53 protein-coding genes (2 of these 53 running past the window's edge) are annotated in these 57,155 nt (G+C 69.9%); 16 read left to right on the forward strand and 37 right to left on the reverse strand.

The annotated features are described in order from the left end of the window. Both ABFX50_RS35685 and ABFX50_RS35690 read left to right on the forward strand, forming a co-directional pair. Positions 1-574 carry the 3' end of an aldehyde dehydrogenase family protein gene (locus ABFX50_RS35685; protein ID WP_346152751.1) on the forward strand. 890 nt of this gene lie to the left of the window's left edge, so the window shows 574 of its 1,464 coding nt (coding positions 891-1,464); the start codon falls outside the window, past its left edge; its stop codon occupies positions 572-574. A gap of 145 nt (positions 575-719) precedes the next feature. Continuing rightward, the gene (locus ABFX50_RS35690; protein WP_346152753.1) at positions 720-1,271 is read left to right on the forward strand and encodes a TetR/AcrR family transcriptional regulator; all 552 of its coding nucleotides are present in this window, start codon (positions 720-722) and stop codon (positions 1,269-1,271) included. A gap of 160 nt (positions 1,272-1,431) precedes the next feature. On the opposite strand, the gene ABFX50_RS35695 is transcribed toward ABFX50_RS35690, so the two are convergent. The 5 genes from ABFX50_RS35695 to ABFX50_RS35715 form a co-directional block, all read right to left on the reverse strand. Then, on the reverse strand, positions 1,432-1,749 hold the full coding sequence (locus tag ABFX50_RS35695; protein WP_183649070.1) for an STAS domain-containing protein: 318 nt from the start codon (positions 1,747-1,749) through the stop codon (positions 1,432-1,434). A 101-nt stretch (positions 1,750-1,850) separates the two neighbouring features. After that, entirely contained in the window at positions 1,851-2,444 is a 594-nt protein-coding gene (locus ABFX50_RS35700) for a response regulator transcription factor (RefSeq protein ID WP_183649074.1), read from the reverse strand. After that, positions 2,441-3,520, reverse strand: a complete 1,080-nt coding sequence (locus tag ABFX50_RS35705; protein ID WP_346152755.1) for a sensor histidine kinase — start codon at positions 3,518-3,520, stop codon at positions 2,441-2,443. Before ABFX50_RS35705 ends, ABFX50_RS35700 begins: the two co-directional genes overlap by 4 nt. Positions 3,521-3,533: 13 nt before the next feature. Continuing rightward, entirely contained in the window at positions 3,534-4,250 is a 717-nt protein-coding gene (locus ABFX50_RS35710) for an ABC transporter permease (protein WP_346152757.1), read from the reverse strand. Beyond that, on the reverse strand, positions 4,247-5,197 hold the full coding sequence (locus ABFX50_RS35715; protein ID WP_346152759.1) for an ABC transporter ATP-binding protein: 951 nt from the start codon (positions 5,195-5,197) through the stop codon (positions 4,247-4,249). The genes ABFX50_RS35710 and ABFX50_RS35715 overlap by 4 nt, the downstream gene beginning before the upstream one ends. Before the next feature lie 126 nt (positions 5,198-5,323). Between ABFX50_RS35715 and ABFX50_RS35720 the strand changes: the two genes are divergently transcribed. After that, complete coding sequence (locus ABFX50_RS35720) at positions 5,324-5,914, forward strand: cob(I)yrinic acid a,c-diamide adenosyltransferase (protein WP_346152760.1); 591 nt, start codon at positions 5,324-5,326, stop codon at positions 5,912-5,914. Between the two features lie 21 nt (positions 5,915-5,935). On the opposite strand, the gene ABFX50_RS35725 is transcribed toward ABFX50_RS35720, so the two are convergent. The 19 genes from ABFX50_RS35725 to rpmE form a co-directional block, all read right to left on the reverse strand. Further along, positions 5,936-6,313 carry a DUF2550 family protein gene (locus tag ABFX50_RS35725; RefSeq protein ID WP_346152762.1) on the reverse strand — a complete coding sequence of 126 codons (378 nt, stop codon included), beginning with the start codon at positions 6,311-6,313 and terminating at the stop codon, positions 5,936-5,938. A 25-nt stretch (positions 6,314-6,338) separates the two neighbouring features. Further along, a complete protein-coding gene (locus tag ABFX50_RS35730; protein WP_346152764.1) occupies positions 6,339-6,743 on the reverse strand; it encodes a F0F1 ATP synthase subunit epsilon in 405 nt (134 codons plus the stop codon). Between the two features lie 68 nt (positions 6,744-6,811). Continuing rightward, on the reverse strand, positions 6,812-8,245 hold the full coding sequence (gene atpD, locus ABFX50_RS35735; protein ID WP_346125741.1) for a F0F1 ATP synthase subunit beta: 1,434 nt from the start codon (positions 8,243-8,245) through the stop codon (positions 6,812-6,814). Position 8,246: 1 nt separating this feature from the next. Then, positions 8,247-9,149, reverse strand: a complete 903-nt coding sequence (locus ABFX50_RS35740) for a F0F1 ATP synthase subunit gamma (protein WP_346152766.1) — start codon at positions 9,147-9,149, stop codon at positions 8,247-8,249. Between the two features lie 3 nt (positions 9,150-9,152). Then, the gene (gene atpA, locus ABFX50_RS35745; protein ID WP_346152768.1) at positions 9,153-10,802 is read right to left on the reverse strand and encodes a F0F1 ATP synthase subunit alpha; all 1,650 of its coding nucleotides are present in this window, start codon (positions 10,800-10,802) and stop codon (positions 9,153-9,155) included. A gap of 23 nt (positions 10,803-10,825) precedes the next feature. Then, a complete protein-coding gene (locus tag ABFX50_RS35750; RefSeq protein WP_183649097.1) occupies positions 10,826-11,635 on the reverse strand; it encodes a F0F1 ATP synthase subunit delta in 810 nt (269 codons plus the stop codon). Then, positions 11,635-12,186 carry a F0F1 ATP synthase subunit B gene (locus ABFX50_RS35755; protein WP_346152770.1) on the reverse strand — a complete coding sequence of 184 codons (552 nt, stop codon included), beginning with the start codon at positions 12,184-12,186 and terminating at the stop codon, positions 11,635-11,637. The genes ABFX50_RS35750 and ABFX50_RS35755 overlap by 1 nt, the downstream gene beginning before the upstream one ends. A 35-nt stretch (positions 12,187-12,221) precedes the next feature. Then, positions 12,222-12,452, reverse strand: coding sequence for an ATP synthase F0 subunit C (atpE, locus tag ABFX50_RS35760; RefSeq protein WP_346152772.1), 231 nt, complete (start codon positions 12,450-12,452; stop codon positions 12,222-12,224). A gap of 70 nt (positions 12,453-12,522) precedes the next feature. Further along, positions 12,523-13,317: a F0F1 ATP synthase subunit A gene (gene atpB, locus ABFX50_RS35765; RefSeq protein WP_346152774.1), complete on the reverse strand. Its 795-nt coding sequence runs from the start codon at positions 13,315-13,317 to the stop codon at positions 12,523-12,525. 69 nt (positions 13,318-13,386) lie between these two features. Next, positions 13,387-13,602, reverse strand: coding sequence for an AtpZ/AtpI family protein (locus tag ABFX50_RS35770; protein ID WP_346152776.1), 216 nt, complete (start codon positions 13,600-13,602; stop codon positions 13,387-13,389). Between the two features lie 66 nt (positions 13,603-13,668). Further along, the gene (locus ABFX50_RS35775) at positions 13,669-14,094 is read right to left on the reverse strand and encodes a Cg1360 family ATP-synthase-associated protein (RefSeq protein ID WP_346125746.1); all 426 of its coding nucleotides are present in this window, start codon (positions 14,092-14,094) and stop codon (positions 13,669-13,671) included. 131 nt (positions 14,095-14,225) lie between these two features. Continuing rightward, positions 14,226-15,470: a glycosyltransferase family 4 protein gene (locus tag ABFX50_RS35780; protein ID WP_346152778.1), complete on the reverse strand. Its 1,245-nt coding sequence runs from the start codon at positions 15,468-15,470 to the stop codon at positions 14,226-14,228. A gap of 57 nt (positions 15,471-15,527) precedes the next feature. Next, entirely contained in the window at positions 15,528-16,775 is a 1,248-nt protein-coding gene (locus ABFX50_RS35785) for a serine hydroxymethyltransferase (protein WP_183649118.1), read from the reverse strand. Between the two features lie 46 nt (positions 16,776-16,821). Further along, entirely contained in the window at positions 16,822-17,199 is a 378-nt protein-coding gene (locus tag ABFX50_RS35790; RefSeq protein WP_183649121.1) for a hypothetical protein, read from the reverse strand. Positions 17,200-17,211: 12 nt separating this feature from the next. Continuing rightward, a complete protein-coding gene (locus tag ABFX50_RS35795) occupies positions 17,212-19,254 on the reverse strand; it encodes a hypothetical protein (protein ID WP_346152780.1) in 2,043 nt (680 codons plus the stop codon). Positions 19,255-19,314: 60 nt separating this feature from the next. Then, positions 19,315-19,959 carry an L-threonylcarbamoyladenylate synthase gene (locus ABFX50_RS35800; protein WP_346125749.1) on the reverse strand — a complete coding sequence of 215 codons (645 nt, stop codon included), beginning with the start codon at positions 19,957-19,959 and terminating at the stop codon, positions 19,315-19,317. A gap of 10 nt (positions 19,960-19,969) precedes the next feature. Further along, positions 19,970-20,824, reverse strand: a complete 855-nt coding sequence (prmC, locus tag ABFX50_RS35805) for a peptide chain release factor N(5)-glutamine methyltransferase (RefSeq protein WP_346152783.1) — start codon at positions 20,822-20,824, stop codon at positions 19,970-19,972. After that, entirely contained in the window at positions 20,821-21,873 is a 1,053-nt protein-coding gene (gene prfA / locus ABFX50_RS35810) for a peptide chain release factor 1 (protein ID WP_346152785.1), read from the reverse strand. The genes prmC and prfA overlap by 4 nt, the downstream gene beginning before the upstream one ends. 92 nt (positions 21,874-21,965) lie before the next feature. Further along, entirely contained in the window at positions 21,966-22,181 is a 216-nt protein-coding gene (rpmE, locus tag ABFX50_RS35815) for a 50S ribosomal protein L31 (RefSeq protein WP_183649136.1), read from the reverse strand. Positions 22,182-22,431: 250 nt separating this feature from the next. Between rpmE and ABFX50_RS35820 the strand changes: the two genes are divergently transcribed. Then, positions 22,432-23,526 carry a hypothetical protein gene (locus tag ABFX50_RS35820; protein ID WP_346152787.1) on the forward strand — a complete coding sequence of 365 codons (1,095 nt, stop codon included), beginning with the start codon at positions 22,432-22,434 and terminating at the stop codon, positions 23,524-23,526. Between the two features lie 296 nt (positions 23,527-23,822). Here ABFX50_RS35820 and rho read toward each other — a convergent pair whose 3' ends face one another. The 3 genes from rho to thrC form a co-directional block, all read right to left on the reverse strand. Further along, on the reverse strand, positions 23,823-25,883 hold the full coding sequence (gene rho, locus ABFX50_RS35825; RefSeq protein ID WP_346152789.1) for a transcription termination factor Rho: 2,061 nt from the start codon (positions 25,881-25,883) through the stop codon (positions 23,823-23,825). Between the two features lie 444 nt (positions 25,884-26,327). Further along, entirely contained in the window at positions 26,328-27,329 is a 1,002-nt protein-coding gene (locus ABFX50_RS35830; protein WP_346152791.1) for a homoserine kinase, read from the reverse strand. Positions 27,330-27,478: 149 nt separating this feature from the next. After that, on the reverse strand, positions 27,479-28,519 hold the full coding sequence (gene thrC, locus ABFX50_RS35835) for a threonine synthase (protein WP_183649148.1): 1,041 nt from the start codon (positions 28,517-28,519) through the stop codon (positions 27,479-27,481). 166 nt (positions 28,520-28,685) lie between these two features. Between thrC and ABFX50_RS35840 the strand changes: the two genes are divergently transcribed. Next, positions 28,686-30,131, forward strand: a complete 1,446-nt coding sequence (locus ABFX50_RS35840) for a glycosyltransferase family 2 protein (RefSeq protein WP_346152793.1) — start codon at positions 28,686-28,688, stop codon at positions 30,129-30,131. 33 nt (positions 30,132-30,164) lie between these two features. Here ABFX50_RS35840 and ABFX50_RS35845 read toward each other — a convergent pair whose 3' ends face one another. Together ABFX50_RS35845 and ABFX50_RS35850 are read right to left on the reverse strand one after the other, a co-directional pair. Then, on the reverse strand, positions 30,165-31,778 hold the full coding sequence (locus tag ABFX50_RS35845; RefSeq protein WP_346152795.1) for a glycosyltransferase family 2 protein: 1,614 nt from the start codon (positions 31,776-31,778) through the stop codon (positions 30,165-30,167). Next, positions 31,775-32,884 carry a family 2 glycosyl transferase gene (locus ABFX50_RS35850; RefSeq protein ID WP_346152797.1) on the reverse strand — a complete coding sequence of 370 codons (1,110 nt, stop codon included), beginning with the start codon at positions 32,882-32,884 and terminating at the stop codon, positions 31,775-31,777. The genes ABFX50_RS35845 and ABFX50_RS35850 overlap by 4 nt, the downstream gene beginning before the upstream one ends. 224 nt (positions 32,885-33,108) lie before the next feature. Between ABFX50_RS35850 and ABFX50_RS35855 the strand changes: the two genes are divergently transcribed. Genes ABFX50_RS35855 through ABFX50_RS35870 form a run of 4 tightly spaced genes read left to right on the forward strand, consistent with a single transcriptional unit; the run spans position 33,109 to position 38,469 of the window. Next, entirely contained in the window at positions 33,109-33,543 is a 435-nt protein-coding gene (locus ABFX50_RS35855; RefSeq protein WP_183649156.1) for a hypothetical protein, read from the forward strand. After that, positions 33,540-34,991: a glycosyltransferase family 2 protein gene (locus ABFX50_RS35860; protein ID WP_346152800.1), complete on the forward strand. Its 1,452-nt coding sequence runs from the start codon at positions 33,540-33,542 to the stop codon at positions 34,989-34,991. The genes ABFX50_RS35855 and ABFX50_RS35860 overlap by 4 nt, the downstream gene beginning before the upstream one ends. After that, positions 34,988-36,835, forward strand: coding sequence for a glycosyltransferase (locus ABFX50_RS35865; RefSeq protein WP_346152802.1), 1,848 nt, complete (start codon positions 34,988-34,990; stop codon positions 36,833-36,835). The genes ABFX50_RS35860 and ABFX50_RS35865 overlap by 4 nt, the downstream gene beginning before the upstream one ends. Then, positions 36,832-38,469: a glycosyltransferase family 2 protein gene (locus tag ABFX50_RS35870; RefSeq protein ID WP_346152804.1), complete on the forward strand. Its 1,638-nt coding sequence runs from the start codon at positions 36,832-36,834 to the stop codon at positions 38,467-38,469. Before ABFX50_RS35865 ends, ABFX50_RS35870 begins: the two co-directional genes overlap by 4 nt. Positions 38,470-38,492: 23 nt before the next feature. Here ABFX50_RS35870 and ABFX50_RS35875 read toward each other — a convergent pair whose 3' ends face one another. After that, on the reverse strand, positions 38,493-39,494 hold the full coding sequence (locus ABFX50_RS35875; RefSeq protein WP_346152806.1) for a hypothetical protein: 1,002 nt from the start codon (positions 39,492-39,494) through the stop codon (positions 38,493-38,495). A 142-nt stretch (positions 39,495-39,636) separates the two neighbouring features. Between ABFX50_RS35875 and ABFX50_RS35880 the strand changes: the two genes are divergently transcribed. Further along, on the forward strand, positions 39,637-40,149 hold the full coding sequence (locus ABFX50_RS35880) for a DoxX family protein (RefSeq protein ID WP_346152808.1): 513 nt from the start codon (positions 39,637-39,639) through the stop codon (positions 40,147-40,149). Between the two features lie 72 nt (positions 40,150-40,221). On the opposite strand, the gene ABFX50_RS35885 is transcribed toward ABFX50_RS35880, so the two are convergent. The 4 genes from ABFX50_RS35885 to ABFX50_RS35900 form a co-directional block, all read right to left on the reverse strand. Then, on the reverse strand, positions 40,222-41,502 hold the full coding sequence (locus ABFX50_RS35885; protein ID WP_346152810.1) for a homoserine dehydrogenase: 1,281 nt from the start codon (positions 41,500-41,502) through the stop codon (positions 40,222-40,224). Continuing rightward, a complete protein-coding gene (lysA, locus tag ABFX50_RS35890) occupies positions 41,499-42,881 on the reverse strand; it encodes a diaminopimelate decarboxylase (protein WP_346152812.1) in 1,383 nt (460 codons plus the stop codon). The genes ABFX50_RS35885 and lysA overlap by 4 nt, the downstream gene beginning before the upstream one ends. Positions 42,882-42,996: 115 nt before the next feature. Further along, a complete protein-coding gene (locus ABFX50_RS35895) occupies positions 42,997-43,620 on the reverse strand; it encodes an anticodon-binding protein (protein WP_346152813.1) in 624 nt (207 codons plus the stop codon). An 84-nt stretch (positions 43,621-43,704) separates the two neighbouring features. Further along, on the reverse strand, positions 43,705-45,549 hold the full coding sequence (locus tag ABFX50_RS35900; RefSeq protein WP_346152814.1) for a hypothetical protein: 1,845 nt from the start codon (positions 45,547-45,549) through the stop codon (positions 43,705-43,707). A gap of 70 nt (positions 45,550-45,619) precedes the next feature. Here ABFX50_RS35900 and ABFX50_RS35905 point away from each other — a divergent pair, with 70 nt between their 5' ends. Next, complete coding sequence (locus ABFX50_RS35905) at positions 45,620-47,263, forward strand: asparagine synthetase B family protein (protein WP_346152816.1); 1,644 nt, start codon at positions 45,620-45,622, stop codon at positions 47,261-47,263. A 336-nt stretch (positions 47,264-47,599) separates the two neighbouring features. After that, positions 47,600-49,273, forward strand: a complete 1,674-nt coding sequence (gene treS / locus ABFX50_RS35910) for a maltose alpha-D-glucosyltransferase (RefSeq protein WP_346152817.1) — start codon at positions 47,600-47,602, stop codon at positions 49,271-49,273. Here the strand turns inward: treS and ABFX50_RS35915 are convergent. The 3 genes from ABFX50_RS35915 to ABFX50_RS35925 are packed head-to-tail and all read right to left on the reverse strand — an operon-like array spanning position 49,249 to position 52,753. Then, positions 49,249-51,522, reverse strand: coding sequence for an ABC transporter permease (locus ABFX50_RS35915; protein WP_346152818.1), 2,274 nt, complete (start codon positions 51,520-51,522; stop codon positions 49,249-49,251). The genes treS and ABFX50_RS35915 overlap by 25 nt on opposite strands. Next, positions 51,519-52,250, reverse strand: a complete 732-nt coding sequence (locus ABFX50_RS35920; protein WP_346152819.1) for an ABC transporter ATP-binding protein — start codon at positions 52,248-52,250, stop codon at positions 51,519-51,521. The genes ABFX50_RS35915 and ABFX50_RS35920 overlap by 4 nt, the downstream gene beginning before the upstream one ends. Continuing rightward, a complete protein-coding gene (locus ABFX50_RS35925) occupies positions 52,247-52,753 on the reverse strand; it encodes a PadR family transcriptional regulator (RefSeq protein ID WP_183649189.1) in 507 nt (168 codons plus the stop codon). Before ABFX50_RS35925 ends, ABFX50_RS35920 begins: the two co-directional genes overlap by 4 nt. Positions 52,754-52,873: 120 nt before the next feature. Here ABFX50_RS35925 and ABFX50_RS35930 point away from each other — a divergent pair, with 120 nt between their 5' ends. The 4 genes in view from ABFX50_RS35930 to ABFX50_RS35945 are tightly spaced (at most 16 nt apart) and all read left to right on the forward strand, a layout consistent with a single transcriptional unit that may run on beyond the window. Next, positions 52,874-54,091: an ABC transporter substrate-binding protein gene (locus ABFX50_RS35930; protein ID WP_346152822.1), complete on the forward strand. Its 1,218-nt coding sequence runs from the start codon at positions 52,874-52,876 to the stop codon at positions 54,089-54,091. A gap of 16 nt (positions 54,092-54,107) precedes the next feature. Beyond that, complete coding sequence (locus tag ABFX50_RS35935) at positions 54,108-55,421, forward strand: ABC transporter substrate-binding protein (protein ID WP_346152823.1); 1,314 nt, start codon at positions 54,108-54,110, stop codon at positions 55,419-55,421. A gap of 11 nt (positions 55,422-55,432) precedes the next feature. Next, positions 55,433-56,998, forward strand: a complete 1,566-nt coding sequence (locus ABFX50_RS35940) for an ABC transporter permease (protein WP_428834717.1) — start codon at positions 55,433-55,435, stop codon at positions 56,996-56,998. Beyond that, positions 56,998-57,155 carry the beginning of a carbohydrate ABC transporter permease gene (locus ABFX50_RS35945; protein WP_183649196.1) on the forward strand. The gene runs 718 nt beyond the window's last position, so 158 of the gene's 876 nt are visible here — the first part of the coding sequence; its start codon is at positions 56,998-57,000; the stop codon falls past the right edge of the window. The genes ABFX50_RS35940 and ABFX50_RS35945 overlap by 1 nt, the downstream gene beginning before the upstream one ends.

The following is a 57,155-nucleotide window of genomic DNA, read 5'->3' on the forward strand; positions in this document are numbered from 1 at the left end:
GCACTACGGCCCCATCACCATGCCCGCCCAGCTCGACATCATCAGGCGGCACATCGAGGACGCGGTCAAGACGGGCAAGGCGGTCAAGGGAGGGCCCGAGTCGGTGCGCGCGCCCTACGTCGATCCCGTCATCGTCGAGGACGTCCCCGAGGACTCCGCGGCGGTACGGGAGGAGACCTTCGGCCCGACCATCACCGTGCGCAGGACCAGGGACGCCAAGGAGGCCCTGGAGCTGGCCAACGCCTCCGCCTACGGGCTGGGCGGCACCGTCTTCTCCCGCGACACGCGCGGCGCCATGCGGCTGGCCAGGCTCATGCGCAGCGGGGCGACCGCGATCAACTCGGTCATCTCGTTCGCTGGAGTGCCCTCGCTGCCCTTCGGCGGCGTCGGCGACTCGGGGTTCGGCAGGATCCACGGCGCCGACGGCCTGAGGGAGTTCGCCAGGCCCAAGGCCATCGCCCGCCAGCGCTTCGCCCTGCCGGGAATGAACCTGACATCCTTCTCCCGCGCGCCCGGAGAACTTGAGCGACTGATCAGGATGGTGACCATCTTGCATGGGCGACGTAAGCACTAATGTAAACACTCTTTCCCGAATGCGATCATCCATCCATAATTGTGGGCTCTGGGGGCTCACGATCATGCGGAACGGGTGGAATGTGAACCGGTCTTACCGGGGAATGTCGGCCGAGCAAAGGCTGGCTGACAGACGGGAGCGGCTGATGGCCGCCGCATACACGCTCTATGCGAAACCAGGATTCGCCGCCACGACCATCGAAAGGCTGTGCACGGAGGCCCGGATCTCCAATCGCGCCTTCTACGAATGTTTCGGCGGCAGGGAGGAGCTACTCCAGGCACTGCACGAACGGTGCGTCGACGAAACCATCGCCGCGGTCTCCAAGGCCCTGCAGGAGGCGCCCCAGGAACTCGACGAGCGCATCAGAGCCGGGATTTCCAGCTATATCGGTTTCGCGACCGCCGACTGGCGGCGAGCGCGCATCATGCACGTCGAAGTGCGCAGGTCAGGTGATGTTCTGACCGCCTCCAGGCAGCGGGCGATAGAGTCCTTCGCCCGCATGGTCGAGGACGTCACGGACAGCTTTCCCGACCCCGCTCCGGTCAATCGGCACCTGCTCGCACTCGGTGTGATAGGAGCGCTCCAGGAGCTGCTCATCGAATGGGTGCTGGCCGAGGAACCGCCTTCCATCGAGGAACTCGTCGCCGCGGCGGTCCATATCTTCCACAGATCCTTTGCCAACCACGTGATCACTTAGCGTGATCGCGTGATCGACTACATCGGGGGATATTCACACCGCCGGGACGCCGGCCGGACCGGGCATCAGGCACGGGCGAGGGCAGGGGCGGCTGATCGCACCCTGCCCTCGAATATGGTGTGGCCTCCGGCGCGCTCCCGACCACCGCCGGATGTCACTTTCAGGCCACCGCGGCCGCCGGCACCTCCACGCGCAACACTCGATTCAGCCGAGTCACCGCCAGCACCCGCATGATCCGTGGTGGCACTCCCCGAAGAACGAGACGGCGATCCGCGCTCAACGCGCGACGATGCGTGCCCACGAGCACACCGAGACCAGTGGAGTCGATCATCTCCAAGGTGGAGAGGTCGACGATCAGGTCGCCCTTGCCCGAATCGACCGCGTCGTGCAGATGCGGCCGTATCTCGGCAACGGTCCCCACGTCGAGCCGATGCCCGACATACACCACCTGTGCCCCCGGCTTCCCTCGGACCCGCATGCCACCTCCTCAGGTCACGCCGCCATTAAATCACGCAACGTAGTCATTCACTCTCGCAAGGTGAGAATCAACACACACCAGCCATGACTACGGTTACCCACTCAGAGCCAACCCATGTCCCTCGCCATCCGAATTGCGGTGATTCGGTTGCTTGCGCCCAACTTCGTGATGGCGCTGGACAGGTAATTTCGCACCGTTCCCTCGGTGAGATGCATGGCCACGGAGATCTCCCCGACCGACAGCCCCGTGGCGGCCAGCTCCAGCGCTCCCCGCTCACGCTCGGTCAGCGGGCTCTCCCCCGCCATCATCGCCGAGGCGGCCATCTCGGGGTCCAGGTAGCGTCCGCCGTCGCGGACCTTCCTGATCGCCGCGGCCAACTCGCTGGCGGAGGCGTCCTTGGGGATGAAGCCGCGCACCCCCGCCGCCAGCGCCCTGCGCAGGTAGCCGGGCCTGCCGAAACTCGTGAGGATCACGATCGCCTGGCCGGGGAGGGCCTCGGCGACGCTCAGGCCGTCCATGCCCGGCATCTCGATGTCGAGCACGACCACGTCGGGGCTGTGCGCCTCGACCGCGCCCACCACCTGGTCTCCCCTGCCGACCTGGACGACCACCTCGATGTCGGGCTCCAGGCCGAGCAGGGTGGCCAGCGCCTGCCGGATGAGGTGCTCGTCGTCGGCCAGCAATACCTTGATCATGCGGGAATCCTCGCCCTCACCGTGAACTGACCGTCACTCTGTCCCGCCGTCAGCGCGCCGCCGTGCGCGGCGACCCGCTCGCTCATTCCCGCCAGGCCGTTGCCCGCCGTACCGCTGGGCGGCTTGGGGTGATCGTTGCTCACGGTCAGCTCGACCCACCCGCCCGTGGAGGCGACCTTGATGCGGCAGCGGGTGGCGGCGCTGTGCCGCAGCACGTTGGTGCTGCTCTCGCGTACCAGCCAGGCCAGCAGCGTGCTCACCTCGTCGCCCAGCGCCGTCTCCGGCAGTTCGAGGGCGCAGCTGATGCCCGCCGCCTCCATGACCGCCCTGACACTGCGCAGCTCCGCGTTGAGATCGACCGTGCGGTAGCCGCGGACGACCGAGCGGATCTCCTTGAGCGACTCGCGCGCCAGCCTCCTGACCTCCAGCATCTCCTCGGCCGCGGGGCCCGAGGCCAGGCGGGCGGCCAGCTCGCTCTTGACCGCGATGGCCGAGAGGCTGTGGCCCACCACGTCGTGCAGGTCGCGGGAGAAGCGCAGCCGCTCCTCGGTGACCGCCAGCTTGGCCTGGGCGTCCCTGCCCTCGAGCGAAGCCTTGACCACCGTCCAGAACCAGAACTGGAAGCGGTTGAGCCATACCACCATGCTGATCGTCACGGCGTAGAAGACCACGGCGTGGGGCTGGAAGGCCGCGCACGCCGCCGTCGCGATCAGGGTCATCAGCGCGGCGGTGAACCTGGAGACGTGCAGACCGGCGAGCGCCCCCCAGGCCAGCGCCGCCATCGCGCCCGCGAACTCGGGCTCGCGGGTCATGATGAAGATCACCAGCGCCAGCACGCCCGTGATGACGACCTCGGTGCGGGCGTGAGTCCCCGTCACGGTGATCCTGGCGGCCCGCCAGTAGACGACGGTGAAGGCGACGGCCGACACCCCCGCCACCACCAGCTGCCATGGCGGAGGAGGACCGGGTGCCGTCGCCGTCCAGAACAGGCCCACCCACGGCAGCAGAGCGCCTCCTGCGACACTCCACATGGTGGCTCGCCTGAGGCGCTGGTAATCGGTCCTGCGATCGCTCATGGTGGGAGCCAACCTAGCCGTGCCTGGGATCCCAGCGGAACAGCCACTTCGCCAGCAGCCCCGCGACCACCAACCAGGCGAGCAGCGCCCCGATCCAGGGCAGCGCCGCCGCCCAGGAGCCACCGCCGTAGCCCATCCGCATCATCTCCACGATCGGCGTCGTGGGCACCAGCCTGACGGCGAAGGGCATCTCCGACAGCGGGATGAGCAGCGGGGAGCCCACCAGCGCCACGATCAGCACCGGCAGCACCGCGACCTGGGCCAGCTCGGCGTTCGGCGTGATCCCCGAGAAGGCGGCGGCCAGCAGCCCGAACACCGCCACGCCCAGCACCGCGGCCACCAGCATCATCGGGACGTTCTCCGGCAGACCACCGCCCGTGCGGTCGATCCACACCACCAGCAGCGCCACCTGCAGGACGAAGACCGCCAGCGCCGCCAGGCCGGCCCCGCCGAAGATGGCCACCGCCGAACCCTGGCCTCCGCGCAGCCGCTTGAGCACCAGCTCCTCACGCCGCGCGGTGAAGGAGTTGACGAGGTTCATGAAGACCGCGAAGGCGAGCAGCACCCCCGGCATCCCCGTCAGGATGAACGATTCGCTGCCGCCCTGCGAGAGCATCCAGGCGAACAGCAACGGCAGCAGCAGCACGTTGAAGACGGCCGTGGTGTTGCGGCCGAGCAGCTTCAGATCCATCCTGGCCAGCCGTACGGCGTGCAGCACGTCGGTTCTCATCGCTTGTCCTCCACCACTCGCAGGAAGGCGTCCTCGAGGGTGCCCCTGCGCACCTCGAGCCGCTCCAGGGTCAGTTCCATCTCGTCGGCCCAGGCCAGCAGCGCCCTGAGAGCGGGATGGGCCTCGCCGCGCAGGGTGTAGACGACGTGCCCGCGCTCGGACACGGGGGCCGCGCCGTCCAGGAAGGGCGCCTCGGCCGGACGCGGCAGCCTGAAGGTGATCTGGTCGCCGGTCGTGGCCACGACCTCGTCCACCGTGCCGTAGGTGTGGATCACGCCCTCGTGCATGATGGCGAGCCTGTCGGCCAGGCGCTCGGCCTCCTCCAGGTAGTGCGTGGTGAGCAGCACCGTGGTGCCGCGCTCCTTCAGCCCCCTGATGACCTCCCAGGTGGCCTGCCTGGCCTCGGGGTCCATGCCGGTGGTCGGCTCGTCGAGGAAGAGGACCTCGGGTCGCGAGAGCACCGCGAGGGCGAGGTCCAGCCTGCGCTTCTGGCCGCCCGACAGCTGCCTGACCCTGGTCCTGGCCTTGTTCGCCAGCCCCACCAGCTCCAGGACGTCCTCCTTCACGGGCTGACGGCCCGCGTCGGCGCTCATCCCGCGCCAGACGTCGACGGTCTCGGCGACGGTCAGGTCACCGAAGAAGCCCGCCTCCTGCAGCATGATCCCGATGCGCGGGCGCAGCGCCCTGCGCTCCTTCACGGGGTCGAGCCCGAGGACCCTGACCATGCCGTCGCTCGCCCTGGTGAACCCCTCCAGGACCTCCATCGTGGTGGTCTTGCCCGCGCCGTTGGTGCCCAGCAGCGCGAACAGCTCCCCCTGGGGCACCTCGAAGGAGATCCCCCTCACCGCCTCGAAGCTTCCGTAGCGCTGCCGCAACCCCGCGACCTCGATCGCCGGTCCGCCCACCGCCCCGCGCTCCGCGGTGTCCGCCGCCTGTGTCGTCCTCATGCGTCCAAGCCTGCTGTGCGCGCCTTCCCGCCTGTAGTCGCCGATATCACCGACCTCGTGTGACGATCACTCCGGTCGCACATGACATCTGTCATGAGGCGGGGAACCGTCTGCGATGCTGGGGTCATGACCCGCGCAGACAAGGACAAGCCAGTCGTCCTCTCCAGGATCTACACCCGTACCGGAGACGACGGCACGACCGCGCTCAGCGACCTGAGCCGCACCTCGAAGACCGACCCCAGGCTCGCCGCCTACGCCGACGCCGAGGAGGCCAACGCCGCCATCGGCCTGGCCCTGGCGTACGGCACGCTCGCCCCCGAGATCGTCGAGGTGCTGGGCAGGGTCCAGAACGAGCTGTTCGACCTCGGCGCCGACCTGGCCACCCCCGCCGTCGACACGCCGGAGTTCCCTCCGCTGCGCGTGGAGCCCTCCTATGTCGCCTGGCTGGAGAAGCAGTGCGACCGCTTCAACGCCGAGCTGAACCCGCTGCGCAGCTTCATCCTGCCCGGCGGCGACCCCGCGACGGCCCAGCTGCACGTGGCCAGGGTGACGGTCCGCCGCGCCGAGCGCTCGGCCTGGGCGGCCATGCAGGCCCACAACGACATCAGCCCGCTGCCCGCCACGTACCTCAATCGCCTGTCGGACCTGCTGTTCATCCTGTGCAGGACGGCCCACGACGGCACCGAGATCCTGTGGAAGCCGGGAGGCACCCGATAACGAAAGCGCTCGGACGGCGCGTCAGGCGACGTCGAGATAGGCGCTCGGCGGCGCCGACTCCAGCCAGGCCAGGAAGCCGGTCAACGCGTCCTCCGACATCGCCAGGGAGATCGACCCGCAGTCGACCGCCCACAGCCCGCCGTCGATGGGACGGCGGGCGGAAACAGTCAGGCCGCGCCTCGCGATAGCGTGGCGCGGCCTGAACAGCACACCCATGAAGGGGATCCAGTGGAGCTCCCCGTCGGCGTAGCGGGCTACTCCGCTGCGCCAGCCGTGGGAGCCGACCTTGATACGACACGGCACGCTCCCGCGGGAACGTGCCAGCGCGAAACCGCGGATCACCAGAAGAGCCGCGACCAGGAGGGCAGCGAGCAGTGCGTCCGTAAGAATCGTCAGCATCGCCGCCCCCGCCGGTTGTGAAAGATCAGACGTCCTCGCCGGCGGCCTGCAGCCGGGCCTTGGCACGCTTGGCCTCGACCGCCGCGTCGGCGTCATCCTGGTTCGCCTCGACCGAGGCCTGAGCCCTGGCCAGAGCGTCGCGGGCAGCCGCGACGTCCACCTCGGAGCCCAGCTCGGCCGCTTCGGCCAGCACGGACACCTCGTTGTCGGCCACGGAGATGAACCCGCCGTGCACCGCGGCCACGAGATCCTCCTCGCCGCCGCCGCGCTTCACACGCAGGACTCCGCCCTCGACGAGTACGCCGAGCACCGGTGCGTGTTGAGGCATAATACCGATCTCGCCGTCCACGGTCTTGGCAATCACCATGTCGGCCTCGCCCGACCAGATCTCACGCTCCGGTGAGACGACCCCTACCCGTAGCTTCGCCACTTGTGTAGGTTCCTTTCCGATCAGATGCCGGCATCAGCACACCGTGCTGATGCCGGCACCGAAGGCGATTACTTGGAGAGTTCCTTGGCCTTGGCAACGGCCTGCTCGATGCCGCCGACCATGTAGAACGCCTGCTCGGGCAGGTGGTCGTAGTCACCGGCGCACAGACCCTTGAAGGAGGCGATGGTCTCGTCCAGCGGCACGTTCTCACCCGGCTGACCGGTGAACGCCTCAGCGGCGTACATCGGGTGGGAGAGGAAACGCTCGATGCGACGGGCGCGCTGAACGGTGACCTTGTCCTCTTCGGACAGCTCGTCGATACCGAGGATCGCGATGATGTCCTGGAGCTCGCGGTACTTCTGCAGGATCCGCTTGGTCTCCTGGGCCACCGCGTAGTGCTCGGCGCCCACGATCTGCGGGTCGAGGATGCGGGAGGTGGAGTCGAGCGGGTCCACCGCGGGGTAGATGCCCTTCTCCGAGATCGGCCGCGACAGAACGGTCTGCGCGTCGAGGTGCGCGAACGCGTTGTGCGGGGCCGGGTCGGTGATGTCGTCCGCGGGCACGTAGATCGCCTGCATCGAGGTGATCGAGTGACCACGCGTCGAGGTGATGCGCTCCTGGAGCACACCCATCTCGTCGGCCAGCGTGGGCTGGTAACCCACGGCGGACGGCATACGGCCGAGGAGGGTGGAGACCTCCGAACCGGCCTGCGTGAAGCGGAAGATGTTGTCGATGAACAGAAGCACGTCCTGCTTCTGCACGTCGCGGAAGTACTCCGCCATGGTCAGCGCGGAGAGCGCGACGCGAAGACGCGTGCCCGGCGGCTCGTCCATCTGACCGAAGACGAGAGCGGTGTCCTTGAGGACGTCCGCCTCCTCCATCTCCAGCCAGAGGTCGTTGCCCTCACGGGTACGCTCACCGACGCCCGCGAAGCAGGAGGTGCCACCGAAGTTACGAGCGACTCGGCGGATCATCTCCTGGATCAGAACGGTCTTGCCGACACCGGCGCCACCGAACAGACCGATCTTCCCACCCTGCACGTACGGCGTGAGCAGGTCGATGACCTTGATGCCGGTGACCAGCATCTCGGTACGCGACTCGAGCTGGTCGAAGGCGGGAGCGGGGCGGTGGATGCCCCACTTCTCGGTGACCTGGAGCGAGGAGGTCGGCACGTCCAGGGACTCACCGAGCGCGTTCCACACGTGGCCCTTGACGACGTCGCCGACCGGCACCGAGATGGGCTGGCCGCTGTCGGTGACCGCCGCACCGCGGACCAGGCCGTCGGTGGGTTGCATGGAGATGGCCCTGACGATGTTGTCGCCGAGGTGCTGGGCGACCTCAAGGGTCAGCGTCTTGGTCTCGCCGCCGAGGGTGACCTCGACGTTGAGGGCGTTGTAGATCTCGGGCATGGCCTCGACGGGGAACTCCACGTCGACGACGGGACCCGTGACGCGAGCCACGCGGCCCGTGCCGGTCGTGGTCTCAACAGTCTCTGCAGTCATTTCACTCTTTCCCCGCTGCGGAGTCAGCCAGCGCGTTGGCGCCACCGACGATCTCGCTGATTTCCTGGGTGATCTCGGCCTGGCGAGCCTGGTTCATCTGCATGGTGAACACGCGGATCAGCTCGTTGGCGTTGTCCGTCGCCGACTTCATGGCCCGGCGACGCGAAGCCTCTTCCGACGCCGCCGCCTGGAGCAGCGCGCTGAAGATGCGCGACTCCACGTAACGCGGCAGCAGCGAGTCGAGGACGTCGCCCGCGGTGGGCTCGAACTCGAAGTACGGCGGAATGGTCTCGGACGCCTGCGCCTCGGACTCCTCGACCTCCAGCGGCAGGACGCGCTTGACCGCGACGTTCTGCGTGAGCATGGAGACGAACTCCGTCGAGACAATGTGGATCTCGTCGATCCCGTTGTCGTCCTTGAACGCGTCGATCAGCGTGTTCGCGATCTCCTTGGCGTCGGCGTAGGCCGGCTTCCTGGAGAACCCGACCCACTGGCCGCCCATCTCCCTCTGACGGAAGGAGTGCCAGGCGACGCCCTTGCGGCCGGTCACGAAGGGCACCACAGTCAGGCCGCGCGCTTCGAGCAAGCCGCGCAGGGCCTCGGCCTCGCGCAGGATGTTCGCGTTGTAGCCACCGCAGAAGCCGCTGTCGCTGGTCACGATCAGCACACCGGCGCGAGCCGGCTTCTCCTTGACGACGGTCAGCGGATGGTCGACGGCGCCGGTGTTGCTGACGACGCCCGTGACGGCGCGAGTGATCTCGCGCTCGTACGGCACGGCCGCCTGCATCCGCTGTTGCGCCCTCGCGATCCGTGAGGAGGCGATGAGCTCCTGGGCGCGCGTGATCTTGGCGGTCGACTTGACCGACTTGATCCGCCGTCTCAGCAGCCTTAGCTGGGCACCCATCGGCTACTTCTTCTCTGCCGGGCGGACGACCTTGCGGATCTTCTCCTGGCCGACCTCGTCCGCGCCGAGCGCCGCGACGGGCTCGTCGTGGATGAGCAGCTCACCCTCGGACGTGGTGAAGCCCTTCTTGAACTCCGTGATGGCGTCCTTGAGAGCGGTCACCGTGTCGTCGGACAGATCCCTGGTCTCACGGATGGCGTCGAAGACGCCCTTGTGACCGCTCTGCAGGTAGTCGAGGAACTCCGCCTCGAACCTGCGCACGTCGCCGACCGGGACCTCGTCGAGCTCGCCAGTGGTGCCGGCCCAGACCGAGACGACCTGCTTCTCGACGGGGAACGGGGAGTACTGCGGCTGCTTGAGCAGCTCGACCAGGCGCATGCCGCGCTCGAGCTGGGCGCGGGAGGCCGCGTCGAGGTCGGAGGCGAAGGAGGCGAAGGCCTCCAGGTCGCGGTACTGCGACAGCGACAGACGCAGCGTGCCCGCCACCTTCCGCATCGCCTTGACCTGCGCCGAGCCACCGACTCGGGAGACCGACACACCGACGTTGATGGCCGGACGCACACCCGCGTTGAACAGGTCGGTCTCGAGGAAGCACTGGCCGTCGGTGATGGAGATGACGTTGGTGGGGATGAACGCCGAGACGTCGTTGCCCTTGGTCTCGATGATCGGCAGACCGGTCATCGAGCCGCCGCCCATGTCGTTCGACAGCTTCGCGCAACGCTCGAGCAGACGCGAGTGCAAGTAGAAGACGTCGCCGGGGAAGGCCTCACGGCCCGGCGGACGACGCAGCAGCAGCGAGACCGCGCGGTAGGCGTCGGCCTGCTTGGTCAGGTCGTCGAAGACGATCAGGACGTGCTTGCCCTGGTACATCCAGTGCTGCCCGATGGCAGAGCCGGTGTAGGGGGCGATGTACTTGAAGCCGGCGGCGTCGGAGGCGGGAGCGGCGACGATGGTGGTGTACTCCATCGCGCCCGCCTCCTCCAGGCGAGCCTTGACCTGCGCGATCGTCGAGCCCTTCTGGCCGACGGCGACGTACACGCAGCGAACCTGCTTCTCGGCGTCGCCGGTCAGCCAGTTCTCACGCTGGTTGAGGATGGTGTCGACGGCCAGGGCGGTCTTGCCCGTGCCGCGGTCACCGATGATCAGCTGGCGCTGGCCGCGGCCGACGGGCGTCATGGCGTCGATCGCCTTGAGGCCGGTCTGCAGCGGCTCCTTCACCGGCTGACGCTGGACGACACTGGGCGCCTGCAGCTCGAGGGCGCGACGGCCCTCCGCCTCGATGGTGCCCTTGCCGTCGAGCGGGTTGCCCAGGGGGTCGACCACGCGGCCGAGGAAGTTGTCGCCGATCGGCACCGACAGGACCTCGCCGGTCCTGCGGACCGTCTGGCCCTCCTCGATCTTGCTGAAGTCGCCCAGGATGACGACACCGATTTCACGGGTGTCGAGGTTCAGTGCCAGGCCGCGCGTGCCGTCCTCGAACTCGAGCAGCTCGTTCGCCATCGCCGAGGGAAGGCCGGAGACATGGGCGATGCCGTCGCCACAGTCGACGACGGTCCCGATCTCCTCGCGCGCGGCGCCTTCCGGTTCGTACGCCTGGACGAAGCGCTCAAGCGCGTCCCGGATCTCGTCCGGCCGGATCGTAAGCTCCGCCATCTCTTCTCTGTCTCCCTATTCGCCTAGCCGGCCAACCGGCGGCGGACTTCTTCGATTCGTCCCGCGATGGTGGTGTCGATGACCTCGTCGCCGATGCGAACCGAGAAACCACCGAGCACTCGCGGGTCCACCTCGACGTTCACGTGAACGTCACGGCCATAGGAGGTGCGCAGCCACGCACCCAGACGCTGCTTCTGCTCGTCGGTCAGCGCCACAGCGCTGCGGACCACGGCCACCAGTCGCTGACGCTGTGCCGCGACGAGACTGGAATACTGCTCCAGCCCTGTCTCCAGGCTACGTCCTCTTGGGTGCACTGCCAGCTGCGTGATGAGGCGCAGGCTGGAGGCGGCGACCTTTCCGTCGAGCAGACCCGTCAGCAGCCGCTCCTTGCCTTCGGCGGGCGCGGCCGGGTCGGCCAGCGCGCGACGCAGGTCAGGGTTGGCGGCGACGATGCGGCCGAAGCGGAAGAGCTCGTCCTCCACGTCGTCCAGACGCCCTTCGGACTCGGCCTGCGCGGCCGAGGCGACGACGCTGAGCCGCTCGAGCGAGTCGGCGAGGTCTCCTGAGCGCGACCACTTGGCCTCGACCGCCGCGACGACGGTCTCCAGCGCGGCCTCGCTGACCTTGCCTTCGAGCAGCATGCGGGCGACCTGGGCTTTCTGGGCCGCGGGCCGCGCCGGGTCCGACAGGCTCCGGCGCAGTCCGTGCTCACGGTCGAGCAGGTCGGCGACGGAGCTGAGGTCCTCAGCAAGGCGTCCGAAGTCCGCCGATGCCGCGACAGCGTTGAAGCGCTCCTCGACAGCGGCCAGCGAACTCCTGCTCAGACCACGCATCAGCGCACCGCCTGCGCAGAGGAGCTCTCCAGCTCGTCGAGGAACCTGTCGACGGTGCGGCGCTGACGCGCCTCGTCCTCGAGGGACTCGCCGACGATGCGGCTGGCGAGGTCGGTCGACAGGCGACCGATCTCGGTGCGCAGCTGGGCGAACGCCTGCTGGCGGTCGGCCTCGATCTGCGCGTGCGCCGCCTCGACGATGCGGCGCGCCTCGGCCTGGGCCTCCTCGCGGAGCTCGGCCTTGATCTGGGCGCCCTGCTCGCGAGCCTCCTCGCGAAGGCGGGACGCCTCGTGCCTGGCCTCGGCCAGCTGGTCGCGGTACTGCTTCAGCAGCACCTGCGCCTCGGCCTGGGCGTCCTCCGCCCTCTTGATGCCGCCCTCGATCGCGTCGGTCCGCTCGGCCAGAGTCTTCTGGATGCGCGGGGTGAGGATCTTACCGACGACGAGGAAGACGACGAAGAACGCGAAGATGCCCACGACCAGCTCGTACGCGTGGGGGAGCAGCGGGTTGGCGCCGCCCTCCGCCGCGAGGAGCGAAGCTGCCGTAATCATGGATGCAGCCTTTCGTCAGGGGTGGTCTTCGGTCTTTACAGCTGCGCGAAGATGAACGGGGCGACCAGACCGATCAGGGCCAGGGCCTCGGTGAGAACGAAGCCGAGGAGCATGTTCTGACGGATCAGGCCGTAGGCCTCGGGCTGACGCGCGATGGCCTGCACGCCCTGACCGAAGATGATGCCGACGCCGATGCCGGGGCCGATGGCGGCGAGACCGTAGCCGATGGCGGTGACGTTGCCGGAGACCTCAGCGAGAAGGCTCATTGCTGTTTCCTTTACTTGGTCGGCCGGTGATGCGGTGTATCACCGGTCTGGATATGCCGGAAGGTGGTTCTTAGTGCTCGGGGTGCAGGCTGTTGCCGATGTACATGGCGGCCAGCATCGAGAAGAGGAACGCCTGCAGGAACATGATGAACAGCTCGAAGCCGGTCATGATGATCGTCATCAGGACACCGAGCACGCCGATGGGAGCGCCGAGCGGGGTCAGCTGCTCGAACAGGAACCAGAAGCCGACCATGCTGAAGAAGGCGATGAGCATGTGGCCGGCGAACATGTTGGCGAAGAGTCGCACAGCGTGGGTGAAGGGCGCGATGATCATGTTCGACAGGAACTCGATCGGCGCCAGCAGGACGTAGATGAACTTGGGGAGCCCCGGCGGGAACATCATGTTCTTGAAGTAGCCGCCGACGCCCTGGGTCTTGAAGCCGAGGTAGAGCTTCAGCACGTAGACCGAGACGGCCAGCACGATCGGGAAGGCGATGTGCGAGGCGACGGGGAACTGGGCGACGGGGACGACACCCATGATGTTCCAGACCCAGATCACGAAGAACATGCTGAGCAGCAGGCCCATGAACCGGTCGGCGTCCTTGCCCAGGAAGGGCCGGGCGACCTGGTCGCGCACGAACATGTAGCCGAACTCGGCGACGTTCTGGACGCCCCTGGGCACGATCTTCGGACTGGAGAAGGCGGCCCACAGGAAGCCCAGCACGATGATCGAGCTGAGGATCGCCAGAAGCACGGGCTTGGTGAACCAGTCGACCCCGGCGATGATCGGGGGGAGTTGGAACAGTTCGTCCGGCGTCGGCGCCTTGAACTGATCAGGGTCGGCGAGGAGCGTCAGCGCGATCACGCGGCGTTCCCTTCAGCGTGGTAGGTGGTCACAACGAGTTCCTTAGGCGGGCGGGACCGCCGCGCGGAGTTAGCGGCCGTGCTTCCGGTAGACCAGGTAGACGGCGAGCACTGTCCCCAGGACGACGCCTATGGGGAAGAACGCGGACGTGTCGAGCCACCGGTCCAGCAACCAGCCAGCACCGCCGTAGACAACCATCCCGGAGAGCAGGTAGCTGGGAATCGACCACGCGGCGTTGGCGAAGTCGCGACCGTCGTTCTCGGGCCGGCGTTTCTCTTCGCTCATCGCGCGCCCGACGATAGCAGGCACAGGCAGGACTAGTCATATCGGGCCCCGTTACTTTACCGGGGTTCATGACTTCTTCTCCTGGCCCGGCACAGTCGCCTCGGGGTCGACGTACAGCATCTTGGTCTTGATGAAGGCTCGCACCTCACCGGCGGTCCAGACGATGGTGCCGACCACGACCGTCCACGCGAACGCCTTCGGGTTCCATGCGGTCGTGTCGCCGAAGGCTCGCAGCATCGCCATGATGACCACGACCTTGACGAGATAGCTGACCATCGCGGAGATGGCCATCATCTGGGGGGAGACGCGGGCGGCATAGGACACCGCTACCACGCTGACGCTGAAGAAAACCGCCACGAGGGCGAGTCCGACGACGGCGCCGAGCGCGCCCTTACCGCCAGCCACCAGGAAGGCCACGATGACAGCGACGGCTCCTACCACGAGGGTGGGCAGCGCGGCGCTCTTGAGGACGCGCACGTCGTTGGCCTGCATCGGTGCTCCAGACAGCTAGTTAACAAGCGAGCGATTGCTACCCCATGAGCCGTGCACCACGGGGGCCCTGCTCGTGAAAGATATCACAAGCTCACGTATGACCGCTTTTACCTGCCATTTCTAGTTCCCGATCAAGAACGCGCGGGAAACACCGGGACAACGGAGGCATCTTCTTTCGCGGGGTACACCTGCTGGAACTCCGCCCTGATGGGCGGCATGGGTCCCGTGGGAGGGCCGTCGTCATCGTCGTCGGGGGTGTCCTTGCGCTTGGCCGCGTGCGCGCCGCCGCGCCCCCTCCACCGGGGCAGCGAGAAGAGCACCAGGACGGCCAGCGCGATCACGATCACGATCGGGAAGTACACGACCGGCACGCCGCTCACCGACATGCCGACGAGGCCGAGCGCGAACCCCGACGTCCACGCGTACATGATGAGCACGGTGCGCCGGTGGGAGTGGCCGATGTCGAGCAGGCGGTGGTGCAGGTGACCACGGTCGGGCGCGAACGGCGACAGGCCCATCGAGGTGCGCCTGACGACCGCGCTGATGAGGTCGATGAGCGGAAGCACCATCACCGCGGCGGGCAGCAGGATCGGCATCAGCGCGCCGAACCTGTTCATGCCCTCGATCACCTCCGAGTCGACGGGCGTCACCGTGACCAGCGAGGAGGCCAGGACCAGGCCCAGCAGCATCGCGCCCGTGTCGCCCATGAAGATCTTGGCGGGGTGGAAGTTGTGCGGCAGGAAGCCCAGGCACATGCCGATGAGCACGGCGGTGATGGCCGCGGTGGTGTTGATCCTGTTGAGCTCGATGTTCTGGTCGAGGAAGATCGCGTAGACCCAGGTGGCGGCCGCGGCGATGCCCACGATGCCCGCGGCGAGGCCGTCGAGGCCGTCGACGAAGTTGACGGCGTTGATGGCGACGACCACGACCAGGATCGTGATGACCGCGGACAGGTCGGGCGGCAGGCTGATCGTCTCGCCGTTCACCCACGGCACCCATGGCAGGGCCAGCCCGAAGTAGACCAGCACTCCCGCCGCGCCGATCTGGCCGCCCAGCTTGATGAAGGGGTCCATGCCCCACCAGTCGTCGAGGAAGCCGGTCAGCGTGATGAGGCCGCCCGCGGCGATCAGCGCGATCACCGTCTGGTCCTGGCCCAGCACCTCGCCCGTCTTGTCGAGCTGGGTGGCGGCCAGCAGGCCCGCCACGAGCCCGCCGTACATCGCGAGCCCGCCCAGGCGCGGGGTCGGGACGGTGTGCACGTCGCGATCTCGCACCTCGGGCATGGCTCCGATGCGGATGGCGAACCGCCGGACCAGCGGGACCAGCAGGTACGTCACCGCCGCCGCTACCAGTGCCATGAAGAGGTATTCGCGCACGGACCTAGTTTCCCGGATGCATCGGCCAGCTGTGACCGGAAATCGACACAGATCACCTTATAATTCACTGAGATAAGGCTGATGTTTCGCCACCAGCTCGGAGACCCTTTCCCGCACTTCATCCGCAGTTTCTGGATATCTCACGGCGCGCGAGACCAGCGTGCCCACCTCTCTGAGCTCCTCCACCCCCATCCCCTGAGTCGTGACGCAGGGGGTCCCCACGCGCAGCCCCGAGGTGATCGCGGGCGGCTCGGGGTCGTAGGGGATGGCGTTGCGGTTGAGCGTGATGCCCGCCGCGGCGCAGCGCCGTTCGGCCTCGGCCCCCGTCACGCCGAGAGCGCGCAGGTCGATCAGCGCGAGGTGGGTGTCGGTGCCGCCGGACACGGGACGCATCCCCTCCAGCGCTTCGCACAGGGTTCTCGCGTTCTCGACGACCCTTCGCCCGTAGTCGGCGAACTCGGGACGCATCGCCTCACCGAACGCGACGGCCTTCGCCGCGATGGCGTGCATGAGCGGCCCGCCCTGCACGAAGGGGAAGACCGCCCTGTCGACCTTCGCGGCCAGCTCGGCCGTGCACAGGATGCCGCCGCCGCGCGGCCCGCGCAGCGCCTTGTGCGTGGTGAACGTGACCACGTCCGCGTACGGCACCGCCGAGGGGATCGTGCCCGCCGCCATGAGCCCGATGGTGTGCGCGACGTCGGCCATCAGCCACGCGCCCACCTCGTCGGCGATGCCCCTGAAGATGCCGAAGTCGATCAGGCGTGGGTAGGCCGTCGCGCCGCACACGATCAGCTTCGGCCTGCGCCTGCGCGCCAGGTCGCGCACCTCGTCGTAGTCGATCAGCTCGGTGTCGCGCCGTACGCCGTAGGACACCACGTCGAACCAGCGGCCGGAGAAGTTCACCTTCGAGCCGTGGGTGAGGTGACCGCCGTGCGGCAGCGCCATGGCCAGCATCGTGTCGCCGGGCTGGAGCAGCGCGGCGTAGGCGGCCAGGTTGGCGCTGGCCCCCGAGTGCGGCTGCACGTTGGCGTGGTCTGCTCCGAACAGCGTGGTCGCCCGCCGCACCGCGAGCCGTTCGGCCCTGTCCACGACCTCGCAGCCACCGTAGTAGCGCCTGCCGGGGTAGCCCTCGGCGTACTTGTTGGTCAGCGTCGAGCCCAGCGCGGCCAGGACGGCGGGCGAGGTGAAGTTCTCGCTCGCGATCAGCTGCAGGCCGCCGCGTACCCGATCGACCTCGTCGAGCAGCACCTGCGCGATCTCGGGATCCTCACGCTGGAGGGCCCCGAAATCCGGGCCGTAGTACATCCATCCACTGTAAGCACGAATGCTCCGATTTCCCACAAGGCAGGGATCAGGAGAAGGCGTGTGGCGCCCCAGCGGAGGCGGGCACCCAGCGCGGGGTGTCGGCGGCCTGGTCGCTGATGGCCGTCAGCACCGCCTGCCGGTACAGCCCCAGCCTGTTACGCCACTCGGCCAGGTCCTCCACGTAGCGCGACCCGACGGGGGCCTCCCACGTCTGGGGGCTGCGAGCCAGCTGATAGGCCTTGTCCAGGCTGGCCGTCAGCGTCTCCAGCATGGGCAGCACGGTCTGCCAGGCGGTGACCAGGCGCTGGTAGTCGGGGTTGAACTCCCACACTCTCGGCTGGCCGTCCAGGGGGCTTCCCGAGGTGGTCACGGGCGGCTGCTCGCCTGGCTGGCGCGGTTGCGGGGCCGGTGGGTCGACGTACATGCGCACTCCGTCTCAGCTGCCGGGCGGAACGGTGGGACGGCCCGGCGCGCCGGGCTCCACGCGCCCCGGCTCGCCGTCGGGCCCGAAGTCCTTCGGCACCCACTCGCCCTTGCCCCACTCCCCTGGCGGCACCTCGACGCTCGGCATCTCCATCGGCTCGATGTCGCTGGCGTTGTCCACCAACGTCCTCAACGCCGCATCCGACGGCGGCCTGGCCTCCACCGACACCACATCGCCACCGTCATCGGCCTCGCCCGAGGCGGCACCCGTCGCGTCACTCGCCTCCGAGCGCTCTCGAGACCCGTCGCCGCCGGTCGCGCCCCCGTCGCCGGCCCGCACCTCGGAGCGCTCACCCGGCCTTTCACCGCCGAATGCCGCGCCGCTCGTGGATACGTCGGTCGTGTCACCAGCCCGCATCGACCCCGGAGCCGACGCCGACCCTGCGGAGGACGCCGACCCGACGGAGGACGTCGGCCCGGCCTGCTGTCCTGCGGCGGAACCCTCGTAGACCGCCCCCCTGGCCGAGGTGGAATCACCACCACCCGACGCCTGGGACGCAGCAGCACCGGGATCCACCGAACCCGCGGCGCCATCAGGACCGAAATCCTTCGGCACCCACTCACCCCTGCCCCACTCCCCAGGCGGCACCTCGACGCTCGGCATCTCCATCGGCTCGATGTCGCTGGCATTGTCGACCAACGACCTCAACGCCGCATCCGACGGCGGCCTGGCATCCACCGACACCACATCGCTGTCATCGTCGGCCCACCCGCCGCTCGCGGTGGCACCGGTGGTCGCGCCGCTCGTTCCCTCCTGCGGCTGGACGGCCTGCGTCAGCGAAGACTCCACCGGAGGCTGGACGGCCGGCGCCAGCGGGGTGCCAACCGGGGGCTGGACGGCCGGCGTCAACGGAGCCGACGGACCGTTCGACGGCGGCTGCACGGCCGGTGTCAGGGACGTGTCCACCGGGGGTTGGACGGCCGGTGCCAGGGGGGCCGCCGAGCCCTCCACGGAGGGGAGGTCGGTGGGGCGGACCGCTTCGACGTCGTCCAGGAGGTCGGCGATCTCGCGGGCGGTGGGCGGGTCGAGGGGGATCTGCAGGACCTTGACCCCGTCCACCTCCACGACCTGCGGCTTGCCCGCGTCGCTCTGGTCGATGTCGTCGGGGTGGTCCTTCGCAGGGGTGTCGAGGATGTCCTGGCCAGGCGTGCCGGGTTCGGTGCCCCTGTCGTGGCGGCTGTCCCTGTCGCCGTCCTTGGGCTGGTCGGTGGCGCTCGGGTTGTCCTCGACGCGGGAGTCCGGCTGTGGCGCGGGCCTCGGTTCGGGCGTCTCCCCCGTCTTCGGGGCGGGCTCGTCGGGCGCGTCCCTCGGCGGCGACTCACTCTTCGGCGCGGGCTCAGGATCCTTCTTGGGCTCCGGCTCCGCAGGTGCGGGGTCTCGCTTGGACTCCGGCTCGGCAGGCGCGGGATCCTGTTTCGGCTCGGGCTGCGCAGGCGCCGGGTCCTTCCTGGACTCCGGTTCTGGAGGTGTGGGGTCCTTCCTGGACTCCGGATCCGCAGGCGCCGGGTCCTTCTTGGATTCTGGATCCGCAGGCGCCGGATCTCTCTTGGACTCCGGATCCGCAGGTGTGGGGTCTTTCCTGGGGGCGGGGTCGGAGGAGGATGGGGGGTCGTTCGGGGTGGCGGTCTCGCGGGGGTTGGCCGTCCTGGAGGCGCGATCGTCCTCGCGCGGCTCCTTGGAGTCCTTCGGCGCGGGATCCTTCGTCTCGCCCGAGGCCGGTGTGCCGTTCGGGGAGATGTCCTTGGCCTGCTCCCCCACCCGTGGCGCGGCCTCCTTCTTCTCCAGCAGCGCCAGCCGCCCCGTGACGTCGCGTGCCATCTCCTCGCACGCGTCGGCCACCTGGGAGGGCCGGTGCGTCACCGGCGTGGCCAGGCCCGCGCTCCGCGTGGCCTGCGCGACCCTGCTCTCCAGCGAACGCATCTGGACGGCGGCCCGCCGCACCTCGGCCAGCAGGTCACGCACCAGTGTCGGATCCATACCGTCGAACGAGCCCATGGGCCTCACGGTAGGTGGCGTGCGCGGCCGTCCGCTTCAGGGATAAACAGACGGCATCAATCAGTCGGTGGCGACGTAACCCACGACGCCGCGCAGCTTCTCCACCGAGATGGCGCCCTTCCTGAGCAGCCGGGGCACGGCCGCGGTCAGGTCGAGGATCGAGGACGGCGTGTCGTCGGCGCAGGGACCGCCGTCGAGGTAGACGGCGATCGAGTCGCCGAGCTGCTCCTCGGCGTTCTGCGCCGTGGTCGCGGCGGGCGCGCCCGAACGGTTGGCGCTGGAGACCGCCATCGGGCCCGTCTCCTTGAGCAGGTCGAGCGCCACGGGGTGCAGCGGCATGCGCAGGGCGACCGTGCCCTTGGTGTCGCCGAGGTCCCACGAGAGCGACCTGTTCGCCTTGCACACGATCGTCAGAGGGCCGGGCCAGAAGGCGTCGATGAGGTCCTGGCCGTACGCGCCGAGGTCCTCGACCAGGGCGTTGGCCGCGCGTACGGTGCCCACCAGCACCGGCGGCGGCATGTCGCGCCCACGGCCCTTGGCGTCCAGCAGCGCGGTCACCGCCGACGGGGTGAAGGCGTCGGCGCCGATGCCGTAGACGGTGTCCGTCGGCAGCACCACCAGCTCGCCCTTGCGTACGGCAGAGGCCGCGTCGGTCAGCCCGGCGGCCTTCTGCTCGGCGTCTGCGCAGTCATAACGTCGTCCCACGGCGGCAATCCTATTCCTGGCCGAACTTGGCGGTGACGAAGCGGTCCCTTCGGGTGAGGTCCTGGCGCAGACGTGCGTCGCGCCAGCCCTTGTCCTCGGGGAAGAGACGGTAGACCGACTGCCCCTGCTCGTCGGCGTGCTCGACGGCCACCCAGCCGCCCGGCCTGAGCAGTCGGCGGGCCGTGCGCTCGACGGCCCTGACCTCGTTGAGCCCGTCGGCGCCGCTGCCGTACAACGCCCGTGAGGGGTCGTAGTCGCGCACCTCGGGATCGCGCGGGATCGCGCCTGGCGGGATGTAGGGCGGGTTGGAGATGACGAGGTCGACCTTGCCGTTGAGCTCGGGAAGCGCGTCGGCGAGGTCCTCGGGGTGCAGGTGGACACGGCCCTGGCCGTGCTCGGCGATGTTGCGCTTGGCCCAGCCGTACGCGTCGGGGTCGACCTCCACCGCGTGCACCTGGGCGAGCGCGACCTCCTGCGCGATCGACAGCGCGATGGCGGCCGAACCGGTGCCGAGGTCGACGACCACGGGTTCGGCGACGTCCATCTCGCGCAGCCGCTCGATGGCCCAGCCGGCGACCACCTCGGTCTCGGGGCGTGGCACGAACACACCCGGGCCCACCGCGAGTTCCAGATAGCGGAAGTAGGCGTGTCCCGTGATGTGCTGCAGCGGCTCGCGGGCCTCACGCCTGGCGACGCCCTCCCAGAAGAGGGCGTCGAAGTCGGCGTCCTTGACCGTGTGCAGCTCGCTTCTGCGCACGCCGTGGACGAACGCCGCGATCTCCTCCGCGTCGGTGCGCGGGGACGGCACTCCGGCCTCGGCGAGCCGGGCGGTTGCGAGAGCGATCTCGTCCAGCAGGAATGTCATGAGTGTTGTGCGAGCTTCTCCGCCATTTCGGCGTCGATGAGGGCCTGGGTGACTGCGCTCAGTTCTCCGTCGAGCACCTGGTCGAGGTTATACGCCTTGAAGCCGACGCGGTGGTCGGAGATGCGGTTCTCCGGGAAGTTGTAAGTCCTGATGCGCTCAGAACGGTCCATCGTACGCACCTGGGACTTGCGCTCGGCCTGCGCCGCGGCCTCCGCCTGCTCCTGCGCCACGGCCAGCAGCCTGGCGCGCAGGATGCGCATCGCCGACTCCTTGTTCTGGAGCTGGCTCTTCTCGTTCTGGCAGGAGACGACCACGCCGGTCGGCAGGTGGGTGATGCGGACCGCCGAGTCGGTGGTGTTGACGCTCTGCCCGCCGGGGCCTGAGCTCCGGTAGACGTCGATGCGCAGCTCGTTGGGGTCGATGTTGACCTCGACCTCTTCGGCCTCGGGATAGACCAGCACACCGGTGGCGCTGGTGTGGATGCGGCCCTGCGACTCGGTGACGGGCACCCGCTGCACGCGGTGCACGCCCCCCTCGTACTTCAGCCTGGACCAGACGCCCTCTTCGCCCTTGGCCTTGATGGCGACGGTGACGTCCTTGTAGCCGCCGAGGTCGGAGTGCTGGGCGTCGATGATCTCGGTCTTCCAGCCGAGGCGCTCGGCGTAGCGCAGGTACATCCGCAGCAGGTCGCCCGCGAACAGCGCGGACTCCTCGCCGCCCTCACCCTGCTTGATCTCCATGATGATGTCCTTGTCATCATTGGGGTCTCGCGGGATGAGCAGATGCTTGAGCTTCTCCTCCAGCTTGGGGATGCGCTCCTCGAGCTGGACGGCCTCCTCGGCGAAGCCCTCGTCCTCGGTGGCGAGCTCCTTGGCGGCGGTGAGGTCGCTTCTGACGCCCTCGAGCTCGCGGTAGGTGCCGACGATGGGGGTCAGCTGGCGGTAGCGCCTGCCGAGCGTGCGGGCCTTGTTCTGGTCTGCGTGCACGGCGGGGTCCGCGAGCTGCTGCTCCAGCTCGGCGTACTCACTGAGTAGTTCGTCGAGATTCACCGTGCGTCCTTCTTCCGCTTTGTCGCCGCCTCTTCACCAAGAACGCCGACCCGGGCGCGCGCATGCGCGTCTCCGGGCCGGCGTCAGGGAAGCTACTTGCTGGCCTTCTTGCCGAAGCGCTGCTCGAAGCGCGCCACGCGACCGCCGGTGTCGAGGATCTTCTGCTTGCCCGTGTAGAACGGGTGGCAGGCGGAGCACACGTCGGCGTGGATGGAGCCGTTCTTCGCGGTGCTACGCGTGGTGAAGGTGTTGCCGCAGGTGCAGGTCACCTGGGTCACGTTGTACTCGGGGTGGATGTCGCGCTTCATTGCAAGTCCTTTCGGGGTGCGGTCGCCGGGTCGCTCGTACGGCTTGCGCGCTGACACACTGAGTGATTTCGCGCGCGGCGGGAACCGGTACCGCTTTCGGTTCAGCTACCAGTGTGCCAGATCCTTCAACCATCCCAGGCCACAGGTCATTCCACGCGATCCGATGGACGGCTCGAATCAGTCCCAGTAGTCTCAAACGTCCAATCCGTAACTTTTCTCACATATACACCGATGCAAGGGGCCCCATCACATGAAGAAAAGGATGCGGTTGCTGCTGGCGACCGCAACGGGGGTGGCTGTGCTCGTCGGGGGCGCCAGCCTCTCCTCGGCCAGCGCATCCGTGTCGCAGGCGGCGTACGTGGCCGCCGACGACATCACGAACGTCTCCATGAGCGGCAGCGCCTACGTGCCCGCGGACAAGGAGATCGAGGTCGGCTTCACCTTCGCGGTGGCCAACCCGCTCGGCACCGGTGACGGGCCGACCACGGACGCCGACAAGGTCGCGGTCACCTCCGCCGACATCACCCCGCCCGGCAAGAGCGCGAAGGCGGTGTCGCTCACCTACACCGCGCCCGCCAACCTCACCGATGCGACGCAGAAGCGCCCGGCGTCCGCTTCGGGCAGCGGCAAGTTCACCATCACCAAGGACGACCCGTCCGGTGACTGGACCTTGAAGATCGTGACCTCCCGCGGCACGAACAGCTTCACCGTCAAGGTGGCAGGCAAGCAGGGCATCACCGGCGCATCGGTCAACCCGAACCCGGTCAACCTGGTCAAGGGTCAGGAGGTCAAGGTCACCGTCCAGGCGGCGGTGAAGGACGCCTCCCTCGTCAGCGCCAAGATGACGAGCGACACCACCTCCGAGTACTACGACCTCGGCAGCCTCGAGCTCGGCACGGACGGCTACTACACCGGCACCGTCTACTTCACCGACGACAGCGCGCCGGGCGAGTGGACGCTGGAGATCTCCGCCAACCGCGGCGGCGAGACGCTCAAGGGCGTCGGCGCGTTCACGGTGAACGCGCCGAGCGGCGGCGCCTCGAAGAAGGCCAAGTCGAAGGTCACGCTGGGCGCGCCCGCCAAGAGCAAGGTCAGCAAGGCCTTCAAGCTGTACGGCAAGGTCTACCGCGGGTCCAAGGCGTACTCGGGCAAGATCGTGGAGGTGTACTTCAAGAAGAAGGGCACCACGAAGTACAAGTTCATGGGCTTCGCCAAGGCCAGCTCGACCGGCAAGTACTCCAAGGCGGTCAAGCAGCGCTACGACGGCTACTGGCGCGTCAAGGTCCCCGCCACCAGCAAGACCTACGGCTCCTGGTCCAGCCAGAAGTTCGTGGACGTGAAGTAACACCCTCTGGTTGAACCGAATGGCCCGCTCCTGGAAGGAGCGGGCCATTCGTCATTGGAGGGCTCGCGAGACATGGCCGCCGGGAATCCCCCACGGCCACGTCTCCCGGATCGAGGCCGGTGACCTGGAGTCGACCGAGCCGGTACCCACCTGAGCCGCCGGCGACGACCACCCGAGGGCGTGGGGCGCCAAGCCCTCACCGGGCGAGCCCAGGGGACCGTGCCGTCGTGGGGAGGGCCCCATACGACACGGTCCCGGCCCCAGGAATCGGGGCCGGGACCGTGCGGGTGGTGCTGTCAGTCGCGCTCGGAGCTGACCGTGGTCTTCTGGACCTGGAGGAGGAACTCCGCGTTGGACTTCGTCTCCTTCATCTTCTCCAGAAGCAGCTCCAGCGCCTGCTGCATGTCCAGCGCGTGGAGGACCCTGCGCAGCTTCCAGGTGATCTGGAGCTCGTCCTTGCCCATGAGGATCTCTTCCTTACGGGTGCCGGACGCGTCGACGTCCACCGCGGGGAAGATGCGCTTGTCGGCCAGGGAGCGGTTGAGCTTGAGCTCCGCGTTGCCGGTGCCCTTGAACTCCTCGAAGATGACCTCGTCCATCTTGGACCCGGTCTCGACCAGGGCCGTGGCGAGGATCGTCAGCGAGCCGCCGTTCTCGATGTTGCGCGCGGCGCCGAAGAAACGCTTCGGCGGGTAGAGCGCGGTCGAGTCGACACCACCGGACAGGATGCGTCCGGACGCCGGGGCCGCCAGGTTGTAGGCGCGGCCGAGACGGGTGATGGAGTCGAGCAGGACGACCACGTCGTGGCCCAGCTCCACCAGACGCTTGGCGCGCTCGATGGCGAGCTCGGCGACGGTGGTGTGGTCCTCGGCGGGGCGGTCGAAGGTCGAGTGGATGACCTCGCCCTTGACCGAGCGCTGCATGTCGGTGACCTCTTCGGGCCGCTCGTCCACGAGCACGACCATCAGGTGGCACTCGGGGTTGTTGCGGGTGATCGCGTTGGCGATCGACTGCAGCACCATCGTCTTACCGGCCTTGGGCGGGGAGACGATGAGGCCGCGCTGGCCCTTGCCGATCGGGGCCACGAGGTCGATGATCCTCGTGGTCAGGATGTTGGGCTCGGTCTCCAGGCGCAGCCGCTCCTGCGGGTAGAGCGGGGTCAGCTTGTTGAAGTCGGGCCTGTTGCGGGCCTGCTCCGGGTCCATGCCGTTGACGGTGTCGAGGCGGACCAGGGCGTTGAACTTCTCCCTGCGCTCGCCGTCGCGCGGCTGGCGGACGGCGCCGGTGATGACGTCGCCCTTGCGCAGGCCGTTGCGGCGGATCTGGGCCAGCGACACGTAGACGTCGTTGGAGCCGGGCAGGTAGCCGCTGGTCCTGACGAACGCGTAGTTGTCGAGGATGTCCAGGATGCCGGCGATCGGGATGAGCACGTCGTCGTCGCTGACCACGGGCTCGTTGCTGTCGAAGCGGTCACGGCCGCGGCCGCGGTTGCGCTCCCTGAACCTGCCGCGCCTGCCGCGCCCGCGCTCGTCGTCGTCGCCACCGCCGCGCGGGTCCTGGCCGCGGTCGGGACCACGGTCCTGACCACGGTCGGCGCCACGGTCGGCGCCGCGGTCGGCGCCGCGGTCCTGGCCACGGTCACGGTCGGCGCCGCGGTCACGGTCCTGGACGCGCTCACGGTCCTGAGCACGGTCCTGGACGCGGTCGCCGCGGTCGCGGGTGCGCTCGGCGTCGGTGCGCTGCGGCTGCTGCTCGGAGCGCTCGCCGCGCTCCTGGCGGTCGCCGCCGCGCTCCTGGCGCTCGCCGCGCTCGCCGCGCTCGCGGCGGCTGCGGCGCTCACCACGGTCGCGACGGCTCTCGCCACGGTCGCGGCCGTCGGCCTGGTTGTCGTTCTGCTGCTGCTCCACGACGGGCTGCTGCTGCTCCACGACCGGTGCGGCAGCCGCCGCGACAGGCTCGGGAGCCGCGACGGGCTCGGGGGTGGCGACAGTCTCTGCGGCCGCGGCGGGGCGGGAACGTTCCCGACGGCTGCGGGCGGGGCGCTCGGCCACGGCCGGGGCCTCCGCGACGGCGGGGGCGGCGGGCGCCTCCGCGGCGGGGGCGGCGGGGGCGCTGTCACCGGCGCCGACTCCCTGCTTCTCCTGGATACGCGCGATGAGCTCGCTCTTGCGCATCCGCCCGGTCCCGCTGATGCCCAGCTCGGCGGCAATCTTCTGCAGCTCGGGCAGCACCTTCGCGGACAGTCCGGTGCCGGAGCGACGCGCGCGAGGCTTGGCCGCGGCGCGGGTGGGGGTGTCGCCGGACGCGCTCGCGGACGAGCCGGAAGCGTCGGAGAGGAGTTCGGTGGTGTCGCTCAACTAAGGGTCCTTCCCAGGGGTCGGGCGTCGGCCATGATCAGCCGATCGTCCCGGAGGTGCTGTCGATCCGGCGGGACAGACCGGGTCGGGGTGCACTTTGCGATCTTCGGCCGCCGCGCAGGACGGCCGCCACGGTTGGGGAGGGGTTCGTCCAGGTCGCCACAGGACGGTGGCGCGTGGAGGGGACCCCCCAGATTGCTGTCGCCAGCCAGATGTCGAAGTGGTTCGAACGCGCACTTCCCCGGATTCGCCGCCTCGCGTCGCGCCGACCGGGTGTGGGCCAACCGGAGCGAACGGATTCGGGGAGACAGCCGCGCTGCTCACGCCTCGCGACGTGAAGCATGATGCAACGATGTGTGGCTGACAAGCACGCACCCAACAAGGGGGCATCTGGTGCGGCTATCAGCCTAACATCACCAGCGCACACGGCTATTCCCTGAAGGTCTAAGAGGCATCAGCGTGTCTCGGCGACTGAACGCTCGCACCATCCTGGTCGACGTCCATTAGCTGGATGTGCCAGTCATTACCCACTTCTGGCGCGATCAAATCCTGCGCATCCGGTGTCGAAAACGCAAGGATCGTGGGACCCGCTCCCGAGACGACGGCGGGCACGCCCATGGCACGAAGCCGTTCTACCAGATCCGCCGTCCGCCGCATGGCAGGCGCGCGGTAGTGCTGGTGGAGACGGTCTTCCGTGCCTGCGAGCAGCAGTTCACGGTCGGGACGCTGGGTCAACGCGGCGATCAGCAACGCTGCCCGCCCCGCGTTGAAGGAGGCGTCCTTGTGAGGCACTTCCTTCGGTAGAAGCCCCCGCGCGGTCTCGGTGGACAGTCGCGTAGCGGGTATGAGCGCGACCGGCCTGATGCTCGCGTCGGGAACCAGTTTCACCATACGCGCGGTACCGAACTGGTCGGTCCACGCCACGGTCAGTCCTCCGGCCAGACAGGGGGCGACGTTGTCGGGATGCCCTTCCATCTCGGTGGCGAGCGCGAAGACCTCGTCGTCGGTGAGCTCTTTTGTTCGCTCAGAGCCGAGCGCCGCCTCCCCGTCCGCGCCGTCCTGACCCGCCAGCGGCGTGTACGGCAGGCGCGCCAGAGCACGGGCGGCTAGGATCCCCGCGCAGATGGCGGCCGAGGAGGACCCCAGGCCGCGCGCGTGCGGGATCCTGTTGCGGCAGCGCAGCCTGATTCCCGCGGGTTGCGGGGCGTTCATCCGGTCGAACGTCCTGCGCATCGCCCGCACGACGAGGTGCTCGTCGCCGAGTTCGAGCTCTCCGGCGCCCTCGCCCTCGACCGTCACCTCGACCCGCGAAGCGCCGTCCTCCGGGGTGAACAGCTCCGCCTCGACCTCGTCGTGGAAGGCCAGCGCGAGGCCGAGGGAGTCGAATCCGGGGCCCAGGTTGGCGGAGGTCGCCGGAACCCGGACGACGACCGTGCTGTCGGTCATGCAGCTCCTCGGGTAAGGACGCGCCGTGACGGCGGGAACCGGAGTCCTGCTGGGCGCGCGCCCCCGCGAGAGGGCGCGCGGCGGACACGGGGGCCCTTCGCGGCTTGCCGTACGAGATGTGGTCTCAAGCGTGCCGTACGGGACGGCGTCTACAGCAGGTCGAGCGCCGACGCGGCCGCGTGGACGTCGATGGGGATCGTGACAGGCGCGGGAGCGCCGGAGATCGCCCAGTCGGGGTCCTTGAGGCCGTTGCCTGTCACCGTGCAGACGATGCGCTGGCCGGGCTCGACGAGGCCCTGCGCGTGGGCGTGCAGCAGGCCCGCGACGCTCGCTGCGGAGGCGAGCTCGACGAACACGCCCTCCTCCTGCGCCAGCAGCTTGTAGGCGGCGGCGATCTGCCGGTCGGTGACCGCCTGGATGACGCCGCCGGACTCGTCGCGCGCGGCCTCGGCCAGCTGCCACGAGGCGGGGTTGCCGATGCGGATGGCGGTGGCGATGGTGTGCGGGTGCGTGACGGGCGCGCCGTTGACGATCGGGGCCGAGCCGCTGGCCTGGAAGCCGAACATCCGCGGCGACGTGCCGTACTCCTGGTAACCCATCCAGTAGGCGGAGATGTTGCCCGCGTTGCCGACGGGGATGCAGTGGATGTCGGGCGCCCCGCCGAGCGTGTCGACGATCTCGAAGGCGGCCGTCTTCTGGCCCTGCAGGCGGTAGGGGTTGACCGAGTTGACCAGTGCGATCGGGTAGTTCTCCGACAGCTTGCGGGTCATCTCGAGACAGTCGTCGAAGGACCCCTCGACCTGCAGCAGCGTCGCGCCGTGCACGAGAGCCTGGGCCAGCTTGCCCATCGCGATCTTGCCGCGCGGCACCAGCACGGCGCAGGTCAGCCCCGCCCGTACGGCGTAGGCCGCGGCCGAGGCGGAGGTGTTGCCCGTGGAGGCGCAGATGACCGCCTTGGCGCCCTCCTCGACGGCCTTGCTGATGGCCATGGTCATGCCACGGTCCTTGAAGCTGCCCGTCGGGTTCGCGCCCTCTACCTTGAGGTAGACCTCGCAGCCCGTCAGCGCGGAGACGCGCTGGGCCGGGACGAGCGGCGTGCCGCCCTCCAGGAGCGTGACCACGGGCGTCGTCTCGCTCACCGGCAACCGGTCCCGGTATTCCTCGATGAGGCCTCGCCATGCCCTGGTCATGATTCGCTCCTGCGACTACCTGCGGTGTTGTGCACCGAGTCTACGGGCACCCGGCGCGGCGAGCGGTACGAGCGTCCATCTGATGGACAGACTCCTCAGCCAATACCCAGCAACCCCGGATAAGGTCTCCCACAGGGGACGGGGAGGCTGGACCACGATGACTGCGATGACGCAGAACGACTACTCCGCACTGACACCGCCACAGGTGGGCCGATGGTCGCCCTCCTTGTCGGTGAGCGTCGTGGTTCCCTCGCACGGCGGCCCGCACCTCGACCTCACGCTCGCCGCGCTGGCCGCGCAGACCTACCCCGAGCACCTGATGGAGGTCGTGGTCGCCGACGACGGCAGCGCCCCGCCGATCGAGCTGCCGGAGATCAGGCCGGTCAACACCAGGATCGTGCGCGTCACCGACGGCTGGGGCATCTCCCACGCGGTGAACACGGGCGTGAAGGCCGCCGACGGCGAGATCATCCAGCGTCTCGACTCCGACATGGTGGCGGGGCGCGAGCACATCGAGGCCATGGCCCGCTGGCACCACGTGAGCGACTACGTGGTCTCGATCGGGATGAAGAGGTTCGTCGAGAAGCCGCCGCTGACGCCCGCGCAGGTCTTCGGCGCCGCGCGCCTCGGGGAGCTGTTCGACCTCGCCTCGGCCGTTCCCAGCTCGACCGAGGCGACGATCGAGAAGACCGACGGGCTGCGCAAGAGCCGCAATCCCTACCACGTGTGCACGGGGCCGACCTTCGCCCTTCCCCGCGAGATCTTCCATGCCGTGGGCGGGCTCGACCCGCACGTCCTGCGCGGCGAGGACACCGAGTTCGCCTACCGCCTGGCGATGCACGGCGTGGTGTTCGTTCCCGAGCCGCTCGCCGAGGCCGTCCATCTCGGACTGCCCGCCCAGCACCGCGACCGTGAGCGCGCGGTGCGGGTGGTGGAGCCGTTCCTCGCCCACCGCATCCCGCTCAGGCGCGACCTGCGCAAGGACAGGGGGCGGCGCTGGCTGGTGCCGTACGTGGAGATCGTCCTCGACGTCACCGACACCTCCGAGTCGACGGTACGGCAGGCGGTGGCCGCCGCGCTCGACGGCAAGGTGCAGGACGTCGTGGTGACACTGGTCGGCCCGTGGTCGCGGATGAGTGACGAGCGACGTTCCGTGCTCAGCGACCCCTGCTTCGAGCTGCGGGTGATGCGCGAGCTCTACGCGCACGACGAGCGGATCAGGATGATCGACGAGGCCGCCCCGACGCCCGCGCCCACGCCGTTCCGCTATGTCGGGCCCGTGGACGTGCCGCTGCACAAGGCGACGCTGGAGCGGATGATCGAGTCGGTCCAGAAGGACCTCACGGGCGTGCTGGTCGTCGACCTGCCCGACGGCCGCACGGCCAGGCTGGAGCGCACCTCCGCGCTGGCTCGGGCGAGGCTGCTGGCCGAGCCCTGCGCCGACCTCGACGAGATCATCGAGGTCACCCACGGCGTACGGCACGAGCCGCCCGACCGCTTCTGGCCCGCTCCCGCCGCCCCGAAGCCGGTGTCGATCCCCGCGCCCCCGCCGGCCGTCACGCAGGAGCGCACGTTCCTGCGCAAGCTGAAGTCCGCGCTGCGCCCCAACTGAGCCGGGTCACGGCCAGAGGTCCGATGTCCTGGCTCAGACCTTGCGCTTGAGCGCGCGTTTCACCGAGGCGGTGAGGACGGCGCGCAGGCCCTGCTGGACCCGTCCGGCCGCGGCGAGCTGACGGCGTAGCGTGCCGACCTCGCGGCGCAGCTCGACCGTGCTCCTGCGCCACTTGCCCGACTCCTCGCGCCACCTGTCGACCTGGCCGCGCAGCCGTTCGACCTCGGCTCTGAGCTTGGCCGCCTCGGCCTGGGCCTCGCTCCTGGCCCTGTAGGCCCCCCGGCGGCCGAGCGGGACGCGCGGCTGCCTGGCGAAGCCGTGGGTCTCGCCCTCGACCCAGCGCACCCCGAAGACCGCGTCGACGGCGTCGTCGAGCTCCTCACCCGGTTCGAGCACGACGCGGGCCCTGGCGAAGGCGGCAGTGCGTTCGAGACGCGCGGTGACGACCTGCCCGCCCGACTCCGACAGCAGCACGTTGACCAGCCCCTGGCCCTCGTCCTTCGCGAGGTCCAGCAGCCTGGCGAGGCTGTCCTCCGCCGGCGTCCAGCCGGCGGGAAGGCGCAGGACGTACGGCACGGCGGGGTCGGTCTCGTCGGTGACCGCCAGCCGGACCCTGCCCTCGTGGGCGTAGTGCCCCTGAAGCAGCACCAGGTCGAGCGAGGGGTCCCTGAGCGGGGCCCTGCGATCGCGTTCGAGCCCCTCCCACGGGCCGACCAGCGTGACGGACACGTCGGGCACGGTCCCTGCCAGCAGCGCGTCCACGGTGGCGCGCACGTCCTCGTAGCCGCCCTCGTCGGCGCGCACGACGGCCTCGACGAAGGGGACCTTCCACTGGCGTCCGGGGTGGGAGCGAAGCCAGCGGTAGGCGGGGACGCGGTCGGCGACGGTGGCGTGGCTGACCCTGTCGATCGGGGCCTTGTCGCGCATCCGCATGGTGGGCCCGAGGTGGTAGGCGCGGGCCTGGGGCTCGGGCACGAAGACGGCCCCTGCCTGCGCCAGGCGGTAGCCCATCTCGGTGTCCTGGCCGAGGACCAGTTCCTCGTCCATCGGGCCCGCGGCCGCGACCAGCGCGGCGTTGACCGAGGTCGCGCCGCCGACGTGCAGGCTGAAGGGCCTGCTCGGGTTGGCGGTCAGGCCATCAGTCCTCTCGACCAGCTCCACGATCCACGCGTGCGGCTCGGCGGGCTCGAAGGCCGACTCCAGGTCGTCGGGCAGCCTGGCGGGCACGGGGGCGGAGGTGAAGCGGATGTAGCCGGTGACGACCAGGTAGGGCGCCTGGTGGTGCCAGCGCATGTGCGCCTCGATCGCGCGCGGCGTCAGCACCACGTCGGAGTCGAGCCAGTGGATGACCTCGCCGGAGGCGACGGCGAGGCCGGCATTGCGGGCGGCGGCGCGTCCGGGGCTCTCGCAGACGACGAGCTTGACCCATGACGGCACGCGAAGCGGCGGGAGGCTGCCGTTGTCGACGACGACGACCTCGACCAGGTGCGTGGGGTAGCTCTGCGACCGCAGCGCCTCGAGGACGAGATCGAGCTTGTCCTGCCCGCCGTACGCGGGGACGATCACGCTGACGCTCATGCGAGGCGTCCACGTGCCGAGGTCGGGGACGTCGAGCACGCGGTAGTCGTTGCCGCGCACCCGTGTCACGAGGCCTCCAGCAGGAGACTGGGCCTGAAGCCGCGCCACTGGTTGTGCGCGACCTTGAGGAAGTGCGCCAGGGGCAGCTGCCAGGTGTGCCCCTCGCTGTGGGAGCGGCGCAGCACGTAGCCGAGTCCGTGGGCGCGGTAGATGCGGGCGCCCCTGGCGTGCTGGGACTTCAGCAGCGCCGCGTCGACCCCTCTGGGCAGCGGTTCGAAGCCGGGGAAGTCGTCGCGGGCGAGCAGGATGGTGCCGCCCGCCACGAAGTCGGTCCAGACCTCGCTCGTGTAGGAGATCCGACGAATGGTGGTGGTGAGCGGCTCCAGGTAGAAGAACTCGGCGGCCGTTCCCACGATGTCGGCGCCCGAGGCGCGCCTGGCGAGCAGCAGGTCGGACAGGTGCTCGGGGCCGTACCAGTCGTCGTCGTCCCACTTGGCCACGAACTCGCCCGAGGCGCGGGCGGCGGCCAGGTCGAGCAGCGCGCCGAACGGCGTGCCGGCGTCGGCCGACACGACGCTGATCGGCAGCTCGCACTCCTCGACGGCCCTGCGCGCGAGCGGATGGTCGGCGATGCCGTGCAGGCCGAGCAGCACCTCGACCTCGACGTGGCGCTGAAGGGCGATCTGGGCCAGCGCCGAGGCGAGCAGGTGGGGCCGCTTGCTCGACATCACCACGCTGACCGTGGGCGTGAGCGCCGGCCTGGGCGCCAGGCGGCGCAGCCGTACGCTGTGCTCCTCGCGGCGCAGATCGGCCAGGCATCTCGGCCCCGCCTCCCTGTTGACCGACAACCAGCCCCTGTCGGTCAGAAGCGCGGCAAAGTCGGGGGAAACCCAGTCAGGCACCCGGTCAGGAAGCGCCGAGGTGAGCGGGACACCGGCGAAGGCCAGGTTCATGAGCCCGTCGAGGGCCGCCCGCCGCTCCTGCTCGGTCATGGCGCCGGGCCACTCCACCGACAGCCCGCGCAGGGGGCGCAGCGCCTCGATGCCGGGCAGCCCGTCAGGGCTCTCGCCGAGGCTCCAGCCCGCGTCGCTCCAGCGCAACCGCTCGATTTCCGCTGTGGGGGTACGCAGGTAACCGGCGGCCCCTCGCGTCTCCACGAAGGGAATGGCGGTCATCGGAGGCGCTCCTCGTCCTGTCGTCTTCGGGCGCGCCTACTTTACGCCGCTTTGACTCTGACGGAAGAGCGGGTCATTCCGAACGAGTTGGCCTGAGCGTTCGTTCCCAGCAATCATCCAGGAAGTTATGGCACGGTAGTGCCTTCTGTTGACTATGGTGTAAATATCCCCACTTATCCCCAGCCGCACGTCATCGGACGAAGTTACACGGAAGGTATGCGCGGATGCTCTCGCCCCGCCACCTGGCAGCGATCGCCATCCTCGGAGGTCTCGTGCTGGCCGTCCTCGGGGTGCTCTCGCTCACCGGAGCCGTCTCCCCCGCCGCCGCGCTCGCCGCGGCCGCGTTCCTGCTCGCGCTGTCGGCTCTCGCCTTCCTGGTGCTGACCGTGCGTCGCCTGGACGGCAAGGCCCACCGTATCGACCTGCGAGTCAAGAAGATCGAGAACGGCCTGACCCAGAGCGCCACCGGCCTGAAGCGCATCGAGTCGCGCATCGACAGGCTCTCGGCCGCGGTCGAGGAGTCGGCGACCAGGCGCAACGAGGACCTCAGCGCGATCCTCGCCTCGCTCGGCGAGGACAGGGTCAACGCGATGACCCACGCCGAGGAGGTGGCCGAGCTCAGGGCCGCGCTCCGCGAGCTGCGCGAGGAGCGCGTGTGAAGGTCCGCCGCAACGACTACGGCTCACTGCGCCCGCCCGCGATCGGCGCGTGGACGCCCGAGCTCACCGTCACGGTGGTGATCCCCGCCTACAACTGCCAGGACGAGCTCGACAGGACGCTCGCCACACTGGCGAGGCAGACCTACCCCTCCCACCTGCTCGACGTGGTCGTGGTCGACGACGGGAGCGAGCCCGCGCTACGGGCGGAGGCGCAGATCGTCAGGGTGCGCGAGGGCTGGGGCAGGGGCAACGCCAGGAACGTGGGCGCGAGGGCCGCGACGGGCGATGTGATCCACTGGCTCGACGCCGACATGATCCTCGCGCCCGACCACGTCGAGGCGCACATGCGCTGGCACCACCTGCTCGACTACGCGGTGGTGGTCGGCGAGGTCCTGTTCGGCGACGACTTCGACAGCGGGACCGTCCAGCCGTACACGGCGAAGATGCTGGAGGAGACCCGCAGGCTCAGGGACGCGGGGACCAGCGCCTACCTCCTGCACACCGGCGCCACGGCCTCGGTCTCCGCGCGCCTGCTGGCCGACGCGGGCGGGGTCGACCCCCGGCTGAACATGGCGGAGGACACCGAGCTCGGCTACCGGCTGGCCCAGGCGGGCGCGGTGTTCATCCCGGACGGCGAGGCGCGCAGCCTGCACGTCGGCGAGTCCACGGTGATGCGCAGGCAGCAGGAGGTCCACAGGCACAACTGGTCCTACCTCGGTGACCACATCCCCGACCTGCGCTGGCTGAGGAGCCATCCGCGCAGGCAGTGGCTGGTGCCCTACGTGCGGGTGACGGTGGAGGCGGCGGGCTACGAGCAGACCAGGGCCACGGTCGACTCCGCGCTGGCCGGTTCGGTCCCCGACGTGGCGGTCACGCTGGTCGGGCCGTGGTCGCTGCTGGGCGATGGACGGCGCTCCAACCTCGACGACCCGCTGCTCGATCTGCGGCTGCTGCACAACCTCTACGCGCACGAGCCGCGTGTGTCGTTCGCGTGGAAGGCGCCCGAGAGCGTGGCGCCGACGCCGTACCTGCTGAGCGTGCCGCCCGGGTGGGTGCTCGGCGCCGACACCGTGGCCAGGCTGGTGGCCCTCGACGAGGGCCTGGTCAGCGTGGCGCTGGAGGAGAGCGGGAGCGGCGTCGTGTCCGCGCGGCTCGAGCGCACCGCGGCCTTCGCCAGGGCGCGCAGGGTCGGCGGCGACCTGGACGCGCTGGTGGACGAGATGTTCGGCTCGGTGTGGGTCGGCGGGCGGGAGTACGGCCTGGCCACCGCCGAGGAGGCCGAGCCCGTCGCCGGTGATCCCGCCAAGTGGCGGGCGCTCGCGACCAGGCGCAGGGACGAGATCAGGGCGCTGGAGGCCGAGGTCGCCGCGTTGCGCGCGGAGCTCGCGCAGGCGAAGGAGGAACCGGCCAAGACCGGTCTGGCGACCTTCCTGAGGCGCGTCATATGATCGCCGATCTCGTGCGTGAGGCCCTGGAGCGCGGAGGAAGGGTCTTCCAGGCGGGCCTCGACGCGCACAGCGGCGCCACCGACCTCGACCACGAGCTGATCGAGCCGGGCGCCGAACGCGTCAAGGAGGTGCTGGTCCTGGCCGGCAGCCCCGCCGACCTGCGCAGGATCGCCACCCTGCACAAGCTGCTGCCCGAGGCCGAGCGGGTGGTCGTCGCGGTCGCCGACACCCCCGCCGCGCACCCGGCCCCCGTGCCCACGCCGACCCCCGCGCACCGCTGGAGGTCGCTGACCGAGCTGCGCGTCTACCAGCCGAAGAACCGCGTGTGGGTGGTGGACGCGCGCTTCTCCGCGCCGACGCCCGCGGGCCGTACGGTCGCCGCCACCGCCCGCGCCTTCGCGGGGCACCGCCTCGACGTGATCGCCGCGCCCGCCGCCGCCATCGCGGGCGTGGGCGCGGCCGACTGGCGGCCGGGCGACCCGAACGCGACACCCGCCGAGCTGACGGGCCCCGTCCCCGACCGGGTCGGCGCGCCCGGTGGCGACATCGTGCTGCGCACGGTCGAGGACGACGTGGAGTGGACCGAGGACGAGCAGCCGGTGGACCGGCCGACGGTCGAGGCGGCCAGCTGGGAGCGGATCGGCCGCCCCGGCGGGACCGAACTGGCCGCCGTCCCCGTGGAGCCCTCGATGATCCCGCCGGTGGACGAACGCCTGGTGAACCCCATGGGCTTCGTCACCACTCCTTCGCGCGGGATGGCCATGCTGGCGGAGTCGGGCGGCCGCTGGTCGGTCGTGCTGGACGGCAGGCCGGTCGTCACGTTCGCAGCCTCGGGCGGGGTCACGGACGCCGACGTGGCCAGGCTCAGGCAGATCAGGGGCGTGGAGATCGACTGGCGCCACGCCCACAGCGGCCCGCTGCCCGCGGTCAGGGTGCTGGCGGGACTGGCGGCCGCGGGCGTGCCGCTGGTGGCCTCGGAGGTGCCGCGCTGGGCCAGGGCGATGGGCGACAGGCTGTCGTCCCTGCTGACCACCCCGGTGGACCTGGCGGACGAGCTGCGGCGCGAGGAGCACAGCGTCAGGCTGCGCCGCGAGGCCATGCGCGTCCACGGCGTGGCCGCCAGGTGGGAGCAGCTCGGCTCGCCCGCGCCCGCTCCCCCGCTGACCTCCGTCCTGCTGGCCACCCGCAGGCCCTCCATGGTCGGCTTCGCGCTCGAACAGGTGGCCAGGCAGCGCAACGTCCAGCTCGAGGTGGTCCTGGCGCTGCACGGGGTCTCGCGCGACCATCCCGACGTCGTGGACGCCGTCAAGCGGTTCGACAGGCCGATCACGGTCTTCGAGACCGACGCGATCTTCGGCGAGGTGCTGAACGACGCGGCGGCCCGCGCCTCTGGCTCCTTCCTGCTGAAGATGGACGACGACGACTGGTACGGGCCCGACTTCCTGTGGGATCTGCTGCTGGCCCACTCCTACTCCGGCGCCCAGGTGGTCGGGACCGTGCCCGAGTTCGTCTACCTGTCGTCGATCGACGTGACGGTGCACCGCAGCCAGATCACCGAGCAGATCACGAGTTTCGTGGCGGGCGGGACGATCCTGGTGGAGCGGTCGGCCTTCCAGGCGGTCGGCGGGTTCAGGCCGCTGAGGCGCTCGGTCGACACGCAGTTCCAGGAGGCGCTGCAGGCGGCGGGCGGGCAGATCTACCGCACCCACGGCCTGGGCTACATCCTGCGCCGCGGCCCCGCGGCCGACCACACCTGGCAGGAGCCGATCGGCACGTTCCTGCAGCGCAACAGGCAGCAGTGGAGGGGATTCAGGCCGAACGCGCTGATGGAGCTGGCCCCGTGAGGATCAGGCGCAACGACTTCGGCCCGCTGAAGCCGCCCGCGCTGGGCGCGTGGGAGCCGTCGATGACGGTGACCGTGGTGGTCCCCGCCCACGGCGGCCAGGAGAAGCTCGACCTCACGCTGGCCGCGCTGTCGAACCAGACCTATCCCGCGCGCCTGCTCGACGTGATCGTGGTCGACGACGGCAGCCCCGTGCCGCTGCGCGCCGACCTGGTCCCCGACGGCAGGGTCGTCAGGGTGCGCGAGAGCTGGGGCAGGGCGGCGGCCGTGCAGACAGGGGCCGACGCGGCCACCGGCGAGATCGTGCTGGTGCTCGACGCGGACATGGTGCCATGGCCCGAGCACGTCGAGGCGCAGATGCGCTGGCACCATCTGGCCTCCTACCTGGTCGTCCTCGGCTGGATCGACTTCACCGACCCGCCCGTGCTGCCCTCGCCCTCCGAGGTCGCGGCGGGGGTGGCGGACCTGTTCCCGATGTCGCCGCACCGGCACGACTGGGCCGAGGAGATCATCGCGAGCCACGACGGGCTGCGCACGGCGCCCAGCTCGCTGGTGTCGCGGGTGCACGTGGGGGCGACGGCGTCCTATCCCGCGTGGCTGCTGCGCGCGTGCGGCGGCATGGACACCACGCTCAAGCTGGCCGAGGACACCGAGCTCGGCTACCGGCTGACGCAGGCGGGAGCGGTGTTCGTGCCCGATCCCGAGGCGCGGGCCTGGCACGTGGGGGTGCCGACCGCCATGCGCGCCTTCGCCGAGCTGAAGCGCTACAACGATCCGTTCGTCGCCGACCGCGTGCCGTACCGGCGCTACCTGCGGACCGATCGGGGGCGGCAGTGGCTGGTGCCTTACGTGGAGGCGGTGGTGGAGGCGGGCTCCTACGAGGACACCCGCGCCACCGTCGACGGCCTGCTGGCGAGCTCGCTGCCCGATGTCCGGGTCACGGTCGAGGGGCCGTGGGAGTCGCTGACCGACTCGCGCCGCTCGCCGCTGTCCGATCCGCTGCTGGAGCTGCGGCTGCTGCGCGCCCAGTTCGAACACGACCCCCGCGTACGGCTGGGGCCCGCGCCCGAGCCCGTCGCGCCCTTCCGGCTGCTCTGCCCGCCCGGCTGGATGCCCGAGCCCACCACCGTCGAGCGGCTCGTCGGCCATCTGGAGGCCACCGACGGGGGCGCGCTGTGCGTCGCGCTCGAGGAGAGCGCCGAGGGCGTGGTGTGCGCCCGGCTGGAGCGCACCGCCGCCCTCGCGCGAGCGTCGCTCCTGATCAAGGAGGGGGAGCACCTCGACGACGTCCTGGACGAGGTGTTCGGGTTGGAGTGGGTGGACGGCGCCGCCTTCGGGCTGGCCAGGAGGCCCCGCCTCTACCCTCCGCGCCGGCGCCCCGTGCCCGAGCACGAGCGGCTGGCCAGGCAGCGCGACAAGGAGCTGGACACGCTGCGTGAGCGGACCGCGGCGCTGCGGGCCGAGGTCGCCCAGCTGCGCAGGGAGGCGGCCAAGGGGCGCAGGGACACCGCGCGCTGGAAGGAGAAGGCCGAGCACTGGCGGCGCGAGGCGGTCAAGCTCGCCCGCGAACAGGACCGCACCGTGCTCGACAAGGCCGTGCGCAGGATGCGCAACCTCACCTTCCCCCGGCGCTGACCCTCGCTCCTGGTGAGCGGCGGTCAGCGGGCGCTCCGCCTGCGAAGGTGGTAGGCGTAGGTGGCGGCGACGAGCGCCAGGCCCCACGGCAGCCACGACAGGCCGGGCCCGAAGCTGCCCCAGTCCTCGGCGGTCATGGTGATCTGGCCGGTGATCATCCAGAGGAACAGGCGCGAGCCCGCCTGGATCAGCATCGCCGACGCGCACAGCGCGGGCGCGACCGCCAGCCAGACCGGCACGCGCCTGCCGCCCAGGAAGGGGATCCAGCGGGGGAAGACCTCGCCCCAGCGCTGGACGAGGCCCAGCGTCAGGAGCGCCCCCACGACGCACAGCCCGCCGAGCACCGCCTCGGCCATCCACGCGTCCTGCTGTCCCCCGGCGAGGAAGCCGTCGGGCACGCCGAGCGGGATCCCCATCGCCCAGGAGATCCGCGAGATGCCGTACGGCAGAGCCAGCACGGCGGCCAGATAGGTGACGGGCCTTGCCCATCGCACCGTTCGCGCGCCGCCTCCCGAATCGCCGCCGTCCCTCCCGGCCCAGGCCGCCGCCGCCCAGAGCGCGCCGCCGACGATGCAGAAGAGCATGAACAGCAGCGGGCCGTCCCAGAGGCCCGTGTAGCCCATGAACAGGTAGCCGAAGTTCTGCATCACCCGCACATCGGGCACGGCCACGATCAGGCCGACGCACATCGTCCAGGCGAAGACGAACGACAGGCCGCGCGCGGCCGAACGGGTCATCGCCACCGCGACCAGCGCGCCGAGCAGGCCGAGCGCCGCCATGACGGCTCCCGTGGGGCCCTGCTCGACCGAGGCCAGCAGGGAGCCCACCTGGTCCGCGCGAGGGTCGCCCGCGCCGAGGGGGAAGCCCGCGCCGCCGAGGGCCCAGTAGGCGCCGGTCAGCCCGAAGGCCACGGACCACAGGCCCGCCGCGGGCGCGGTCCACGACCTGCGCGCCCTGGTCTCTGTCCCGGTCTCGACGGTGGGCCGCGCCGTCCTGGCCCTCTTGCGCATCTCGGTCTCGCTCACACCTCAAGCCTGCTCGGCAGGGCCCGCCGTCCCCTCCCCCTGGCGGGGGACGAGGCTCCCCCGCCGGGGTTGACATCTCCCCACTCCATTGGATAGTGACGTTATCCAATATTAGACAGTGTCACTATCCAATGGAGACATCATGGATCCGGTAGTCGTCCTGGGAGTTGCCCTTCTCGTCTTCCGCGCGCTCGGAGCGCTCGGCGTCAGCCGCTTCGCCACGTGGCCCGCGAGCGCCGCCCACGCGATCGCGGTCATGCTCGTCATGACGGCCAGCGCGCACTTCGTCCCCGAGAGCGTCACCGTGATGCCCAACCATGCCGACCTGGTGAAGATCGTGCCGCCGTTCGTGCCGTTCCCCGGCTTCATGGTCTACGCGACCGGGGTGCTCGAACTCCTCGGGGCGGTCGGACTGGTCGTCACCGGGACCCGCTGGGCGGCCGGGTTCTCCCTCGCGGCGATGTTCGTGCTGCTGCTTCCCGCCAACATCTACGCGGCCGTGGCCCAGGTGCCGTTCAACGGCGGCGAGGCCTCACCGCTGTGGCTGAGGGTTCCCGAGCAGGTCGCCTACATCGCCGTCGCCCTGTGGGCCACCCGCTCGGCCTCCCGCGCCTGGCCGGCCTCGCTGCGGCTCGCGGGCTCGACGTCGAGGTGACCCCACATGAGAAAGGCGGGTCGGGGCTCCGCAGGGGAGCCCCGAGCCGCCTTCGCGTGCCCGCTGGCGCCGTCAGTCGTCGCCCTCGACGCGCATCACGCTGGCGATGGCCCTGACGATGTCGAGCCTGCGCAGCCCCTCCATCGTCGCCGAGAGCGCCGCGTCCGTCGCCCTGTGCGTGACGATGACGAGCTGGGCGTCGTCGCCGTGGCCCTCCTGGCGGACGGTCTGGATGGAGACGTCGTGCTCGGCGAAGAGCGTCGCGACCTGGGCCAGAACGCCTGGCTTGTCGGCGACGTCGAGTGAGACGTGGCAGCGGGTGACGGTCTCCCCCATCGGATGGACGGCCAGCGAGGCGTAGACGGACTCCTCGGGGCCCCTGGTGCGGGCCAGACGGTTGCGGGCCACCGCCACCAGGTCACCGAGGACGGCCGAGGCCGTGGGAGCGCCGCCCGCGCCCTTGCCGTAGAACATCAGCTGCCCCGCCGACTCCGCCTCGACGAAGACCGCGTTGTAGGCCTCGCGGACCCCAGCCAGCGGATGGGTGCGCGGGATCATCGCGGGGTGGACGCGCACGCCGATCGAGCGGCCGTCGTCGGAGCGGGCGCAGATGGCCAGCAGCTTGATGACGTAGCCCATGGCCTTGGCGCTGGCCACGTCGGTCGCGGTGATCTCGGTGATGCCCTCGCGGTGCACGTCCGCGGCCGTGACCCTGCTGTGGAAGGCGAGACCGGCCAGGATGGCCGCCTTGGCGGCGGCGTCGAAGCCCTCGACGTCGGCGGTGGGGTCGGCCTCGGCGTACCCCAGCGCCTGGGCCTCCTCCAGCGCGTCGTTGAAGGAGGCGCCGGTGGAGTCCATCTTGTCGAGGATGTAGTTGGTGGTGCCGTTGACGATGCCGAGCACCCGCTTCACCCTGTCGCCCGCCAGCGACTCGCGCAGCGGCCGCAGCAGCGGGATCGCCCCGGCGACGCTGGCCTCGTAGTAGAGGTCGCCGCCGCCGGCGTGGATGGTGGCGCCGTCCTCGGCCAACAGGGCCTTGTTGGCCGTGACGACCGACTTGCCGCTGGCCATGGCGGCCAGGATGAGCGTGCGGGCGGGCTCGATGCCGCCGATCACCTCGATGACGATGTCGACGTCGTCGCGGGTGACCAGGCCCTCGGCGTCGGTGGTCAGCAGGGCGGGGTCGAAGGAGACCTCGCGTTTACGGCCCGGTTTCCTGACCGCGACGCCCGCCAGCTCGAGCGGGGCTCCGATGCGGGCGGCCAGGTCGTCGGCCTGCTCCTCCATGAGCTTGATGACCTGCGAACCGACCACGCCGCACCCCAGCAGCGCGACTTTCAGCGGCTTGCTCACAGCTGCCCCCTCAACAGGTCGTCCTCGGTCTCACCCTGCACGATGACGCGCGCCCTGCCGCCCGAGACGGCCACGACGGCGGGCTTGGGCAGGTAGTTGTAGTTGCTGGCCAGCGACCTGCAGTAGGCGCCCGTCGCGGCCACGGCGAGCAGGTCGCCAGGCGCGAGGTCGGCGGGCAGGTAGTGGTCGCGGACCACGATGTCGCCGCTCTCGCAGTGCTTGCCCACCACGCGCGACAGCATCGGCGCGGCCTCCGACTCGCGGGAGGCCAGCACGGTGGTGTACTCGGCGCCGTACAGGGCGGTGCGCGCGTTGTCGCTCATGCCGCCGTCGACGCTGACGTAGGTGCGCAGGCCCTCGACGTCCTTGACCGTGCCGACCTCGTAGAGCGTGACGCCGCCAGGACCGACGATCGCCCTGCCCGGCTCGACGGTCAGGCGCGGCACCGGCAGCCCGGAGCTCGTGCAGACCTTCTCGACGATCTCGCGCAGCGCGTCGGCGATGACCTTGATGTCGGGGGCGACGTCACCCTCGACGTAGGCGATGCCGTAGCCGCCGCCGAGGTCGAGCTCGGGCAGCACCACGCCGTGCTCGTCCTTGATCTGCACCAACAGGGTGGCCAGCCGCGTGGCCGCGACCTCGAACCCCGCGGTGTCGACGATCTGGGAGCCGATGTGGGAGTGCAGGCCGACGAGCTCGAGCTGCGGGAGGGCCAGGATGCGGCGGACGGCCTCGGCCGCCGCGCCGGTGTTGAGCGACAGGCCGAACTTCTGGTCGTCGTGCGCCGTCGCGATGAACTCGTGCGTGTGCGCCTCGACCCCCGTGGTCACGCGGACCATGACGCGGGGCCTGACGTCCATCTGCTCGGCGAAGTAGCCCAGCCTGGCGATCTCCTCGAAGGAGTCGACGACGACGTGCCCGACGCCGACCTCGAGGGCGCGCCTCAGCTCGGCGGCGGACTTGTTGTTGCCGTGGAGGGTGATGCGCGAGGGCGGGAAGCCGACACTGAGCGCGACGGCCAGCTCGCCTCCGCTGGCCACGTCGAGGCCCAGATCCTCGTCCATCAGCCAGCGCACGACCTCCTTGCACAGGAACGCCTTGCCCGCGTAGTGCACGTCGGAGCCCGCGAAGGCGGTGGCGTACTCGCGCATGCGCGAGCGGACGTCGTCCTCGTCGACGACGTAGAGCGGCGTGCCGTACTGCTCGGCGAGGTCACGCACGTCGACGCCGCCGATCGTGAGCGCGCCATCCGTTCGCGTCGACGTTCGCGGCCAGATCGCGTGGTTGATCCGGTTGAGGTCGGCGGGCGCCAGCGGCGGGCGCTCATGGGGCAGCATCTCAGCGTGCCTGTCCCCTGCTGGATGGGCGAATCGACTCACCCGATCGAGGCTATCGGACCCGGTGGCGCTGGTGGGACGACTGCCCACGGATCGAGACGCGATCTCGCTATTCTGCGGAAATTTTTGCCTTAATTCGCCATATGACTGGATATTTTCAGATTCGCTCTGGTCCGGGGAGCACCACCCGCACCACCTCCGCCAGCCGTACCCTGGCCGTGTGGACGGGCCCCGGCTCCTCCTCACCCCTCGGTACGGCCGGCGCCCGCTCATGCGCGTCGTGGTAGGCGAGGGCCAGCCTGGGCAGGTAGGCGGCCCATCCAGGGTCGCGCCCCGCCCTGCGGCTCGGCAGCTCGGCCAGCAGCCTGAGAACGGCCCTGTCATGGGGGCCGGACAGCGCGCACGGGGTGAACCCGGCGCGGGGCACGTCCAGCTCGCGGGCCCAGCGCAGGACGGCCGCGGCTCTGGCGTGCGCGTATCTGACGACGAAGCCGGGGTTGTCCCACGTGCGGGGCAGGTCCTGCCACGGGCCGGGGAAGTCCACCGGCTCGTGGGGATCGTCCAGCAGGTCGCCAGGGGTGTCGACGGTGATGCGCAGGAACCCGTTGCCCCCGACCTCCACCGCCACGACTCCGGCCAGGGCGCGCACCTCGGCGGCGAGGTCGCCCGGCGCGATCCTGCGGCGCAGGGCGGCGGCGGAGAGGTAGACGGCCTCGTGCTCCCATGTCCCCTCGGGCGCCGGCGGCTCGCCGAGCACCTCTGCCAGCCGCCCCGGTCTCACAGCACCCGAGCTTAGACCCTCCGCCCGCGCCGGAGGCGGCCACGGGGCGGAGCCGGGGTGCGGGGCCGGAGGGCCCTCGACGGCTCAGATGAGGGCGTGGGGTTCGGCGGAGCCGTACTCGACCAGGTGGGCGGCGCCCAGCAGCCAGCGGTCCTCGTCGCGCACCCTCACGTAGCCGAACCTGTCGGCGGAGAACACCTTGATGCCGTCGGTCCTGCACTGCCGCATGAGCACCTCGTCCCAGCCCTCGGTCAGGTCGGCGAAGCCGATCGCGCGCAGCGCGTTGCGGCGCGCCAGCAGCGTCGCCCCGTTGACCTCGGGCGTGTAGGTGTACTCCGACTCGGGCTGCTTCAGCAGCGTCGCGTGCGCCCCGCGCAGGTGCGCGTAGTAGGAGGCCTTGCCCACGATGTCGGCCGTGCTGAAGAGGAAGGCGCGCCTGAGGTCGGCCAGGTAGTGCGAGCCGTACACGTCGCGGGGGTCCATGATCGCGACCAGGTCGGCCTCGCACAGGTCGAGCCCCCTGTTGAGCATGGCGCCGGTGCTCACGGACGGGTCCTGCTCCCTGAAGACCACCTCGCGGGGGGCGAGCACCTCTCGTGCCCGCTCCTCGATCGAGGGATGCCCGAAGACGATCACCTGGGTCACGCCCGACTGCTTGACGACCTGGGCGAGGGCGTGCTCCAGCCGCGAGGAGTCGGGCACGGGCAGGATCACCGAGATGTCCAGCGTCGCGCGTGCGCTGGGCAGGCCGATGGTCTCGAGCAGCTCGTCCACGCGCTCGGTCATGGTGCCCGCCGCGTAGGCCCTGCGCAGCGCGGCGTGCGCGCGGCGCGAGTCGGCCTCGGGGCCGATGGAGGTGCCGCAGGCGGCCAGCTCGGCCAGCCGCCAATGCGGCGTGCCCGGCGGGCAGTCGACCGCCACCGGCCAGCGGTAGGACGTGAGCACGTCGGGGTAGCCGAGATGGGCGGGAAGCAGCTGCTCGAGCGTGAGAACCCGGTCGTAGCGCCCGCCCGACAGCGGCAGCGGGTTGTGCACGCGCGGCTGCACCGCGAACGGCAGGCGCGGCCAGCCCGCTGTGAGGTCGGTGGTGAAGCGGTACTCGAACAGCTCGGCGGTGGCGGCGTAGTCGGCGACCGTGCCGCCGGTGTGCCAGAAGACCGTGCGGATGCCGCGCGCGGCGCACCAGGCCAGCAGCTCGCGCACCCCCTCGCCCGGCTCGCCGGTGATCTCCTCGGCCCAGGGCCCCTGCGTGACCGACTCGACCACGAGCAGGTGCGGCACCTCGGCGGCCAGCACGCGGGCGAAGTCGCGAGGGGTGAACCCTGTCGTCTGCCGCCACTCGTAGCGCAGCAGCGCCTCGGCGTGCGGGTCGGCGATCACGGCCGCGGTCAGGTGCGGGCGGGTGTTGGGTCCTGTCGGGATCCTGAACGGCTTGAGCCGTACCGACCTGCCCTCGACCGTCCTGGTGGTGCTGGTCGCCTGGAAGGCGGCGCCAGGACGGTCGTCCTTCTGCGCGGTGACGGCAATGGGCTTGCGCTTGGGCGCCACGGGCCGCTTGACCGGCTTCGCCGCGCCTTTCAGCCCCTTGGCCAGCCGGACGGGGTTGCTCTTGCCCGTCTTGATCGCGTCGCCGATGCGGTTCCACCTCGCGACCTTGAGCGAGGACAGCTTCCACTGGGCCACCTCGGCCTGGTAGCGCTGCTCGGCCAGCTCCTTGCGGAGCCGCTCCGCGGCGGTGCGCTCGGTCTCGAGCTCGCTCTCGGCCTCGGCCAGCCGCTCGTTCATCGACCTGAGCTCCTCGGTGGCCCTCTCGGCCTCCGCGAGCTTGGCCTGGGCGGCGTCCAGCAGCCTTGCCAACTCCGCGGCGCGCTCCGCCTCGGCGATGGCGTCGCGCAGCGCGCGTCGCGTGCTCTCAAGCTCAGTAGTCACAGGCCCTCCGTCTCTCGGCCCGGCAAAGGATACTCTTTCGCTTGGAATCGGCGTTGAGGAGTGAGATCGCGTGCAGTGGCCGGCGTTCAATGTGAGGCCGTACGTATGCGGCGCCCTCGGCCGCTTCGACACGGGCCTGCTCGACAAACTCGCAGGGTCGGGGCCGAAGGTGCGCCCCGCCCTGCAGACGGCGGAGGCGGCCCTCTACAGCTCGCAGCCGCTGCCGCCCTACCATCGCACGCCCACGACGTTCGCCTTCTCCTGGGGCGAGCGCAGGCCCGCGCAGGCCGCCGACTGGATCACGGTCGCCGAGACCTACGAGACGCCCGGGCTGATCTCCGACGGCGCGCGCACGATCCTGCACGCGGGCGCGCTCGGCCTGGTCGACGTCTACTACGTGCGCACCGACGAGGCGATCTACTTCTCCTCGCTGCTGAAGCCGCTGCTCGAGCTCGTGCCCGTCGACATCGACTGGGCGGCGTGGGCCTCGATCATCCAGGTCACCTTCCCGCTGGGCGACGCCACGCCGTACGCGGGGATCAGGCGGCTGCCAGGCTCCAGCGCGCTGGTGCACACCGCCGAGGGGCTGTCCACCGAGCGGCGGCTGCCGCGCTGGCTGCGGCAGGAGCCCTACGAGGCCTGGCGCAGCGCCGGGGAGTTGCTGGAGATCCTGCACGCGGTCTACGACGAGTACGAGGGCCGTCCGCTCCTGGTGCCGGTCAGCGGCGGCTACGACTCGCGGCTGCTGTGCTCGGTGGCGGTGGCGAAGGGCGCCGACGTGGAGTCGTGGACGACCAGTCCCGACGACGGCACCGACACCGACATCGCCTTCGCCCGCGCGATCACCCGCGAGCTCGGCGTACGGCACCGCGTGATCACCCAGGACGCCGCCGCCTATCCGGGCGACGCGCTGGAGGTGGCGCGGCGTCTGGAGTTCATGACGCCGCACCACGCCTGGTACGCGCCCTTCGCCAAGGAGGTGCACGGCTCCAGCCGCGTCCTGATCGACGGCCTGGCCGGCGGGCCGCTGCTGAAGAACTTCATGGTCAGCGGTGCGGCGCTGGAGGCCAGGACGCAGCAGGAGCGCTCGGCCGCGGTGCTGAGCTCGCTCTCGCTCGGCGCGCCGTCCACGCCGTTCCTGTCCGAGGCGGCCGAGGGCTGGATCGGGCAGGTCGTGCGCGAGCAGTTCGACGCCTCCACCTCGATGCTCCACGGGCACAGGGCCGAGCTGCCGCTGTCGGTGCTGCACACCCGCACCGTGCGGGGCATCGCCCGCTCGGCGGTCAACCTGGTGGGCCCCGAGGCCTCCTTCGCCGGGCCGTTCATCCACCCCGACTTCTTCGACGCCGCGCTGTCGGTGGGGGTGGGGCGCAAGGACAAGGGCCGCTTCTACAGGGAGGTCCTGCACGCCGCCAACCCGCGCGTGGCCGCTCTGCCGTCCACGAACGTGGTCAAGCAGCCGCTGCAGCGGGTGCCCCTGCGCTCGACCGCCGCGCCCGCCCGCGCCTACTCCCACACGATGCTCGGCAAGGTCGCCGAGCGGGCTCCCTGGCTGCTGTCGGAGGGCCTGCACGAGGTGATCTCGTCGGGGCCCGACGCTCTCACCAGGTTCAGCGGCTGGAACGACAGGTTCTGGGTGCGGGGTCTCGTGCTGTTCGGCGCGTGGCTGACCGACTACGAGAACGACCTCACGGAGCTTGCTCCGCCGTTCTGACAGGCACGGAGAACGCAGGGTAACGCCACAAGCACGTACGGGTCTCGCGGGCATTACAGGCGGTCGAAGCAAGGGGATTATGGACGGTCCCCCGGGCTGGTAGTGTTCGGCCCGTACCAATGAAAAAACGTACGCTGCTTTCGGCCCTCAGGGCCTCCGAGCTGCACGTTTTTCATTGAAAAGCGCCGCATACAACCGGAGCCTCCAGGTCACAGATCTGGTTCCGGCAGGGCCTGGGGTTCGCAGGGATGACGACTCCAGCGGCGCGGTCACCACACAACACACCGGGGCATCCGGTGACTTCGTCCTGCCCACATCTCCTTCTGTGAGCGTCATATGAACAACCCATCGGTCAGCGAGACCTTTGTCTCGGCCGATCCACGCTGGTACAAGCGGGCGGTGTTCTACGAGGTGCTCGTCCGGGGGTTCAAGGACTCCAACGGCGACGGGACCGGAGACCTCCGTGGTCTCATCGAGAAACTCGACTACCTGGAGTGGCTCGGCGTCGACTGCCTCTGGCTGCTGCCGCTGTACGAGTCCCCCCTGCGTGACGGCGGCTACGACATCTCGGACTACGGGAAGATCCTGCCGGATTTCGGTGATCTCGGTGACTTCGTGCAGCTCATCGAGTCGGCGCACGCGCGTGGCATCCGCATCATCACCGACCTGGTGATGAACCACACCAGCGACATGCACCCGTGGTTCCAGGCTTCGCGGCACGATCCCGAGGGGCCCTACGGCGACTTCTACGTGTGGGCGGACGAACCGACGGGCTACCCCGACGCGCCGATCATCTTCGTGGGCGCCGAGGAGTCGAACTGGACCTACGACCCGATCCGCAAGCAGTACTACTGGCACCGCTTCTTCCACCACCAGCCTGACCTGAACTACGACAACCCCGCCGTTCAGGACGCCATGCTGGAGGTGCTGAGGTTCTGGCTGGACCTCGGCATCGACGGGTTCAGGCTCGACGCCGTGCCGTACCTGTTCGAGAGGGAGGGCACCAGCTGCAGCGGGCTGGCCGAGACCCACGCCTACCTGAAGAAGGTGCGCGCCGAGGTCGACCGCCTCTACCCCGACAGGGTGCTGCTGGCCGAGGCCAACGGCTGGCCCGAGGACGTCGTCGAGTACTTCGGCGACCCCACCACGGGCGGCGACGAGTGCCACATGGCCTTCCACTTCCCGCTGATGCCGCGCATCTACATGGCGGTCAAGAAGGAGACGCGCGAGCCGATCTCGGAGATCATGTCGCGCACGCCGAAGCTGCCCGAGAACGCGCAGTGGGGCATCTTCCTCCGCAACCACGACGAGCTGACGCTCGAGACGGTGACCGAGGAAGAGCGCGACTACATGCACTCGGAGTACGCCAAGGACCCGCGCATGCGCGCCTACCTCGGCATCAGGCGGCGTCTGGCGCCGTTGCTCGACAACGACCGTGACAGGATCGAGCTGTTCACCGCGCTGCTGCTGAGCCTGCCCGGCTCGCCCGTCATGTACTACGGCGACGAGATCGGCATGGGCGACAACATCTGGCTGGAGGACCGCGACTCGGTCCGCACGCCGATGCAGTGGAGCCCCGACCGCAACGCGGGCTTCTCCACCGCCGACCCCGGCAGGCTCTACCTGCCGACGGTCATGGACCCGATCTACGGCTTCCAGGCGGTCAACGTGGAGGCGCAGCAGAAGAGCCAGTCGTCGCTGCTGCACTTCACCCGCAACATGCTGCAGATCCGCCGCCACCACCCGGTCTTCGGCACCGGCGCGTACACCGAGATGTGGTCGTCCAATCCCGCCGTCCTCACCTTCACCCGTGAAGAGGGCGACGACCTGATGCTGTGCGTGAACAACCTGTCGAAGTTCCCCCAGCCGGTGGAGCTCGACCTGCGCAGGTTCGAGGGCATGACCCCGGTCGAGGCCAGGGGCGGGGTGCCGTTCCCCGTGATCGGCAGCCTGCCGTACCTGCTGACCCTGCCGGGTCACGGCTTCTACTGGTTCGCGCTGAAGCCGTAGGTTCCCAGCTGGGCGCGGGCCGCGCGGCGCGCTGGAAGCAGCGCCACCGCGAGGGCCGCGCCCACTGCCACGGTGACGGCCACGGTCAGCGTCAGGGCCGAGGGCGGCCTGCCGATGCCCGCGCCCACGCCGCTGGTGTGGCCCTGCAGGTCGATCAGGCTCGTCACGACGAAGGAACCCGCCGCGGTGCCCAGGACGACGCCCAGCACCACGAGCACACCCGTGCCGGTGACGAGCGTGGCCATGACCTGGCGCGGGGTCAGCCCCATCGCCTTCAGCACCGCCAGGTCGAGGGCGTGGTCACGCAGCCCCAGCGCGCTGGCGGTCAGCAGGTTGGCCAGGCCGATCAGCGCCAGCACGACGATCAGCGCGACGATGACCGCCCTGATGATCGACAGTCGTTCGGCGGGGTTGACCACGCGCTGGATCTCCAGCCCCTCCCCCGACGCGGTCAGCAGCCTGTCGCGCACGTCGGCGGGGTCGGCGCCCTTCTTCAGCGCCAGGCCCCAGAACTCGGGCGGCACCACGTCCTTGGCCGCGAGACTGTCGACGCCGAGCGACAGCACCTGCCCGTCGAGGTCGGGCTCGACGGTCCTGCCGACGATGCGCACGATCAGCGGGGTGCCGCCGACCGACAGCCACACCCTGTCGCCGATCTTCACCTTGAGCAGGTCGAGCAGCCCCTGCCCCGCGACGGCCTCGCCCCTGTCGGCGTACATCCGGCCCTCGGCCACGGGGAAGGGGTAGGGCGCGCCCGAGCCGCCGATCGCGCGCACCCTGATGGACCTGGCCACGCCGGGAACCAGCGCGTCGACGTCGGCGCCCGGATAGACCTCGCGCACGCCAGGGTCGAGCTGGGCCGCGCGCTTCGCCTCCTCGGGTGTCAGCTTGACCGGGCGGACCAGCAGCTGGGCGTGCTGGCCCACCTGCTCGGGATGGGCGAGGAAGTTGTCGAGCGTGGCCCAGACGCCGAGCCCGATGGTGATCATCATCATCGGCACCGCGAGCCCGAACGTGGTCAGGAAGGCGGGCACCCGCCTGCTGAAGGCGTCGCGGGCGCCCAGGACGAGCGCGGGCGGCAGCCGTACCAGCAGGGCCAGCTTGGCCAGCCTGGACAGGTGGCCGCGCGGCGGCGCCGAGGGCGCCGCGGGGATGGGCGGGGTGCGGCTGCCGCGCCAGGCGGGCAGCCCGACGGCCACCAGCACCACCAGCGCGGTGCCGGCCGTGATCGCCACCAGAGGCACCAGGGCGACGGCGGTCCTGTCGAGCACCAGCCAGGTCACCAGCCACCCCGGCAGGACGCCGAGGGCGATGCCCAGCAGGCCCAGCGCGCCGTGCTCGACGAGCAGCAGCCCGGCCACCTGGCCGCGGGTGAAGCCCATGGACTTCAGCGTGGCCAGGTCACGCAGCTGGGAGAGGACCCGCCCGCCCGCCGCGTTGGCCAGCGCGAGCGCGGCGGCCACCAGGCCGACGATGCCGAACAGCGCGAGCAGGGTGCCGAGGAGCCTGTTGTCGAGCTCCATCGCGTCGCGCACCTCGCGCCAGGTGTAGACGCGCTGCACCTCCTCGTCGAGCATCACGACCACGCGCTGGGAGACGAACTGGGTGGACTCGGGGTCGGCCAGGCGCAGGCCCGTCACCCATTCGCTGCGGCCGAGCTCGGGCTCGATCCTGTCGAGCTTCTCCGGCAGCACCCAGATCAGGCCTGGCGTCCACTCGGGGTAGAAGCCCTGGTCGGCGGAGTCGGCGATGCCGCGCACGTACAGCACGTGGCGGGCGCCGCTGAGCGCGGTCACGTTCACGGGGCTGCCCACGCCGAGGCCGAGCGCCCTGGCGAAGGAGCGCTCGACGACCGCGCCGTCGGGCTGCGAGGAGGTCAGCCAGCCGCCCTCCGCGACGACGGGTCTGGCCACCTCGGGCGGCGTCACCGGCATCGCGCGCAGCGCGGCGGGCGCCTTCCTGCCCTCTTCCAGCAGCGTCACGGGCGCCGTGCGGTACGGCCCCGCCGCCTGCGTGACGCCGTCGATCTCCCTGAGCGCGACGACCTGCGGCCTGTCCTTGGTGTGGACCCACAGGTGCGCGCCGTTGGTCTGGGAGAACAGGCCCCGCCACGGGTTGGTGCTGTCCTCGAGCAGTGTGGCGGCGGTGATCAGCGCGGCCACGATCGCGGCGATGGTCGCCACGGTGAGGACGGCCTGGCCGCGCCTGGCCCGCAGGTCGGCCCTGATCCATCGGGCTCCGGCTCTCATCGCAGGTCGATGACCTCCCCCGCGCCGCCCCTGCCGGGACGCCTGCGGGCGATCCTTCCGTCGTCGACGATCTGGCCGTCCAGCAGCGAGACCACCCTGTCGGCCAGGCTGGCGACCCTGGCATCATGGGTGACCAGGACGATCGTCTGGCCGTCGCGGTGCACCTCGCTCAGCAGCCGCAGCACGTCGCGGGTGTTGCGGCTGTCGAGGTTGCCCGTGGGCTCGTCGGCCAGCAGCAGGGCCGGCTTGTTGGCCAGCGCGCGGGCGAGGGCGACGCGCTGCTGCTCGCCGCCCGACAGCTGCGCGGGCGCGGCGTCGGCCCGCTCGGTGAGGCTCAGCGCGTCGAGGAGGTACTCCCTGCGCGCCCTGGCCTCCTTGGAGGAGACCCCCGCCAGCAGCGCAGGCAGCTCGACGTTGTCGGCCACGGTCATGCTGGCGACCAGGTTGAAGAACTGGAAGACGAAGCCGATCTTCTTGCGCCTCAGCAGCGCCCACGCGCTCTCGGAGAGGGTGTCGGCGCGCTGGCCGTCGAGCCAGATCTCGCCGCTGGTGCGGATGTCGAGCCCGCCGAGCATGTGCAGGAGGGTCGACTTCCCCGAGCCCGAAGGGCCCATGACCGCGACGAACTCGCCCTCGTCGACGACCAGGTCCACCCCCCTGACGGCCGGCACGGGCACGTGCTTGTTCTGGTAGATCTTGACGAGGTTCACCGTTCTGAGCACGGTCACGCGAGGTCCTCCTGGCAGCGTTCGAGCCAGTCGAGATCGGCCTGCAGGTGCAGCATGGCTCCCTCGATCAGCAGAAGCGCGACCTGATTCCCCTGATCGGTCCGCTCGGCGAGTTCGTTGAGGTCGCGCATCAGCGCGAGGTAGTGACGGCGCTGGCGGTTGATCAGTGCCATCCGGTCGGCGATGCCGGTCAGCGGAGCGAGGACGAGTTTCATGAAGAACTCGTCGCGCACCCTCGGACCCTCCGTGGGCTCGTCCACCCAGTCGGTGAGCGCGTCGCGGCCCTTGCCCGTCAGATAGTAGACCTTCTTGTTGGGTCTGTTGGACTGTTCGACGTCGACGGCTCTGACCAGCCCGTCCTTCTCCAGCCGGCCGAGCGTCACATAGATCTGGCCGATGTTGGGCGAAGGGTAGGCGCTGCCGAAGGTTTGCTCGAGGGCCTGCTTGAGTTCGTAGCCGTGGGCAGGTTCCTTCGCGAGGAGCGCCAGCAGGTGCAGCCGCACGCCCACCTCCTCGTTACGGGCTCGTTACGGAGATATCCGTTGACGTTCAGATTAGCGCTGTGCATAACATGAATGCATCTACCTAACACGAATGTAATCCGGTAGAAATTTGGAGGTCACGTGTTCCGCCCCCTGTCCGTGATGCTGCTCGCGCTCCTGGTGGCCGGATGCGCGGCGGCGACGGAAGAGGGCGGCGAGGACCCCACGGGTCCGATCACCTTCGCCACGGGACGCGACACCACCGGCTACCTGCAACCCCTGCTGGACCGGTGGAACAAGGCGCATCCCGCGCAGAAGGTGACGCTGCTCGAGCTGCCTGAGGCGGCCGACGAGCAGCGAGCACAGCTGGTGGCCAACCTGCAGGCCAGGAGCGACCGCTACGACGTGCTCGGACTCGACGTGGTCTGGACGGCGGAGTTCGCCGACAACGGCTGGATCATCCCCCTGGAGCGCGGGAGCTTCCCGCTCGACAGGTTCCTGCCGCCCGTCGTCGACACCGCGGTCTACAAGGGCAAGCTCTGGGCAGTGCCGTACACCAGCAACGCAGGGCTTCTCTACTACCGCAAGGACCTGGTGAAGAAGCCGCCCACGACCTGGGCCCAGCTTCGCTCCCAGGCTCTTTCGGCAACCAAGAAGCACGACATAGGCGGCTATGCGGGCCAGCTGGCCGCCTACGAAGGACTCACCGTCAACTTCGCCGAGGCCGTGCAGTCGGCGGGCGGCACGCTCCCCGACCTCGACCAGGCCAAGGCCAAGCAGGCTCTCGACTTCTTCACCCAGGGGCTGCGCGAGGGATGGATCCCCCCGCAGGCCCTGAACTACAAGGAGGAGGAGTCGAGGCTCGCCTTCCAGAACGGCCAGCTCGTCTTCGCCCGCAACTGGCCCCACGCGTACGGCCCCGCCACCCAGTCCAAGGTGGCGGGCAAGTTCGCGGTGACCAGGCTGCCGGGCCTCGACGGGCCAGGATCGAGCTCACTGGGCGGCGCCAACCTGGCGATCAGCGCCTACTCCAAGCGGCAGAACACCGCCCAGGAGTTCATCAAGTACTTCACCAGCCTGGAGAACGAGCGCCGCGTCCTGACGGAAGGGTCCTTCCCTCCCGTCTGGGCAGAGCTCTACGACGACCCTGCGCTGATCAAGCGTTTCCCTTACCTGCCGGTGCTCAAAGAGAGCATTCTCGCGGCCAAGCCTCGGCCGGTGAGCGCCAACTACAACCAGTTGAGCCTGGTGGTCGCGAGTGCGGTCTCCAAAGCGCTCAGCCCGCCCTACGACCAGTCCACCGATGACGTGGCCGCCTCCATGAAAGCGGAGTTGGCCGAGATCGTCGCAACCCAGTGATTCGAGGTCAGGCATCATGCGAAAAGCAGTTGTTCTGGCGGGGCTCGCCGTAGCCATCGCCGCGTGCGGCAACGCGCCGAGCACCACCCCCCAGGAGACGGGCGCCGCCAGCTCGGCCGCCCCCGCCAAGAAGACGCTGGAGGGGGTGAAGATCGAGGTCGCCGCCAAGTGGACGGGCGAGGAGCAGACCAACTTCGAGGCGGTGCTCAAGGCCTTCCAGGAGAAGACCGGCGCCCAGGTCACCTACGCCTCCACAGGTGAGGACACCGGCGCCTACCTCGGCCCGCGCATCCAGGGTGGCAGCCCGCCCGACGTGGCGATCCTGCCCCAGCCAGGTCTGGTGCAGCAGTACGCCGACCAGAAGGCGCTCAAGCCCCTCACCGCCGAGGTCCAGAAGCAGATCGACGACAACTACACCCCGTACTGGAAGGAGCTCGGCTCCGCGGGCGGCCAGGTGTACGGCGTGCTCGTCAAGGCCGCGCACAAGTCGATCATCTGGTACCGCGACGCCGCGTTCACCGACGCCGGCGTGCAGGCCCCGACCACCTGGGACGAGCTGATGAAGACCGCGCAGGCGGTCTCCGACTCCGGCACCCCGCCGTTCTCGCTGTGCGGCGCCTCCGGCTGGACGCTCACCGACCTGTTCGAGAACGTCTACCTCTCGACCGCGGGCCCCGAGAAGTACGACCAGCTCGCCAAGCACGAGATCCCCTGGACCGACGCCTCCGTGGTGACCGCGCTGGAGAAGATGGCCGGCATCTTCGGCAAGAAGGACTACATGGTCGGCGGCAACACCGGCGCCCTGCAGACCGACTTCCCGACCTGCGTGACCCAGGTGTACGGCCAGGACAAGGGCGCGATGGTCATCGAGGCCGACTTCGTGGCCGCCTCCGCCACCCAGTCCGGCGCGAAGATCGGCGAGTCCGCGAAGATCTTCCCCTTCCCGAAGGTCGGCGACACCGCTCCCGTCGTGCTGGGCGGCGACATCGCCGTGGCGCTGAAGGACTCCCCCGGCGCGATGGCGCTGCTGGAGTTCCTCGCCTCCAAGGAGGGCGGCGAGGTGTGGGCGAAGCTGCCCGGCTACCTGTCGCCGAACCGCAACGTCTCGCCTGACAACTACCCGAGCGAGCTGACCAAGCAGCTGGCGCAGACCATCATCTCCGCCGGCGAGACGGTCCGATACGACATGTCCGACCTCGCGCCGAGCGCCTTCGGCGGAACCGACGGCAAGGGCGAGTGGAAGGTCCTGCAGGACTTCCTGCGCGACCCGTCCGACGCCAAGGCAGCCGCCAAGGCCCTGGAGACCGAGGCCGCCAAGGCCTGGAAGTAAGGGGCGAGGCCGTGACCGACCGGTTGAACGGCCCGACCGACCCGCGCGACGAGGTGTCGCGCGGGTCCTCCCCCGGGCCAGAACCCACCCCCCAGACGGCGACTTCGGGCTCCGCCTCCGCGGACAATCCCGACCCCGCCCACACCTCCGACTCCGCCGACCCCGCCCGCGCCGCGGCCTCCTCCGCTGAGGGCGCCACATCGGGCGCGGGCACCCGCAGGACCGCCGCCTCGGAGGAACCCGAGCTGGCGACGGCGGGAGGGGCCGCGCCCACCGTGGCGCCGGCGCCCGGCAAGAACAGGCTGGGCCCCTCCGCCGCGGTGGCCTGGTTCTTCGTGCTCCCCGCGATGCTGCTGCTGGGCATCTGGGTGATCTACCCGATCATCTACTCGATCTTCCGTAGCCTCTACGACGCCACGGGCACCCAGTTCGTCGGCCTGGAGAACTTCGGCACGATCTTCACCGACTCCGGCACGCTCACCACGATCAGGAACAACCTCATCTGGGTGATCGTGGGCCCGATCCTGGTCACCACGCTGGGCCTGATCTTCGCGGTGCTCACCGAGCGCATCAAGTGGGCCACCGCGTTCAAGCTGATCGTGTTCATGCCGATGGCCGTCTCACTGCTGGCCGCGGGCGTCATCTTCCGCCTCGTCTACGAGGAGGACCCCGACCGCGGCGCGGCCAACGCGATCATGTCCACCATCTCCGGGGTGTTCTCCTCCGGTGGCGGCCTGGAGGGGGCGCGGCCGAGGGAGAACGACACCTCGCCCGTCACGGCGCAGGGCGACACGGTCGTCACCAAGCAGCCCGCGCAGGCGGGCCAGCCGGTGCTGATCCCGCTGGTCGGGCTCAAGCCCGAGGCCGTTCCCTCCGACGCGCAGACGGCCAAGCCCGCCGCGGGCGACGGCCTCACCGGCACGGTGTGGCTCGACTTCACCGCGGGAGGCGGCGGCAAGGCAGGCGAGGTCGACGGCACGGAGAAGGGCCTGCCGGGGGTGACGGTGGAGGCGGTCAGCGGCGGTCAGGTCGCGGCCACCACCACGACGGCAGCCGACGGGACCTTCCGTTTCGACGGGCTCGCGCAGGGCTCCTACACGGTACGGCTGCCGCAGTCGAACTTCGAGGCGCCCTTCAACGGCCTGACCTGGCTCGGGCCCACCCTGATCACGCCCGCCATCATCGGCGCGTTCGTCTGGGTGTGGGCGGGCTTCGCGATGGTGCTGATCGCGGCGGGCCTGTCGGCCATCCCGCGTGACGCGCTGGAGGCGGCGCGCATCGACGGCGCGACCGAGTGGCAGGTCTTCAGGAAGATCACCGTGCCGCTGCTCTCCCCCGTGCTGCTCGTCGTGTTCGTCACGATGATCATCAATACGCTGAAGGTCTTCGACCTGGTCTTCATCATCGCGCCAGGCTCGGTGCAGCCGAACGCGAACGTGATCGCGCTGGAGATGTGGCGAGTCTCCTTCGGCGGCGGGAACAACCAGGGACTCGGCAGCGCGTTGGCGATCTTCCTGCTCATCCTGGTCCTGCCGTTCATGATCATGAACATCCGCCGGTTCAGGAGGGAGCAGTGATGGCTGACGTCCAGGCGGGAACGGTGAAACGAGGCCCGCTCAGCAGGATCGTCGACCGTCTCGGCAGCGGCGCCGTCCAGGTGCTGATGATCCTGATCGGCCTGTTCTGGCTGGTGCCGACGCTCGGCCTGCTGGTGGTCTCGATGCGAGACGAGAC

Origin of the sequence: Nonomuraea recticatena (assembly GCF_039533245.1) — a bacterium.
GTDB classification, from domain to species: Bacteria; Actinomycetota; Actinomycetes; order Streptosporangiales; family Streptosporangiaceae; genus Nonomuraea; species Nonomuraea roseola.

Coding starts and splice junctions, on each gene's coding strand:
- prmC (WP_346152783.1), bottom strand. CDS start 20,824: ATGACATTCCTGCTGGACGAGATCGCTCTCGCAACCGCCCGGCTCGCC.
- ABFX50_RS35785 (WP_183649118.1), bottom strand. CDS start 16,775: ATGTACTACGGCCCGGATTTCGGGGCCCTCCAGCGTGAGGATCCCGAG.
- ABFX50_RS35700 (WP_183649074.1), bottom strand. CDS start 2,444: ATGATCAAGGTATTGCTGGCCGACGACGAGCACCTCATCCGGCAGGCG.
- ABFX50_RS35840 (WP_346152793.1), top strand. CDS start 28,686: ATGACGCAGAACGACTACTCCGCACTGACACCGCCACAGGTGGGCCGA.
- ABFX50_RS35775 (WP_346125746.1), bottom strand. CDS start 14,094: ATGCAGGCCAACGACGTGCGCGTCCTCAAGAGCGCCGCGCTGCCCACC.
- ABFX50_RS35790 (WP_183649121.1), bottom strand. CDS start 17,199: ATGTACGTCGACCCACCGGCCCCGCAACCGCGCCAGCCAGGCGAGCAG.
- ABFX50_RS35695 (WP_183649070.1), bottom strand. CDS start 1,749: ATGCGGGTCCGAGGGAAGCCGGGGGCACAGGTGGTGTATGTCGGGCAT.
- treS (WP_346152817.1), top strand. CDS start 47,600: ATGAACAACCCATCGGTCAGCGAGACCTTTGTCTCGGCCGATCCACGC.
- atpE (WP_346152772.1), bottom strand. CDS start 12,452: ATGAGCCTTCTCGCTGAGGTCTCCGGCAACGTCACCGCCATCGGCTAC.
- ABFX50_RS35770 (WP_346152776.1), bottom strand. CDS start 13,602: ATGAGCGAAGAGAAACGCCGGCCCGAGAACGACGGTCGCGACTTCGCC.
- atpA (WP_346152768.1), bottom strand. CDS start 10,802: ATGGCGGAGCTTACGATCCGGCCGGACGAGATCCGGGACGCGCTTGAG.
- ABFX50_RS35880 (WP_346152808.1), top strand. CDS start 39,637: ATGGATCCGGTAGTCGTCCTGGGAGTTGCCCTTCTCGTCTTCCGCGCG.
- ABFX50_RS35795 (WP_346152780.1), bottom strand. CDS start 19,254: ATGGGCTCGTTCGACGGTATGGATCCGACACTGGTGCGTGACCTGCTG.
- ABFX50_RS35820 (WP_346152787.1), top strand. CDS start 22,432: ATGAAGAAAAGGATGCGGTTGCTGCTGGCGACCGCAACGGGGGTGGCT.
- ABFX50_RS35705 (WP_346152755.1), bottom strand. CDS start 3,520: ATGAGCGATCGCAGGACCGATTACCAGCGCCTCAGGCGAGCCACCATG.
- ABFX50_RS35755 (WP_346152770.1), bottom strand. CDS start 12,186: ATGATTACGGCAGCTTCGCTCCTCGCGGCGGAGGGCGGCGCCAACCCG.
- thrC (WP_183649148.1), bottom strand. CDS start 28,519: ATGACCAGGGCATGGCGAGGCCTCATCGAGGAATACCGGGACCGGTTG.
- ABFX50_RS35830 (WP_346152791.1), bottom strand. CDS start 27,329: ATGACCGACAGCACGGTCGTCGTCCGGGTTCCGGCGACCTCCGCCAAC.
- ABFX50_RS35715 (WP_346152759.1), bottom strand. CDS start 5,197: ATGAGGACGACACAGGCGGCGGACACCGCGGAGCGCGGGGCGGTGGGC.
- ABFX50_RS35915 (WP_346152818.1), bottom strand. CDS start 51,522: ATGAGAGCCGGAGCCCGATGGATCAGGGCCGACCTGCGGGCCAGGCGC.
- ABFX50_RS35690 (WP_346152753.1), top strand. CDS start 720: ATGGCCGCCGCATACACGCTCTATGCGAAACCAGGATTCGCCGCCACG.
- rpmE (WP_183649136.1), bottom strand. CDS start 22,181: ATGAAGCGCGACATCCACCCCGAGTACAACGTGACCCAGGTGACCTGC.
- ABFX50_RS35935 (WP_346152823.1), top strand. CDS start 54,108: ATGCGAAAAGCAGTTGTTCTGGCGGGGCTCGCCGTAGCCATCGCCGCG.
- ABFX50_RS35750 (WP_183649097.1), bottom strand. CDS start 11,635: ATGCGTGGTCTGAGCAGGAGTTCGCTGGCCGCTGTCGAGGAGCGCTTC.
- ABFX50_RS35710 (WP_346152757.1), bottom strand. CDS start 4,250: ATGAGAACCGACGTGCTGCACGCCGTACGGCTGGCCAGGATGGATCTG.
- ABFX50_RS35720 (WP_346152760.1), top strand. CDS start 5,324: ATGACCCGCGCAGACAAGGACAAGCCAGTCGTCCTCTCCAGGATCTAC.
- ABFX50_RS35855 (WP_183649156.1), top strand. CDS start 33,109: ATGCTCTCGCCCCGCCACCTGGCAGCGATCGCCATCCTCGGAGGTCTC.
- atpD (WP_346125741.1), bottom strand. CDS start 8,245: ATGACTGCAGAGACTGTTGAGACCACGACCGGCACGGGCCGCGTGGCT.
- ABFX50_RS35740 (WP_346152766.1), bottom strand. CDS start 9,149: ATGGGTGCCCAGCTAAGGCTGCTGAGACGGCGGATCAAGTCGGTCAAG.
- ABFX50_RS35725 (WP_346152762.1), bottom strand. CDS start 6,313: ATGCTGACGATTCTTACGGACGCACTGCTCGCTGCCCTCCTGGTCGCG.
- ABFX50_RS35865 (WP_346152802.1), top strand. CDS start 34,988: ATGATCGCCGATCTCGTGCGTGAGGCCCTGGAGCGCGGAGGAAGGGTC.
- ABFX50_RS35850 (WP_346152797.1), bottom strand. CDS start 32,884: ATGACCGCCATTCCCTTCGTGGAGACGCGAGGGGCCGCCGGTTACCTG.